We start from the raw sequence: 57,671 nt of genomic DNA, 5'->3' as shown, positions 1-57,671 counted from the left end.
GGTTGGGGTTGAGCAGTCGAGCCCGATCGAGCAAGGCGATGCCACAATCGACATCCCCGGTCAGATGGGCGAGAGCATGACCGCAACGGGTCAGCGCCACGGCGTCATCGCGCCCCAGCTCCACACCCATTCGCGCCAGCCGCGCACCTTCGGCGATTTCCCGAGACCGATCGGTCATCCAGCCGTTGAGCTTGCGCCAAAAGTGGCACCACGCGGCCATGCCGTAGGCCGAGGCAAATTCCGGATCCAGCTCAATCGCCCGGTAGAACAGCGCCAATGACTGCTCGATCGCCGCTCGGGTGCCGATGTGCAGCTTGGCAGTCCCTCGCAGGTAGTAATCGTAGGCATCGAGGCTGTCGGTGGGCTTGCGCTTGGCCCGCTCGATTTCCGCGCGTTCGAGCTGTGGCGCAATGGCGCCCACAACGCTTTCGGCCACTTGATCCTGGAGCTCGAAAATATCGTCGAGCAGACCTTCGAAGCGTTCGGCACACAGGTGCGTTCCGCTGCAGGTGTCAATCAGCTGGCCGGTGATGCGGATCTTGTTGCCGCACTTGCGCACGCTGCCTTCCAGCACATAACGCACACCCAGTTCCTGACCGACGCCTCGTGCATCCACCGCCCTGCCCTTATAGGTGAAGCTGGAGTTGCGAGCGATGACGAACAACCAGCGCAGGCGTGACAACGCGGTGATGATGTCTTCGACGATGCCGTCGGCGAAGTAGTCCTGTTCGGGATCGCCGCTGAGGTTCTGGAATGGAAGGACGGTGATCGAAGGTTTTTCCGGCAGGACAAGTGTCGCGGCCACCTCGGGTTTCGCAGGTGCTTCTGGTGCGTCGACAGGACTGTCGCACGGGATGATTTCACCGACAAAGCGATAGCCCTTGCGCGGCACCGTGCGCACCAGGCGCTGCTGTTCACCACTGTCGCCGATAGCCTTGCGCACGGCGTTGATGTGGCTGGTGATGGTCGATTCGGAAACGATTCGGCCACTCCACACGGCACTCAATAGTTCGTCCTTGCTCACCACCCGCTCGCGGTTGCCGACCAGTACCAGCAACAAGTCGAAGACCTGCGGCCCGACAGTCACTACCTCCCCGCGCCAGGTCAGTTCCCGGCGCTGCTGGTCGAGCACGTAGTCTTCAAACACGAATTGCACGGTGGCTGTTCTCTGGTCTGGGCCCCCGACTCCGTATCCGAGCGGGCGATTGTCGTGCGCTCAATGATACGGCAGACCTTGAACCGCCGCACCGGTGTGCGCATTGGTCTACGCATCTGCCGACGGATTGGCCTGTCTGGACAAAAAACCAAGGCAAATCCAAGGTCACCACAAGGATTTGCCCGGGCGCCACAGGCATGCTCAACGCACATCGACAGCAATGGTTGCCGTCGGCAAGTGGAGAGTTGCCATGAAGATCGTCGTTATCGGAGGCACCGGCCTCATCGGATCGAAACTTGTGAACAATCTGCGCGAACGCGGCCACGATGCCCTCGCCGCCTCCCCCAACACCGGCATCAACAGCATCACCCGCGAAGGCCTGGCCGAAGCGATGGACGGTGCCCAGGTTGTGGTCGATGTGTCCAACGCGCCGTCGTGGGAAGACCAGGCCGTGCTCGATTTCTTCGAAACCTCCACCCGTAATCTGCTCGCTGCCGAAGACGCCGCCGGGGTTCGCCATCACGTGGCGCTGTCGATCGTCGGCAGTGAGCGCCTGCCCGCCAACGGTTACTTCCGCGCCAAGGTCGCGCAGGAGAATCTGATCAAGGCGTCCGGCATTCCGTACAGCCTGTTACGGGCCACGCAGTTCTTCGAATTTGTCGGCGGCATCGCCCAGGCCGCCACCGTCGGCGAGGAAGTGCGCCTGTCGCCGGCGTTGATCCAGCCCATGGCTTCTGACGATGTCGCGGCAGCGCTCACCGACGTGGCACTGGCCGCGCCGATCAACGGCACGCAGGAGATTGCCGGCCCCGAAGCCATGCCGCTCGACGAGTTGGTCCGGCGCTTTTTCCGCGCCACCCTCGACACCCGCAAAGTGATCCCGGACGTTCACGCCCGCTACTTCGGCGATGTGCTCGACGACCAGTCGCTCACCCCCGGCAGCAGCAACCCGCGCCTGGGCCCGACGCGCTTCGAAGACTGGCTGGCGAAATCGACCCAGCGCTGAAACACCCCCATCCGCTTAGAAGGAGTATCGCCATGTTCAGCCGAATCCTGCTGGCCGCCACGTTTGCGGCCGTTTCGATTTCCTCCGCCTCGGCCGCCGAGCCGCAGGCCGGCAAGGTCACCGTGGTGTTCGACCGCACCCTGCCCAACGTTCCGGGCAAATCCATGAGGGGCGTGCTGGTGGAATACGCGCCCGGTGGATCTTCGCCGGCGCACTTTCATCCCAAGTCCGCGTTCATTTACGCCACGGTGCTTGAGGGTGCGGTGCGCAGCAAGGTCGGCGACGGGCCGGAGAAGGTCTACAAGGCCGGGGAAAACTTCGTCGAACAACCGGGTGATTTCCACGCGGTGAGCGCCAATGCCAGCACCACCGAACCGTCCCGTCTGCTGGCGGTGTTCGTGCTCGACAGCAGCGAGACCGACCTGGTCAAACCGGTCAAGCCGTAGCCGATCCATTTGCCGATGCACCTCCGGCAGTCCGGCCGCCGGAGAGTACCGCGACGAGGGGCGTCCAAGGTCGGCGCGGCAAAACATGCCCGATCAAAACATTGATCTTTCCCCCCACACCCAGTAAAAAACCGTCTTCCCTTTTCGCACTTGCAAGGAGCAGCGGATGCTTGAGCTCACCACGCAACGCCTGGACCTGCGCACGATGGTCGAAGCCGACTGGCCGCTGTTCCTCAGGCTGCATTCCGAGCCGCAAACCATGCAGTACGTGTTCGGTGAAATCGCCGAGGACCAGGTTCGCAAAGGCTTCGAGCATCGGCTTCCGGCCTGGGGGCCGCAGTCGGATCACTGGTTGTGTCTGGTGGTGACCGACAGGGCCAGCGGGCAGGAACTGGGCGTGACCGGGTTTCGCATCCTGTCGCCGGGGCGTGCCGAGGTGGGTTGTCTGCTGTTGCCCGAACATCAGGGCAAAGGCTTTGGCACCGAGTCGCGGAAGGCGATCATCGACTACGCCGCCGCCATCGGCCTGGACTCGCTGGAGTCGACCGTGACCGACGGTAATATCGCGTCCTGCAAGGTTTTGGAGAAATGCGGTTTTGTATTCGAGCGCCGCGTGCCGCAGGCCTATCAGATTGGCGATCGCTGGTTTGACGACCTGATCTACCGCTATCAAATCAGCTGACCCCGTTTTATCAGCGACCGCCAAGGAGGCCCTCGTCGTGAATCCTTATCAATGCCTGCCACCCCGCGCGTTCTGGCGCACCGCCGTGGCGGACAAGCCCGCGCTGAACATCGATCAACTGTGGACGCCGCAATTCGAGATCGGCAACAAGGACGCCATCGTCACCGCCGGTTCGTGTTTCGCTCAGCACATCGGCCGGGCGCTGGTGGAACGCGGCATGAACTGGCTGGATGCAGAACCGGCCCCGGCCGGACTGGCCGAAACCGACTGGAAGGCCCACAACTACGGGGTTTTCTCGTTTCGCACCGGCAATCTGTACACCCCGGCGATGCTCTGCCAATGGCTCGAATGGGCGCTGGGCGTGAGCCTGCCGCCCGACGAAACCTGGGCCCATGACGGGCGTTTCTTCGACCCGTTCCGCCCTGCCGTGGAGCCCGACGGTTTTGCCAGCGAGGACGCGCTGTTCGCATCGCGCCAAGCCACCCTCGATGCGATCCGCACAGCCCTGCGCCGGGCCAAAGTGTTCGTGTTTACCCTCGGCCTGACCGAAGCCTGGCAAAACCGTCAGACCGGTCTGGTGTACCCCGTGTGCCCCGGCACCGTGCGGGGGACCTTCGATCCGCAGCTGCACCGCTTCTGCAATTTCGGCTTCATGGACACCTATGGCGAGATGGTCAGGGCACTGGAGTTGATGCGTTCGATCAACCCGCAACTGCGCGTGCTGCTCACCGTGTCACCGGTGCCCCTGACAGCGACCGCCACGGGTGAGCATGTGCTGAGCGCCACCACCTATTCCAAATCGGTCCTGCGCGCTGTCGCCGGGCAGCTATGTGAAGACCTGTGCGACGTCGACTATTTCCCCTCCTACGAAATCATCACCGGCACACCGTTCAACGGCGCGTTCTACCAGCCCAACCAGCGTGAGGTCACACCCGAAGGCGTGGCATTCGTCATGCAGCAGTTTTTCGCCGGACTCGATGCCGTTCAACCGGTGCAGACGCCGGTCATCGTGCCCTCCACCTGCATGCCCAGCGAGGAGCTTGTCTGTGAAGACGCCGTGCTCGATTACTACGCCTAGGTTTCTGCTGCTGGGCGATTCCCATGCCGGGGTCATCGGCAAGGCGGCACAGGCCCGTGAGCTGCCTTTCAGCGGCGGCCCGCTGGGCACCGGCCGGGATTTCGCGGTGGACTTTTTCAGCCTGACCCGCCATGACGTGGTGTTTCGCGAGGCCGAGATGGAGCGCCTGTATCGCCAGGCCCTTGAACCGTTCGAAGTGCCGCAACTGGCGAAGGTCGGGGTGCCGCTGGTCAGCACCATCGGCCTGAGCCTGCACTACCTCGCCACCGCGCCGAACTGGACGTGCTACCAGACGCCGGACTGCGAATTCGATGAAGGTTTTCTCGCCGGGCCGTTGTTCGAATCCATCGTCGACACCCTGTCCCGGCCTGCGCTGGCGTTCTATGAGCAGGCCCGGGCGATGAACCTCAAAGTGTTCGCCGTGCTGCCACCGCAGCGGGTGCCGGAGTTGTCCGACTCGCGGGTGTTCATGGCCGCGCAGGCGCTACTGATCGAGCGTCTGCAAGGGCTCGGCATCGAGCTGATCGACGTGCGCGCCGCAGCGAATGATGAACAGGGTTTTCAGCTTCCGGCGTACTGCGAAGTGGATGACCCGCTGCACGGGAACCTGGCGTTTGGCGAGCTGATCGTCGAGCAACTGCTCAAACGAGGAATTTAGACCCGGACCTGTGGGAGCGAGCTTGCTCGCTCCCACAGGGGGTCATCACGCCTTGGGCTGCGTCCCCAGAATCGTCACCCGCTCGCCATACCGCGAATGCGGGAAATAATCCCAGACCGCATGGTGCTGGGTGCAACGGTTGTCCCAGAACACCAACGTATTCGGCGCCCAGCGCACGCGACAGCTCAGGACCGGCTCCCGCGCCACCAGATCGAAAAGCATGTTCAACAGCATCTGACTTTCGCCGCCGGATAACTGGACGATGTGCGACGTGAACCCGGAATTGACGAACAGCGTTTTGCGCCCGGTTTCCGGGTGGCGAACCACCACCGGGTGTTCGTTTTTCGGCAGGTTGGCCGGCGCTTCATAACCCTTCCACGGAATTGCGCCGTCGTGGATCGCGGTCAATTCGCCGAGAAACTGCTGCATCGTCGGCGACAGCATTTCCAGCGCCAGGTGCATGTTGGCGAACAGCGTATCGCCGCCCGTGCCGATGGCCGGGGTTTCCTTGACGTACAGCATCGAGCCCATGGACGGCGCCAGGTCGGCGGTGCCGTCGGTGTGCCAGGTTTCACCGGCCACGTAGCGCGATTGCGCATTGGCGCGGATCACCACCAGCTCCGGGTCATCGCCGTCGATGTCTTCCACCGGCAGCGCCCGCAGCTCACCAAACAGTCGGCCAAACGCCTTGTGCTCGTCCACCGTCAGGTGCTGGTCGCGGAACACCACCACGTGGTTCTCCAGAAAGGCCCGGCGGATTTCCGCGAGTTGCTCGTTGCTCAGCGGTTGCGAAAGATCGACGCCGCCAATCTCGGCGCCGATGATCGGCGTGATCCGCTCGACCGTGATGTGCCGATAAGGCGCACGCTGTTCTGCGGCGATGCGCTCGATTGCCTTGAGTGCCAACTGATCCATGTTCCCTCACCTTTTTTATTGGAACGACAGCGATGACTGCTCGCGCAGCGAACGCGGGCGCATGTCGATCCAGTGTTCATTGATGTAATCCAGGCAGTCCTGGCGCTCACCGCGCATCCCCGCCTCGCTCCAGCCGCTGGCCATCGGCTTGCCCGCCGGCCACAGGGAATACTGGCCCTGGGCGTTGATCACCACATCGAATTGCAGTTGTGCGTCATTCATGTCGTTTTCCTGTTGAACGGGATTGCAGCGTGGCCAGGCTTCGCTCGAGCCCGGCGGCGAGATGGTTGAGTGCGGCATGCCGCTGTTCGTCGCTCGAAGCACATGCCCCGACGTAGACCCGCACGGTCGACCCACAGACCTGCGCGCAGGTTGCTGCGTCGTCGGCCGCAAAAGCCCGGGCCGAGACCTCGGCGTTGGCGCTGGCATGGGCCTGGGCAAACGCCGTGGCAGCGGCCTCGGTATTCAGTTGCGCGTAGTACTCGGCGAACGCCTCGGCATCGCCGAAGTGCTCGGCAATCATGGCGGTGTTAGCCGGCGCGAGGCCGTAGCTCAGCGCACTGGCGTGGGCCTTGGCGTAAGCCGCGTCGTAGGCATAGGCCTTGCGATACAGCGCCAGCAACACCGGTTTGAGCGTTGCCCGCCATTCGCCCTGACGCCCGATCACGCCGAGCGCCGCTCGCTGGTGCAGGCTTTGCAACGCGAGCAGCGCCTGCTGATGTTCAGGCAAGGCATCGCCGAGCATCGGCATGACGACGTCAGCCTGCCAGAGATGAAACAGCTGAAACGGCACCTGTCCCCGGACTCGGCTCAAGCGCAGACGCAAGGCCTCGTCCGGTTCGACTTCACACAGCACCTTGGTCAGGGCCAGCCACCATTGCGGCATCAAGGTCGGTTCGTTCATGGCGCTGGCTCATCCGTACCGATAACTTCGGCCAACAACCGCGCCCAGCGGCCCGCCACGATGCCGTAGTGATCGGTGTCCAGGGTTTGCCTGCTGCGCAACTGCGGCAGCAAGGCCTGCCAGCTGCGTTGCAGGTCATCCGGATTCCAGGCATTGCCCAGCCCGTAAGGATTGGCGTGCCCGGCGATGAACAGTCGCACTGCTGTTGTTGCCAGCGCCGGCGACTGGAAGTCGATCATGCTGGTCATGTTGTTGCGGCAGCACACCGTCAACCGTTGCAGATACGCCTGACGTTCCTCGGCCAAGCCCTGCCCTTCGACCGCCGGCCAGCGCTGGGCGAACTCGCGCTGGAACACTTGCTCGATGGTCTGTTCGTCGATGCCGGCCAGCTCCGCACCGGCATCCGGTGCGGGCGGGTCGATCAGGTACAACAACGGTTGCCTGAAGCCCTCAGCCTGAGCCTGATGACACAGCGCCTGCGCCACCCATGCACCGAACGACCAGCCGGCCAGACGCCAAGTGCTGCCGTGCGGAAGATGGGCCTTGATCGCCTCCAGATACCAGAGTCCACGTTCCTCCACGCTGATGTTCGGCAACTGCGGCAGGCGCAGCGCCGGGTCGGCGATCACGCACACGCCCAGTTCCGCCGGCAGCGCCGAGACCAGTTCCCGATAAGCCTGAACATCACCACCCACCGGGTGGATCAGGTACAGCCAATCGCGGCCGGCACCGGCATGCCACTGATCGATCCGCACCGCGTCGTGCCAGCCGTGCAGTGTCACGGCGGCCTCTTCAAACGTGGCGGTCGACACCAGCCCCAGCACCTCGTTCAGGCTGACCTTGTGGCTGAATTGCGACAACTGGAACACCTCGCCGGTGGCTGCCTGCAGTTCGTCGATCAGATCGAGCAGCGTCAACGAATCCGCGCCCAGGTCGTACAGCGAATCGTCATCTTCCAGCTCGGCCACGCCGAGCCACTTGCACAGACACTCACGCAAGCGCGCCGACAGATCCACGCCCTTCGGCGCCTCGACCACTGCGGCCACGGCACCATGGCGAACCGGATAAAACCGCCGCGCCGTGTCGATGCCGGTAGTGGAGATCAGCAGTTGCGGCAACTGCGTCGCCATCGCCAGATCGAACACCCGGCAGCCCTCTTGCGCCGAAAGACCGACCGTCAGATGCTCCAGATGCGCGGCGTCTCCGCCGTTGCTGGTGGTGGCCATGCCGATGTCGCGCCAGATGTCCCAGTTGATCCCCAGGCGCAGGCAAGCGTCGGCCGGATTCGGGCGATAGTGGGTGAAGCCGTCGAGCACCCCGCTGGCCGCTGCGTAGTCCAGATGCCCCGCGCCGCCGAACAGTGCCGACATTGACGAACAGTACAGAACAAAACCCGGTTTCAGGTGTTCGATCAAAGCCTCGACCGCCAGCATGCCGCGGGTCTTGGCGGCCATCGCCTCGGCCATTTGCCCGGCATCGCGATGACGGATCAGACTGCCCGCCCCCACACCCGCCGCATGAATCACCCCGCTCAGACGACCGTAACGAACCGCCAGTTGATCGAGGACCTGCGGCCAGTGCGCCAGGTCGGCGATATCCGCTTTGATGCAATCGATCCGCGAGTTGTAAGTCGCCAGTGACTCAGGCAATTGCCCTTGGCGCGAGATCAGCACCACACGGCGCGCGGGTGCCTGGAGCAGGTGTTCACACAAGGTCCGACCGATGCCACCGCTGCCGCCCAGCACAAGGAACGTTCCGTCTTCCGGTAAAAGCGGCGTGGTTGCCGGGCCGGTCAATGGCTGAGGCATCAGGCGTGGCTGCCAGAGGTAACCGTCGCGCACCGCCATTCGCCGAGGCAACGATGAAGGATCGGCCAGCAATGCCGCCAGCACTGCGCCTTGGGTTTCGAGGCGCGACGACGGCCAGTCCAGCCAGTGGCAACGCACCGGGTATTCCTGCGGCACCACTTCGGTGATGCCGGCCAGCGCCGACAGCTCGGGACGCTGAACCACGCCGTCCACCGGGCACGCCTGCCATGACATCAACCACAAGCGCAGACGGGTCGTGCGCGCGGTCTGCCCCCAGGCCTGCATCAGCGCACTGACCGTATCCAGGCAGGCCCACTGCGCCAGATCCAGCGATTGCTCGGTGACCGCGCCCGACACCGCCAGCGGCAAGGCATGCAGCCAGTCGAGTTCGCCGAGATCAGGTTCAGCAACTTCGGCGAGCAACCGGTTCAGGGCATCAGTGTCCAGAGGATCCAACTCGAAACGGTCCGGACTCAAGCGTTTGAAGCCGTTGCCCGCGCGGACCTGAATCACGCGTCGGTACACGGCGCTCAGGCTCGCGAGCAAGGTCGATTCGGGCGCTTCGTGGCTGCACAGGATCAGCACCTCACGGGATCCGGCCGTAGTTATCCCGCTCAGACGCCGGGTGCGCACCCACTGACGTAGGTGGAACCAGTCCGCCAGCGATTGTCGCTCCAGGGCTGGTGCATCAGGTTGAGCAGCTACAGGCGTCTGGAAGCGATACGGCTGAAGATCGAACGACGACGGCGGCAAGTCCCAGGGTGGCGGTGCCGAGCGCTGCGGCCACTGGATATTCGCGCCTTCGTACCAGGCGTCGAGCAGTTCCTGCGGCGCTTGATCACGGGCGATCAACTGCGCGCCGGAAGCGGTGATTTCCTTGATCGAAGTTGGCTGCAACGGAATCTCATCACCTGCCCGGCAGACCATCGCGAAGCGCCAACGCAGTTGCCGACGACCTGACTGCAAGTGCCGCAACAACGCGGTGTGCTGGCCCGGGTTCGTTTGCAGATATTCGCGAATCGCCGCGATATCGCGCAGCAGTTCCGTTCGGCCATGGGCCGATATCATCAGCAGCGGCAGTGTTTCCTCGCCCTCTTCCTGCGCCTTGGGCGCAGCGCCGACGATGACATGCGCATTGGTCCCGCCAATCCCGAAACTGCTGACACCGGCCAGCCGACGCCGCCCTTGCGGCCATGGCCGGGACGTGGTCGGCACATAGAACGGCGAATGCTCCAGATCGATCTGCGGGTTGATCCGGCCAAAACCGAGGTTCGGCGGCAGCACGCCATGGAACACCGACAGACTGGCACGAATCAGCCCGACCACCCCCGCCGCCGCGCCCAGATGACCGATCTGGCTCTTCACCGAGGCCAACGCGCAACTGCCGGCCGGCGCATCGCCGAAAGCCTTGGTCAGCGCCGCGACTTCGATCGGATCTCCCAGCAAGGTGCCGGTGCCGTGGGCTTCGATGTAGCCGATGTCGGCACCGCTCAACCCGGCGCGGTTCAAGGCATCGCGGATAACCGCACTCTGCCCGGCCACCGACGGTGCGGTGTAACTCATCTTGGCCCGGCCATCGTTGTTCAACGCCGAGCCTTCGAGCAGCGCGTAGATCCGGTCGCCATCGGCTCGCGCCCTGGCCAGCGGCTTGAGTACCACCACCCCGTAACCACTGGCGCCAAGGGTGCCGCTGGCGTCGTCGCTGAACGGACGACACAGACCATCGGCGGAAAAGATGTGCTGCGAGCGATGCCGGTAGCCCTCGGTCAGGGTCGGGTCGATCAGCACCCCGGCCGCGAGCATCACGTCACTGTCGCCCTGACGCAACATCGAACTGGCCAGGTGCACGGCAATCAGCGAACTGCCGCAAGCGGCCTGCACGCTCAGGGCCGGGCCGTTGAGGTCCAGGTGATACGCAGCTTTGGTCGCCAGAAAGTCCTTGTCGTGATGCAGCGCCAGCTGAAAACCATCCGGCAGATCGTCTTCGGCGGTTTCGCGCAGCATCTGCTGGAAGTAGGTGGTTTCGCCGCAACTGGCGATCAGGCCGATGCGCGGGCCATCGGCCGACGGGACGATGGCCGCGTGTTGCAGGGCCTGCACGCACGCCATCAGCAGATGCCGCTGTTGCGGGTCCATCAGGCGCGCTTCCTGGCGGCTGATGCCGAAGTACTCGGGATCGAAATCGAGCATGCCGGCCAGCTGACTGCGGGCGCCGATCAAGCCTTCTTCGGCAGCAAAGTGCTCGATGCCCAACTCATTGCCTTGCACCATCGCCCAGAACTCGGACAGGTTCTGCGCCCCGGCCACATTCACCGACATGCCGATGATCGCCATCGGCTGATGGCCTGCATCGGAAAGCCTTACACGCTCCGCCACCTCCACCGGTGCGGTCGACAGATGCGCCGCCAGACGCCGCACCGTGACGTGTTCGAACAGATCGGCCATCGTCACCTTGTGCGGCAGCTCTGCGGCGTAACGCCCATGCAAACGCATCAGACCGAGACTGGTGGCGCCGGCCTCGAAGAAGGTCTGCTCCGGCTCGATGTCACGGCCGATCACAGCCTGGAACAACTCGATCAGTTGTCGTTCCAGCGCGGTCAATTGAACAACCGGTTGTGGCGTGCTGCGCCGCTCCAGCGCCTCGCCAACATTCGCCAAAGCCTTGCGGTCGATCTTGCCGCTGGGGGTGCGTGGCCAGAGGTCGATCCGTCGGTATTCATCGATCCGCACATGGGCCGGCAGCAGACGCACGACCTGACGATCCAGCAATTGTGAGGTTGCAGGTTCGCCATCGAGTTGCAGCCAGGCGATCAGCCTCGGCGGATCGGCCTGCACCGCCACCACCGCGTTGACCACTTCCGGCACCTGCATCAGCGCCGCCTCGATCTGCCCCAGTTCCAGACGATGGCCGCTGAGTTTGATCTGCTGATCGTCACGTCCCAGGTAATGCAGGCAGTCTTGGGCATCGGCCCACGCCAGATCGCCGGTGCGGTAGTACAAACAGCCATCCGCCAGTTCGACAAACCGCGCAGCGTTCAGCGAAGGATCTGCCAGATAGCAGCGGGCAACCATCGGCCCGGCCACCAGCAGATAGCCGCGACTGCCCATCGGGACCGGACGGTCATGCTCATCGACCAGCAACAGCCGCGCATTACCGACGGCATGGCCGATCGGCGCGCGCAACGGCCAGTCCCGCGCTACGGGCGGCAGGCGCCAGGCGCTGACCACGTGGGTTTCGGTCGGACCGTAGTGGTTGAACAGCGAGGCCTGCGGCATGCCGCCAAACCAGTTGCGCAAAGCCTCCGTGCAGAGCAATTGCTCGCCGGCCGTGATCACCTCACGCAACGCCGACGGATAAATGCCACGGGCCACCGCGGTTTGCGCCAGATGCTGCAGGGCCACGTACGGCAGGAACAGACGCTCGATCCGCGCCTCGACCATGTAATCCAGCAACGCCTCGGCATCCTGACGCCAGCGCGGTGTGATCAGGTGATAACAACCGCCACCGCACAGGGTGCTGAAAATCTCCTGAAACGACACATCGAACGACAGCATCGAGAACTGCAGGGTTACCGCTTTCGCCGGCAACTGCCCTTCGCTGCGCTGCCATTGCAGCAGGTTGCACAGAGTGCGCTCCGACACCTGCACACCTTTGGGCGTGCCGGTCGATCCGGAGGTGAACAGCGTGTACAGCGGCCGTTCACCGGCGTGGCGCGGACGCTCGAACGATCCGGCATTGGCGTTCAGATCGACCCGATGCGTGACAAATCGTCCGGCGTTCAGGTCATCCAGCGCGGCCGCCGTCGTGTCGCTGAACAGCACACAATGCGGCTGCGCCTGCTCCAGCACCTGCCGCTGGATCGCCACCGGATAGGCAGGGTCCAGCGGCACGGCGGTCAGGTTGAGTTTGGCCAGCGCCAGCAAGGCGACGATGTGCTCTACCGAGGCATCGAGGAACAGCACGACGTGCAGCGGCGCATTCCCGGTCGGCAATGGATGACGCTCGACCAGCGTTGCTGCCAGAGCATCGGACAGCGTATTCAATTCGCTGTAGCTGAGGTGCTGCGGGCCTTGAACCAGCGCGACCGCCTGCGGCGTGCAATGCACTTGATGCTCGAACCCGTCCGCCAGTGTGTTGAACGGCAGTGCAATCTTCGGACCTTCGCTGGCCGGTGGCAGGCTGCGTCGATACGGACCGAGCAAATCATCGAGCCTGGCCGCCGGGCTTTCCAGCAACAGATCCAGCCCTCGACGGAACAGCGCATTCACCGCCCGCATCTGTTCGGCATCGAAGTAGTTGCACTGATATTCCCACCAGCATTCCAGTTGCGACCCGCTGCCGACCATCAACAAGGTCAGCGGGCACTTGGCGTGCAACTGCTCGTTGAATTCCAGCGTGGCGCGCAGGTTCGAGTCGGCCAACGCGGCGTAATCGGTGTTTTCCAGCACGAACATGAAATCGAACAAAGAAGGGTTCGACGACAGCCGCAGGTCTTCCACCAGATCCGCCAGCGCCACGTCCTGCAACGCCAGCACTTCGCGCACGGTGGCGGTCTGTTGGCGCAACTGCTCGCTCAGCGTGAATCCGTGTTCAACGGTGGTGGGAATCAACACGGTGTTGGCAAACATGCCGACGGTATCTTCGAACTCCACCAACGGTCGGTTGGACACCGGGCTGGCGATCCGTGGCCGCTCGCACCCGGTCAGGGCGTACAGGCTCCAGGCGAAGACACTGAACAGCACTTCGAAACGGGTCAGTCGTTGTTGGGTGCAAAAGCGTTCGAGGGCTGCGCTTCGGATGGCGCCCAAGGGTTCCCGGTGCAAACGGGCGTCCGGGCTGATTTTGCGCATTGGCATCAGGGCCGGCGACGGTTCTTCCTGACGGCGATGCAACTCGGCGAGTGCGCGGCGCTGGTCACGATAATGCGGGTTGACGCTCCACTGGCGTTGCCACTGACCAAACTCCAGCGTCGTCAATCGGGCAACTGGCGTCGGGCTGTCGTGGCCTTGCAGGATATCGGCATAGAGCTGCACCAGGTCGTCGAACAACAGGTTCACCGACCAGCCATCGACGATGATGTGATGCAGGTTCAGCAACAGCCGACAGCTGCCATCGGCGAACGGCAACAACCAGGACTGAAACAGGTTCGGGGTGGTCAGCTCGAATGGCGCGGCGAACACCCATTCAGCGAAGGCCTGCCAGTTATCCTCGGTGAAATGCCCGACCGCGAAGGTGCGACAGGTCGGCCCCTGCTCGGCGATGACCTGATCAAGTCCATCGGCACCGGGCGCAAAAGCCGTGCGCAATCCCGGATGGCGCAGCACCAGACGCCCCACGGCCTCGGCCAGCGCCGCGACATCAACGCCCGCCGCCAGATGCAGAATCAGCGGCACGCTGTAGGCGGTCGAGGTCGGCGAGCGTTGTTGCAACAGCCACAAGCGGCGCTGTTCGGCGGTGGCCGGCAGGCGTTTGGCGCTACTGATCGGAGGCGCCGGCGGGTAGATCGAATCGCAGGTGGTTTGACCGGTCAGTCGTTCGGCCAATGACGAGAAAGGCTCGTTGAGCAACGTGTCGATAGCGATCTCGCGCTGCCAACGAACACGGATTGCCGAACGCAGGCGCATCGCCTTGAGCGAATCGCCGCCGCTGGCCAGCCAGTCGTCCTGCGCACTCAGAGCGGGTTGGCCGAGCAGCGAACGGGCCTGACTCAGTAACCAGTCCAGCGCCGGTGAAGCGCTTTCGTTATCCGTTGCCGTCAAGACTGGATGCCAAGTACTCAACCCTTGGGCCAGCAAGCCGTCGCGGTCGATCTTGCCATTGGCCGTCAGCGGCAGGCGCTCCAGCAGGAACAACTGATGCGGCCGCATATACGGCGCCAGTTGTGCCCGCAGGTGAGTTTCGAACGCGTGATAGTCCAGATCCCCGCGCGGCACGACAAACGCCAGCAGCTGATGATCTTCAGCCGCCAGCCGCCGCGTGCAGACGTACGCCTGCGCCACGCCCGGGTGCTCCAGCATGCGTTGCTCCACCTCCCCCGGCTCGATCCGGAAACCACGAATCTTCACCTGTCGGTCGACCCGCCCCAGGTACTCGATCAAGCCTTCGGCATTGCACCGCACCAGATCGCCGGTGCGGTAATGCACCTGCGCCCCCCCGTCGAGATCGGGCAAACGGACGAACTGGCGAGCCGTTTCTTCGGGCCGGTTGCGATAGCCTCGGGCGACGCCGCTGCCACTCAGATACAGCTCGCCCACCTCTCCCGCCGGCACCGGCCGTTGCTGTTCATCCAGCACCTGCACGCCGGTATCCGGCAGCGCTCGGCCAATGGGCGCCAGGTCACCGGTAAAGTCGCGGCTGATCGGCCAGCACAGCGCAAACGTGGTGCATTCGGTGGGGCCGTAGACGTTATGAATCCGGCACTGGCTCTCTGGATTGGCCCGATACCACGCCCGGACTGCAGCGGCGCTGATCTGCTCGCCACCGATCAACACCTGACGTGCGCTGGCAAAGCACGACGGCCACTCGGCAATCAAGGTATTGAACAGCGACACCGTCATGAACAGGTTGTCGACTTGCGTGCGCTCCAGCACCTCGGCCAGTCGACGCCCGTCCAGCACGTCCTCGTCGGCGATCATCACGCAGCAACCACCGTTGAGCAGCGGCGCCCACAGTTCGAAACTGCACGCATCGAATGCCGGGTTGGACAGGCAGGCAAACCGGTCCGTCGGGTAAATCTCGATATAACCGTCGGTGTGCGCCAGCCGCAGCAGACCGCGCTCGCCCACCTCGACCGCTTTCGGCGTGCCGGTGGTGCCCGAGGTGTAGAACAGGAACACCACCTCGGCAAAGTCTTCGGCCAGTGTTTGCGGCGGAGCGTCAGGTTGATCGAGCAAAGTCTCGATGCCGGTTTGCCACAAAGAAGGCGACCACTGCGGTTCCTCCTCCAAAGTAATCAGGCCGACACACGCCGCATCCGCCAGCATCAACTCCCGACGTTTGCGCGGGCTCGCCCGATCCAGCGGCACCACCACCGCGCCGACTTTCAACGCGCCGAGAATTGCCGCCAGCCACTGCCAGCAGCGCGGCATGCACAACGCCAGCGACTGGCCGGGTTCGACACCCCGTGCCAGCAATCCTCGGGCAATGCGTTCGCTGGCGCTGGCCAGTTCGGCATAGGTCAGCGTGAGCGACTGATCGATCACTGCCGGGGCTTGCGGATTATTTCGCACGTGCTCGGCAAAACGCGCGAGCAACGGCATGTCTTTGGGTGCACTCATCATTTCGCCTCCTGCGCGTCGAAGCGTTGCAGCTCCCGACGGATGATTTGCGAGACCCGGTGGATTTCCGCGCTTTCGAGCATGTCCCAGTGCCCGCCGCTGACCAGCTTCGCCAGATAGCCGCTGCCCGAGCGGCGGCGCCAGAACCCGCGCAGTTCGTGCAACTGATGGCGGCTGAAATCTTCCCGCGCCTGAATCAGCACCACGCGACCGGCGCGCGGCGCGCACTCATAGGCGGCCATGGCCAAGCGGTTGTGGTTGTAGATGTTGAAGTAGCGTTCGACCTGGGCGTCTTCGATGCCGGGGTACATGCCGTTGAAGCGCACCAGTTTGTCGCGGAACTCGGCCATGTCCACGGTGCCGATCTGTTCGCGGAAACCAGGGTCGTCGCTACCCTGGGTGTCGAGCAGCACCACGGTCACCTGCCGATGCCCCGCCGCCGTCAACCGCCGCGCCATTTCATAGGCCACCAGCCCACCGAATGAAAGCCCGGTGAGGATCAGCGGTTGCTGCGTCAGCGGTTCGATCTGGCGCAAGTAGGCCTCGGCCATCGCCTCGACCGTCGGTTCGATACTCTCCCCCGGATTCAGGCCCGGCGATTGCACCCCGTACACGCCGGTTTCATCCGGCAGCACCTTGGCCAGCGACAGATAACAGAACGCCGTACCGCCCGCCGGGTGAATGCACACCACGTTGTGCTGGCCGCTGCCGCGCCGGAATTCGATCAGGTTGCTCTGGGTCAGCGCCGGATTGGCGCCAACCCGCAACCAGCCACCCAGCGCCTCGATGGTCGGGTAGCTGAGCACCACGCGCACCGGCACTTCGACCGCGAACTGCCGGCTGATTTCATGGGCCATTTTGATCGCGGCGATAGAGGTGCCGCCGACATTGAAGAAGTTGTCGCGAATGCCGATCTGCGGCGCCAGCAACAGGCTTTTCCAGATCTGGTACAGCGCCAGCTCGATGTGGTCGCGCGGGCTGCTCAGGTTGACCTGACGGTTGACCATTTCTTCATCCGCCAACGCTGTCAGCGCAGGGCGATCAACCTTGCCGTTGGCGGTCAGCGGTAGCGCGTCCAGCCACAGATAGCTGCCGGGGATCACCGCTCTGGGCAGGGTTGTCGCCAGATGGGCGTGCACCGCCGCTTCGTCAACGGGCTCGGCCACCACGCAACAAGCCACCAGCCGCTGGTCCTGCGCCGCTTCACCGACCATCAACACCACCGCGCTGCGAATGCCGGGAAACGCTTCGAGCCGGGCTTCGATCTCGCCCAGTTCCAGGCGCACGCCGCGCAACTTGACCTGAAAATCGTTGCGACCGAGAAACTCCAGCTGGCCGTCCGGGCGATAACGCGCCAGATCGCCGCTGCGATAGAGCCGATCACCTGACACAAACGGGTTGTCGATAAAGCGCTCGGCACTCAGTTGCGCCAGCCCCAGATAACCCCGGGCCACGCCCACGCCGCCAATATGCAGATGCCCGGTCACGCCCACCGGCACCGGCTCGTCGCGATCATCGAGCACGTAAAAGCGATTGTTGGAAATTGGCCGACCGATCGGCAGTTGCCGGGCCGGCACGTCGGCGCCGGGCTCAAGGGTCCAGATGCTGTTGATCACCGTGGTTTCGGTCGGGCCGTAGACATTGTGCAACCGCGCATGGGGCAGACGCTCCTGGAAGCGCCGGGCCAGAGCCGGCGGCAGTTCACCGCCGCCACTGAACACATCGGTCAGCGACGCACACTGACTGACCTCGTCGACCTCCAGAAACAGTTGCAACATCGCCGGCACGAACACCAGCGCCGTGACCTGCTGCTCGCGCACCTCGCGCGCCAGATACGCCGGCTCGTAATGCCCGCCGGGCCGCGCGATCACCAGCCGTCCGCCAGTTGCCAACGGCCAGAAGGTCTCCCACGCCGAGGCGTCGAAACCGAACGGGATCTTGTGCAGCATCGCCCCCGCTTCGCCGCACACCTGCAAACACCAAAGCAGCAGGTTGCTCAAGCCACGGTGGGCGACCATCGCGCCCTTGGGCAAACCGGTGGTGCCGGAGGTGTAGATCACGTAGGCGAGATGGTCAGGGGTGACGCCGACATTGCGTGGGTCGAGATTGTCCACCGGCAACGACGCCCAGCTCGCGGCATCTTGTTCGAGGTCGAGGATCGGCGCTTCCCAGGTCGAGCCTTGCACGGCCTGACGCAAAATCCCCTGCGCCGAACCGAACGTCAGCAGCACCGCCGGGGTGCTGTCGCCGAGCATATGGCTCAGGCGTCCCAGCGGATAATCCGGATCCAGCGGCACGTAGGCGCCACCGGCCTTGAGCACCGCCAGCAGCGCCACCGGCAATTCAAGCGAACGCTCGATGCACACCGCCACGCGCACATCCGGGCCGACGCCCAACGTGCGCAAATGCCGCGCCAGTCGGTTGGCCCTGGCATTGAGTTCGGCGTAGCTCAGGGCTTCTCCCTCGAATACCACCGCGCAAGCCTGAGGGTTGCTCGCGGCCTGCGCCTCGACCAGTTGATGCACGCAGGGCGCCACTTGCGTCAGTGGCGCGGCGCGGTTGAAGTCGACCAGCACTTGCTGGCGCTCCGCCTCGTTCATCAACGGCAAAGCATTGATCGGTTGCTTGGCGTCGGCGGCGATCTGTTCGAGCAGATGACGGTAGTGCCCGCTCAGGCGCTCGATGGTCGCAACGTCGTAGAGGTCGGTGTTGTATTCCACCAGCAAGTCCAGCCGCCCTGCCCGCTCGACCCATTCGAATGCCAGATCGAACTTGGCCGTGGCGCTAGTGGTGCCGAACGGCGCCAGTTCCAGCTCGGGCATCGACACCGCGTTGCCCGGCGTGTTCTGCAGCACCAGCATCACCTGGAACAACGGTGAATGACCGGGGTCGCGCTGCGGGTTGACCGCTTCGACCACGCGGTCGAACGGCACGTCCTGATGGGCATGGACGTCGAGCATCTGGCCGCGCACTTCGCGCAGCAGTTCGGCGAAGGTCTGCTGCGGATTCAGGCGCTGACGCAGCACCAGCGTGTTGACGAAGTGACCGATCAGCGGCTCGACTTCCGGGCGATTGCGGTTGGCGAACGGCGTGCCGATGCACAGATCCTGCTGACCGCTGTGGCGCCACAACAACACCGCCAAAGCGCCGAGCAGCACGTTGAACAGCGTGCCCTGGGTCTGCCGGGCCAGCGCCGTGAGTTCGCGCAAGGTGCCGCCATCGACCGAGGAGCTGAAAGTGGCGCCGACATAACGCTGCACCAACGGCCGCGGCCGGTCGGCGGGCAAGGTCGACAACAGCGGCGCGTCGTCCAGGTTGCGCCGCCAGTAATCGAGCTGAGCGTCCAGCACCGCACCGCCCACACGTTGTTGCTGCCAGCAGGCATAGTCGGCGTACTGCACCGGCAGCGGCGCAAGTGACGGGGTTTCGCCCCGCACATAATCGCCGTACAACGTGGCCACCTCCTGCAGGATCACGCCCATCGACCAGCCGTCGGCGATGATGTGATGCACGCTGTACAGCCACAGATGCTCGTCGTCTGCCACACGCAGTAGCGACGCCCGCAGCAAGGGTCCGGTGGCCAGATCGAACGGCGCCCGGGCGTCCTGTTCGACGGCGAATCGCACTTGCTGCTCACGCTCTTTGCCAGGCAACTGGCGCAGATCCGTCACCGACAACGACAGCGGCATCGACGGATGCACCACCTGACGCGGTTCACCGTCGAACTTGCAAAACGTCGTGCGCAGGACTTCGTGGCGGGCAACCAGTTCATTCAACGCTCGTTCCAGCCGGGCGACGTCCAACTGCCCTTTGAGCGTCACCGCCGTGGGCACGTTGTAGAACGGGTTGCCAGGTTCCAGTTGATCGAGAAACCACAGTTGCCGCTGCGAAAACGACAGCGGCCAGGACGCGTGTTCGCCAGTGCGACGGGGAATCGCCGCGTCAGCGTGCCCGCCGAGCAAGGCGATCAGTTCCTGTTTGTGGCGCTTGAGCGCCTGGGTCAGCTCTTCGGTGAGAAACCCGCGCGGCGCCTTGCAGCGCAGCCTGTCACCGTCCACTTCGAGCGCCACGCCATGGCGAGCGAACAACGCCAGCAATTGATCGGCATTCATACTTCGAACTCCTCCATGTCTTCGTCGTCCAGGCTGGCGCTCACAGGCTCGATGGCAAACGCCTCGACCGGCGCGCGGTGCTGTTCATCGGCCGTGCGCAGCCCGCCGATCATCGAGTAGATCAATTCATGACTCGGCCCGAGGTCGAACAGCGCCGTCAGTTGCTGCTCCTCGACCGAGCCGATGCCGCACAGACCCAGACCGTGTTCGACGGCGGTCATGCTCAGCAACTGGGCCATGGCGCCGCTTTCGATGTGGCAGAAGTCGCGGCTGCGCTCGCCATACAGCGGCCGGATCGCGGCCATGTCGGCGATGAAGAACAGCGAGAACGCGGCGTTCTCGTACACCGGACGGTTGACGAAATAGTCGTAGGTGTCCGGGTCGAGCAATCCACTCTCGAGCGCCAGCAAACGATGCTGGCGCGGATCGTAGTAATACGCACCACCGGGCACACCGAGCACGCGATCCGCCTTGACGTAGAGGTAGGCCTGAATCGGATACAGGCCGCCCGCCGACGGGAACTGGTATTTCACCTCACCGTCGAGTTGTCCTTGGGCCAGCGCTGCCAGCACGTGCGCGAAGGCCTGGGTGGCGATCGGTTGCCGATCGTATTGACGCACCGAGCGGTAATCGCTCAGACGCCGGGCGAAAGCCGGGTCTTGCGGCAGATCCAGCGCCAGCGCCGGCAGGGTTCGAACAAACTCACGGCGACCGCGCTGCTCAGCCTTGAACTGCGCACGCTGCTGGGGATCTTCGATGATGTCCTGCACGGGCTCCGGCGTCTGCTGCACGTTGCCGAGCAGTTCCTGACGCGCGCGGTTCTGGCGATACATGCCGAGCAAATGCAGCAACGTCGGCTGGGCCAGCAGTTGCGCCACGTGCGGGCGGAACTGCAAGGCACCGGACAAGGCGTTGCTGATCCGGACGATATCGATCGACGTTGCGCCGAGGTTCAGCAGGTTGGCGTTGGCGGCGATGGAATCGCGCTTGAGTACGCCCTGCACGATTTCCACCAGCCGCTGTTCCTGCGGGCCCTCGACTTCCAGCGCCGGCCCCTGCTGCTCGATCTGCTCAGGTTCGGGCAGGCGTTTCTTGTCGACCTTGCCGTTGGACGACAACGGCCAGGCCTCGACGAAGGTGAACGACGCCGGAATCATGTAGGCCGGCAGTTTGTCGCTCAGGTACGTGCTGAAATCGCTGGCCTGCAACGCCGGATCGGCCTTGAGTACATAACCCGCCAGGCGCTTCTCGCCCAGCGTGCTGCCGAGAATCCGCACCACCGCGCTCTGCACGCCGGGATGGCGATTGAGCGCGGCTTCGATCTCGCCCAGTTCGATGCGATAGCCCTGCACCTTGACCTGGTTGTCTTCGCGGCCGAGGAATTCGATGTTGCCGTCCGACAGCAAGCGCCCCAGGTCGCCGGTGCGGTACAGCCGCTCGCCAGTCAGTGGATGGGCGAAGAAACTGCCCGCGCTGAGTTTTTCATCGCGCCAGTAACCTTTCGCCAGACCGATACCACCGATGTACAGCTGCCCGGCGACCCAGGTCGGGCGCACTTGCAGCGCTTCGTCCAGCACATAGAAGCGCTGATGATCGAGGGCCTTGCCGTAGGGGATGCTGCGCCAGGCCGGGTCGACATGCTGCACCGGATAGCAGATCGACCAGATCGATGCTTCGGTGGCGCCGCCCAGGCTGATCAACTGCAAGTCCGGTTGCAAGGCCCAGGCCCGCTCGGGCAGGGTCAATGGAATCCAGTCGCCGGACAGCATCGCCACGCGCAGGCTGACGGGCAACGCACCACCCTCGCCCTCCGCGTACTCGATCAGCATGCCAAGCAACGCCGGCACTGAGTTCCACAGGCTGACTTGATGACGCTTGATCAATTGCAGCCAGTGCGCCGGATCGAGAGTCAGTTGCGGGTCGAGGATGACCACCGCAGCACCCACGGCCAGCGTGCCGAAGAAGTCATAGACCGAAAGATCGAAACTCAGCGACGAGATCGCCAATACGCGGTCGTTCGGGCCGACGGCAAAGCGCCGGTTGATGTCGAGCAGCGTGTTGACCGCACCGCGATGATCGATCACCACACCTTTCGGCTGACCGGTGGAGCCGGAGGTGTAGATCACGTAGGCGAGGTCGCTTTCGCTCACCTGCACCGGTTGCAGCGCCAGCACATCGTTTGAGACTGCATCCGTCACGGCAATGGCCGTGATCTGCGCCGGCCATTCGATTTGGTCGAGCAGCGCCGGTTGGGTCAGGGCCAGACTCGCCTCGGCCCGCTCCAGAATATGCCGCAATCGTTCCGCTGGCTGGGTCGGTTCGATCGGCAGGTAGGCACCGCCGGCATACAGAATCGCCAGGGTCGCAACCACTTGCTCCCAGCCGCGCTCCATCACCACCGCGACCAACCGGTTCGGCACCACGCCCTGCGCTTGCAGTCTTGCGCCGAGTTGCCGGGCCTCGTTGCGCAACTGTGCGTAGGTCAGCTGCCGTGCGCCGATCACCGCCAGTGCATCCGGCGTGGCGAGGGCCTGACGTTCGAACAATTCGTGCATCAGTGGCAGCGTTTGCTGATTGTCGACCGGCGCCGGCAACTGCGCCTGCGGCAACAGTCGAGGCGTGTTTGCGCCCCAGGCTGCCGGCTCGCAAAGGCTGTCGAGCAGCGCGTTATAGGCGACGAACATCTGCTCGATCATGCCTTGCGGGAACAGCTCGTCGATGCTGTCCCAGTTGAACAACAGGCGTCCTTCCAGCTCCAGCAAGGTGTGGTCGAGCCAAACCTGTGGGGTCTGGGTGATGCTGTGCATGTGTTTGGCATTCAACGCGTCAGCCAGGTTGAATTCGGCCAGTTCCGGCGCCGCCTCGGACAGCGTGCTGTTGAACACGATCGGCATCGCCGTCTGCTGCACACCCCGTGCCTGGGACAATTCGCGCAGCACCCGCACGCCGCTGACCACCGAATGGTCGATGTCGCGCCACAGCTGCGCCTGCACGGCGCGGGCCTTGTCGGTGAAACTGAGCGCCCCGTCGATACCGACTTCCAGCAGCACCAGCGAAGTGAAGTCGCCGATGATTTCATCGACATCCGGGTGCAACGGCATGCGGTTGAACAATGGCAGGCTCAGGGTGAAGCGCGGTGTGCGGCTCCACAGCGCCAGCACTTCGCTGAACGCAGTCAGGAGCATCACCGACGGCGTCACCGCAAACTGTTTGGCCACGGCTTTGAGTTGCGCCCACTGCGCCGCCGACATGTCGCGGTCACGGCGGGTAAAGTGCGGGTTGGCGATGCTTTCGGGCTGGCGCACCAGCGGCAGGTCCGGCGCCGGGGCCAGAGTGGTCACCCGTTCACGCCAGTAGCCCAGCGCCTGCTCGTAGCGGCGACCGTTACGCAGCTGTTGTTCGGCCAGCACGTAGTCGCGGAAAGTCAGGCCCGGCTCGGCCAGTTCCAGCACCGGATCGACGTAGAACGCCATCAGTTCGCGGGCGAGAATCTGCGTGCTCGCGGCGTCGACGATCAGCGCGTCGAGGCTGATGTGCAAATGGGTGATGCCGTCATCCAGCAACGACAGGCTGAACTCGAACAGCGGCCAGCAACTGGCATCCAGCACCTGATGGGACTGGCGTTCGCGGGTCGCTTCCAGCGTGCGCTGCGCCACATCGGCGGGTAAACCGCGCAGATCGCTGCGAGGCATGCGATAGGTCGGCACCTGCGCCAGCACTTGTTGCGTACCGTCGCTGAGGAAGATCACGCGCAGCATGTCGTGGCGCTGGATCATGCGGTTCAGCGCCAGCTCGAAACGTTCGGCGTCGAACCCGGGAATGCGCAGCTCTTCGTAGCCGTGAGCGCTGACACCGCCAAGGCTGACCGTGGTCTCGCGACCGAACCAGTACGCTTGCTGGATATCGGTCAGGGGGAACGGTTCATGTCGATTAGCACGATCCGGCCCGATCTGGATGAACGCTGGCTCGATGCTCTGATCATCACGCGAGACCTGCGCCGCCAGATCCATCAATACGGGCGTCTGGAACAGACTGCTCAGGGACAGTTGCGCGCCCATCCGCTGGTTGATCGCGTAGATCATCCGCGTCGCCAGCAGCGAGTGGCCACCGAGGTCGAAGAAGTTGTCGTGGATGCCCACTCGCTCGCACTTGAGCACCTCGGCCCAGATCTCGGCCATCTGCCGTTCAGTGTCGTTACGCGGCGCTTCGTAAGTCGCCCCGGCACTGCGTTCCGGCGCCGGCAGCGCTTGGCGGTCGAGCTTGCCGTTACGGGTCAGCGGCAGTTGCGAGAGCCGCACCCAGGCGCTCGGGATCATGTGTTCGGGCAACTGGCGTTGCAGTTCGCCACGCAAGAATTCACTCGTTGCGGTGCCGACCACGTAGGCCACCAGACGCTTGTCCCCGGCGACGTCTTCACGCAGCAGCACGGCGGCTTCCTGCACGCCGGGCTGCTGGTGCAACAGGCTGTCGATCTCGCCGAGTTCGATGCGAAAGCCGCGCAGTTTCACCTGTTGGTCGATGCGTCCCAGGTACTGCACGTTGCCGTCGGCCAGGAATTTCGCGAGGTCGCCGCTGCGGTACATCCGCGCGCCCGGCTCGGCACTGAACGGATCCGGCAGAAAGCGTTCGGCGGTCAGGTCCGGGCGGTTCAGATAGCCACGGGCCAGACAGGCGCCGGCGATGTGCAACTCGCCCGCGACGCCGACCGGAACCGGATTCAAGTGCTCGTCCAGCACGTACAGCCGCGCGTTGGCGATGGGCCGTCCGATGGGCGGCGCGTCCGGCCAGGAATCGGCCTCGTTGCACTCAAGGCTGAACTGGCTGACCACATGGGTTTCGGTCGGCCCGTACTGGTTGTGCAACTGAGCACCGCCCAGTCCACGAACAAACCCGCGCAGCTCGTCATTGATTTGCAAGGCTTCACCGGCGGTGATGATCTCGCAACCGCCGGCGGGCGTCGGCGCATCGGGCTCTGTCAGACCGGCGAGTTGCTGCAACACGGCGAACGGCAGGAACGCTCGCTGCACGCCTTCGGCCACCAGCGTCGGACGCAGCGCGGCAAGGTCCTTGCGGCTGGCTTCAGTCATCAGCAACAGGCTGCCTCCCTGGCAGAGCGTGCTGCAGATTTCCTGGAACGAGACGTCGAAGTTCAGCGAGGCGAATTGCAGCACACGCTGCGGTGCCGTGGCCTGATCGAGTTGCCAGGCAATCAGGTTGTCCAGCGCGCGACGGCTGTGGGCCACGCCTTTCGGGCGTCCGGTGGAGCCGGAGGTGTAGAGCACGTAGCCGAGGTGTTCCGGGCTTACCGTGACTTGCGGATCATCCGTTGGGAGTTGCGCCCATTGCGAGGCTTCAGTGTCCATACAGCAGATTTTCGCCTCGTTCGCCGGCAGCCCGGCCATCAGGCTTGATTGCGTCAGCAACAGGGTCGGCGCGGCATCGCTGAACATGAACGCCAGACGCTCGCTCGGGTAAGCCGGGTCGAACGGCACGTACGCCGCGCCGGCCTTGAGGATCGCCAACAGGCCGATGACCATGTGCGGCGAGCGCTCCAGACACAAACCGACGCGATGCTCGGGGCCGACGCCTTGTTCGATCAGGTAATGCGCGAGGCGATTGGCCGCGCGATTCAGTTCGCCATAGCTCAGTTGTTCGCGGTCGGCGAGCAGCGCCACGGCGTCGGGCGTTTGCCGGGCCAGGGCTTCAAAGCGCTCAACGCAACCGGGCAACGACGCGGTATTGCGCGCGGTGCGGTTCCAGTCATGAACGATTTGCTGGTGTTGCTCGGCGCTCAGCAGCTTGATCCCCGCCAGCGACTGTTGGCTGTCCTCGACCATTTGCGTCAGCACCCGACGCAGGTACTCGCCGAACTGCTCGACGGTGCGGCGCTCGAACAGGCCCGAGGCATATTCCAGACCACCGACGATCTGCCCGTCGCGCTCACTGAGCGCCAGTTGCAGATCGAACTTGGCCACCTGATGGCTGCTCTCGATCGGTGTAACGTCCAGCCCGCTCAGCAACAGGTCGGAATCCTGATCCTGCTCCCAGGCGAACAGCACCTGAAACAGCGGACTGTGGGCCAGACTGCGCGTCGGGTTGAGCAATTCCACCACTTGCTCGAACGGCAGGTCCTGATGCTCCTGAGCGTCCAGCGCCACTCGCCGCGCCTGTTGCAGCCATTGCGCCACCGACGGCGTACCTGACCGCGTCATGCGCAGCGCGAGGGTGTTGACGAAGAAACCGATCAGCCCTTCCAGCTCCTGCTGCGGACGGTTGGCCGATGGCACGCCGATCACCACATCGTTTTGTCCCGACAGGCGCGACAACAGCAGCGAAAAACCAGCCAGCAAATTCATGAACAGCGTGGTGCCTTGCTGCATGCCCAGGGCTTTCAATCGCACGGTCAACGCTTCGTCGAAGACCAATGGAACGAAGCCGCCGAGATAATCCTGCACGGGCGGACGCTTGTGATCGGTCGGCAGTTCCAGCAGCACCGGCGCGCCGGTGAGGGTTTCGCGCCAGTAACGACTCTGCTGCTCCAGCACCTCGCCGGACAGCCACTGCTTTTGCCACACCGCGTAATCCACGTACTGCACCGGCAATGGCGGCAGCGGATCGTCGCGATCCAGCAGCGCCGCTGCGTACAGTTGCCCAAGCTCTCGGGTGAGCACGCCCATCGACCAGCCATCCGAGATGATGTGATGTTGGGTCAGCAGCAACACATGGTCATCCGCCGCCAATCGCAGCAGGCTGACCCGCATCAACGGGCCATGGCTCAGGTCGAACGGTCGACTGCCCTCCTCGTCGATCAAGCGGGTCAGGCGCTCTTGCGCATCGAGGCCCTGCACGTCAGTCACCGTCAGCCGGATGCTGTGCGCTGGCGGCGACACCCGTTGACGCCCTTCCCCCTCAACGGCGATGAACGTCGTGCGCAGCGCAGCATGGCGCGCCACCAGCTGATTGAAGCTGCGTTCGAGTGCCGCCACGTCCAGCGCACCGCGCAGACGCAGGTTCAGCGGCATGTGATACGCCGCGTTGCCTCCCTCCATTTGTGCCAGAAACCACAGGCGTTGCTGGGCAGACGACAACGTTTGCGCGCCCACGCGTTCAAGGCTTGTGATCGCTGGACGAGCCGCAGCCTGACTGGCTTGCAGCCGTTCGGCGAACTGCGCCAGAACCGGTGCAGCAAACAACGTCGAAGGCGCGACTTCCAGCCCCAGCGAATGACGAACCTGCGCCAGCACGCGCATCACCAGCAGCGAGTGACCGCCGAGGGCGAAGAACTGATCCTGTCGCCCGACCCGCTCGACGCCGAGCACGTCGGCCCAGATCGCGGCGAGCGCAGTTTCCAGCGATCCTTGGGGCGCCTGGTATTCCTGCTGATCAAACGCCTCGACGTCCGGCGCCGGCAGACCGGGCCGATCAACCTTGCCGTTGGCGGTCAGCGGCAGCTTGTCGAGCCGCACGAACGCGGTCGGCACCATGTAGTCCGGCAGGCTTTTGTGCAGCTGTTCACGCAGTGAACGCGGGCTCAGCGCTGTGTCTGGCTTTTCGCAGTAATAGGCAACCAGCCGTGGTTCACCGGGACTGTCCTGGCGCAGCAGCACTACGCTGTCGCGCACGCCCGGAATATCCGCCAGTCGCGTTTCGATTTCCCCCAGCTCCAGACGCAGGCCACGCAACTTGGCCTGGGAATCGTTGCGGCCGAGGAATTCCAGATGCCCGTCGGCCCGATACCGCGCCATATCCCCGGTGCGGTAAAGGCGTTCGCCCGCCACGAATGGACTGTCGATGAAGCGTTCGGCAGTCAGTTGCGGCCGGTTCAGATAACCGCGCGCCACGCCGACGCCGCCGATGTACAGCTCGCCCGCAACGCCCTCGGCAACCGGTGTGCCGTCAGCGTCGAGCAGATAAATCCGGGTGTTGGGCAGTGCCCGGCCGATAGGCAGCACCGCGTCGATCTGGCTGTTTTCGGTGAATTCAAAGCAGGTGCTGTCGATGCTCGCTTCGGTCACGCCATAGGCCTGGACGATCTGCACCCGATCACCGCAAAGCCTGCGCAATTGCCGCGCGCTGTGGGCGGTCCAGATGTCGGAGCCGCAGATCACGGTGCGCAGGAACGACAAGTCATGGCCGGTCTCTTCGACCCACGCCAGCAGCGGATTGAGCAGTGCCGGCACGAAGTCGGCAAAGCCGATCTGCGCCTCGCGCATCAGGCGATACAGGGCCGGAGGATCCATCAGAGTGTCCCGTGGGCAGAGCACCAGCGTGCCGCCAAAACCCAGCGAACGGATCAGGTCCGCGCTGAACACGTCGAAGGAAAAACCGGCCATTTGCAGGTGGTTGATCGGGCCGGCCAAGCCATAGAGCTGCGCCCAATCGGCGCTCACGGCGACCAGCCCGCGATGCTCGACCATCACGCCTTTCGGGGTGCCGGTGGAACCGGAGGTGTAGATCACGTAAGCCAGGTGTCGGGATGTCAGGCCGATAGCGTGAGGATCGAGGTTGTCTGCCGGGAGCGAAGACCAATCGGAGGCGTCGGCCAGATCCAATATCGCGGGGGCAGTCGCCGACTGTTCGAGCGCCGCCCGCAATGCCTCGCGCGCCAAGCCATGGGTCAGCACCACCGGCGGTGCGCTGTCGGCCAGCATGTGCGCCAGCCGCGCCTGCGGATATGCCGGGTCCAGCGGCACATAGGCGCCGCCGGCCTTGAGCACGGCGAGTACGCCGACCAACATCTCCAGCGAACGCTCCAGACACAGCCCGACTCGCACGTCCGGTCCGACCCCAAGGTTGCGCAAGTGATGGGCCAGCCGATTGGCGCGGGTGTTCAGTTCACGGTAACCGAGCGCTTGCTCCTGCCAGCGTGCAGCGATGGCCTCGGGGTTGCGCAGCACCTGCGCCTCAAACAGACCGTGCACGCACAGGTCTGCATCGAACGGTTTCAACGAGGAAAAGTCGGGCTGCGCGGGATTCGTCCCACGCAAGGAAGTGTTGTCGAGCATCGGAGATACCGTCCGTGACTACATTATTTTTGTGATCAGGCAGAGACAGCACGCGCCCTGCCGGTCAGGCCCCGGCATCAGGTGCCGGCACGGTCATTCGAATTCAGGAGGATGGCGCGGCGCGCGCGTGCAGACTCGCGTTGAACGCGGGCACACGCAGAAAATCGGGGGGAGACAGGCTGGAGAAGAACGCCGCCGCGCGGTCGGCGCAGGCAACTGGAAAGTGGGCCGAATCATTGGCGACAGATGTCGCCCCGTTCATTGCATCGACAATTGCAAACCGCGTGACCAATTGAAACCTCGACTTCCATTTGAGGGTCAACGACGAGGAACAACCTGCGCGGGGATGACAGCGCCAGGGTGGTCCCGATCGGCTGCGACTGCCGGGTCTGTAGACACACGGCAATCTTCTGGCGCCGGGTTTATGACCCGAAGCGCCGGCGGATAATAACCACGTTTTTTGCTGGTGAGGCAAACAAAATGTAGGAATTCGACGAAATAAATATCAGCTGTTTCCTACACCCTTGTGACGATGGCAAAGAGACAGGAATGTCAAAAATGCTCGAACACCGCCCCACCGTTTCGCCCATGCAACGGGCCTCGAAACCCGCGCAGAGTCTTGACCGGCCAGTGAAAAAACCACCGCGCGACGTGTTGCAATCACCCAGCGCTAACAAACGCTAACAACGCATAACTGGCAGTCATTCGGCCGTGAAGGCAGGCTTGAATCTCACCGCTGAACGCCAGGCCACCTGCGAACCTTTTCGGTCGCCTCGCTCAGTCGAACGATGGTTTTGCGAGGGATTCGACCATGGCTGAAGGTTATCGCAACAATTGCCTGCGCGAGGCTGACCGGCTCGGCAATGACGAACTGTATGCCTTGGTCGCGGGTGCCGTCAGCCATGGCCGGGGGGAGGCGCAACAACTGTTCGCGACGGTGACGCCGTTACTCATCGCCTTTTACGAGGGACAGGCGCAGGCCGGGCGGATCCGTCGTGAAGACACCGGCAACCTCGTCCAGCAAGCTTTCAGGATGCTCTATCAGGAACAGGCCGCCCATGACCCGAGCTTTCCGTTTCGCGCCTGGCTGATCGAGATCGCGCGCTCGACTCTGCTCAACAATCCGGGCCATCGCGGCACTGACGCCGTGGCCACGGCCGACGCTTTAGCGGGTGCGCCCATACGCGAATGCCATGAAGCCACACGGGCAACGTGAACCGCCCTTCTCGCTGTGCAATGCTCTTCAGGGAATGCCCATGATTGATATCGAAAAAACCCTCTACTCCGCGCATACCCACACCACAGGAGGTCGAGAGGGCACAGGGCGCAGTCAGGATGGCCGACTGGATCTCAAGCTTTCTCCACCGGGCGCACCCGGCAGCGGAACCAACCCCGAGCAATTGTTTGCCGTGTGCTGGTCGGCCTGTTTTCTGGGCTCACTGCGCCATGCCTGCAACGCGCGCAAGATCGGTTTTCCGGCAACGGCCGGAGTCGATGCTCAAATCGATCTGGTCCATGGGGAGCAGGGTTTTTTCCTGCAGGCGAGACTGGCGGTGTCACTGCCGGAGATCGAGCCTGAGGTGGCGCAACAACTGATCGACGCGGCGCACCAGAATTGCCCTTACTCCAAGGCCACGCGCAACAACATCAAGGTCAGCATCACCCTCGCCTGATCCGCCTTTTGCCCACAGCAAAACGCCCAGTCTTCCAACCACACCTTCGTACTATCCGGCGACACCATGGTGCAATAGATCGCGCCCGGGGCTTTTGATGTGATGGCGGGAAACCGACAAAAGCCAGGAGTTGCGCATGAACAAGCTGACGACTGCCGCGGGCGCGCCCGTGGTTGATAACAACAACGTACAGACCGCCGGCCCGAGAGGCCCGATGCTGTTGCAGGACGTTTGGTTGCTGGAAAAACTTGCGCACTTCGATCGCGAAGTCATTCCTGAGCGGCGCATGCACGCCAAGGGTTCGGGTGCGTTTGGCACTTTCACCGTCACCCACGACATCACCCGTTTCACCAAGGCCAAAGTGTTTTCCTGCGTGGGCAAGACCACCGATGTGTTCGTGCGCTTCTCGACCGTGGCCGGCGAACGTGGCGCGGCGGATGCCGAGCGCGACATCCGTGGATTCGCCATCAAGTTCTATACCGAGCAAGGCAACTGGGACCTGGTGGGCAACAACACGCCGGTGTTCTTTCTGCGCGATCCGTTGAAATTCCCCGACCTCAACCATGCGGTCAAACGCGACCCGCGCACCAACCTGCGCAGCGCCCGCAACAACTGGGATTTCTGGACACTGCTGCCCGAGGCGCTGCATCAGGTCACGATCGTCATGAGCGACCGCGGACTGCCGCGCACCTATCGCCATATGCACGGTTTCGGCAGCCATACCTTCAGTTTCATCAGCCCGGCGAACGAGCGTTTCTGGGTGAAATTCACCTGGAAGACCCAGCAAGGCATTGAAAACCTCACCGACCAACAAGCCGCAACCCTGATCGGCGATGACCGCGAAAGCGCCCAGCGCGACCTGTACAACGCGATCGAGGAAGGTCACTTCCCGCAATGGAAGCTCTACGTGCAAGTGATGCCGGAGCTGGATGCCGAGACTTATCCGATCAACCCGTTCGACCTGACCAAAGTCTGGCCCCACGCGGATTACCCGCTGATCGAAGTCGGTGTGCTCGAACTCAACCGCAACCCCGACAACTACTTTGCCGACGTCGAACAGGCAGCCTTCAACCCGGCCAACGTGGTGCCCGGCATCAGCTTCTCGCCGGACAAAATGCTTCAGGCACGACTGTTCTCCTACGGCGATGCACAGCGCTATCGCGTCGGCGTCAATCATCATCAGATCCCGGTGAATGCGCCGCGCTGCCCGGTCAACAGCTATCACCGGGACGGCCAGATGCGCACCGATGCGAACGCGGGCAGCACAATCGGCTACGAGCCCAACAGCTACGGCCAGTGGGCCGAGCAACCGGATTTCAGTGAGCCACCGCTGGCCCTCAAAGGCAGTGCCGGACACTGGAATCATCGCGAGGACGACGATTACTTCTCGCAACCGGGTGCGCTGTTCCGGGCCATGTCGCCCGCCCGGCAACAGGTCTTGTTTGAGAACACGGCGCGCTCGATCCATGGCGCCAGCGCCCAGACCCGACAACGCCACATCGATAACTGCACCCGTGCCGATCCGGCGTACGGTGCAGGTGTTGCGCAGGCCATCGAAGCGCTGGGCTGATCCGCAATGATGCAAGCAGGGCCGGCAGGATTGATCCTGCTGGCCCTGCTGCCGTTGTCAGTCCTCTACGATGCTTTTCGCTTCAAGAAACGCTTCCAGCCCCGACACCCCGACCGGCTCCATGATCACCCCTGCATGCCCCACAGACCGGACCAGCTCGTAGTTCTCCAGCACCTGCGCTGCGTTGGCGAAGGACTGCGACGCGTACTGGCTGACCCATTGCGCACGGGCCAACGGTGCGCCGTATTTCTCGATGGCGGTGTCGCGTATTTCGTCGGTGCTCTCCAGTACCGCCGCCTGAAGGCGCTTGAGCATGTCGATACGCTCGGCTTTGGAGGTACGCCCCATCGTGTTTTGCGCACGCTGGGCGGCGGCGATGGCTTGCCTGGCGTCGTCTCGGTTGGCCAGGGTGACGGTGCCGATGACAGATTCCGTTGCCGGGTTGATGCATTCGATCGTTTCGCGGCCCTGAACGGGCACGAACACGCCATCGATGTAGCTGTGCTTGATAGTCCACATGTCGATATTCCCAAAGGGTTGAAACAGCAACGCCCGGAAAATCCGGGCGCTGGTCAGGGCGACGGCTCAGTCGGGTAATGATTCACGGCTGAAGGCTTGCACCTCCTGCACCAGGCCGCGAGCGGCCATTTCCACCAGTTGCCGGCCCTTTTCCGGCGAAGCCTGCGCCGGGTCCGAGCCCATTCGGCCGTCCGGGTGACGGGCGCGAAAATCCGCCGCCTCACGGATCGGTCCCCAATTGGCGATCTGCGGCGAATAGTCCGCCGACTTGATGGAATCGGGGTATGCCCACTGGGTCACGGCGATTTCCGAAGGCGTGGCATGAATGCCGTGGCCGGTCGGGAACTGCTCACGGGCCAGCTCGTTAACTCCTTCCAGGTCCCACCAGTTGCACAGCTTCAGGGCGAACCCGGCTTTGCGGCGGGCGAAACTCGCTTCAGCGTACAGCTCCGAAAACGCGGCTTCGATTGACGCGATGTTGCCGCCGTGGCCATTGAGGAAAAAGATCTTTTCAAAGCCGTGGGCGGCCAGCGAACGAGTCCAGTCGGCGATAGCAGCGATGAAGGTCGAAGGCCTGAGCGAAATGGTGCCGGGGAAACCGAGGTGATGCTGCGCCATGCCGATGTTGAAAGTCGGGGCGATCAGGAGGTCGGTGTTCTTCTGCGCTTCATGGGCGATGATTTCCGGGCACATCCAGTCGGTGCCCAGCAGGCCGGTCGGCCCGTGCTGTTCGTTGGAACCGATCGGGATGACGATGGTGCGGCTGCGTTCGAGAAATTGCGCTATTTCGGACCAGGTCGATAGGTATAAAAGCATCAGGATTCTCACTCTTCGAAGGTTCCTCGCGGAACGAGGCTGGGTGTTCAATGCACCTGCAACAGCAGCGTCATTGATACCACCCGCCTCCCTTCAACGACAGAATACGAAGGTATCGGAATCGTAAAAACACCCTAATCGCGGACGAGAAATTCGCGGGGCGATTCGCCCATCACCCGTCTGAACATTGCGCTGAATGCACTCTGGCTGGCGTAGCCCAGATCCCGGGCAATCAGCCCGACGGACTGCCCCTTGTCGAGCCGGTCGATGGCGGTCGCCAGCCGCACCTGCTGCAGCCAGTGGCGAAAATTCAGGCCTGTCTCATTGACGAACAAGCGAATCAGCGTGCGCGAACTGGCGCCGACCCGGTCTGCCCAATAGCCGATCGAATGGTCTTGTCCGGGGTCCTGCAGAATCGCCTCGCAGACCGTGACCAGTCGCCGGTCGAGCGGCCACGGCACTTCGATCGGCAACGTCCGCGCCGCCTGCAACTCATTGATTATCAGCGCCACGATGTGCGCGTTGCGCCCCTCCTGCGGATACTCGATCGGCTGCTCGGCCAGGGCCAGAATCAACTCGCGCAGCAGTCCGGGGATCTCCAGCACTTTGCAGTGAGGGCCCAGCCCGGCGCAGACCTGCGGGTCGATGTAGATCGAGCGCATTTTGACGGCGCTCAGCATCAACTGATCGTGGATCATTCCGGGCGGAATCCACAGCGCCCGCTTCGGCGGCAGGATCCACAACCCTCGTTCGGTGGCTACCCGCATCACGCCGTTCGAGGCATACAGCAACTGCCCGTGTCGATGTACATGCGGTTCGTTGTACTCGCCGGTGGCCTGATCGCGCACCAGCACGGTCATTACGCGCGGCACATCCTGATAGTCGGGATAACGTTCGCTGCGCGGCGCGGATTCTCGCTTTGCGACGACCTTGCGCACCTCTTGTTTCATCGAGTGTTTTCTCCTGAAAACAGACGTTGATCGTGGTAAAGCGGCGATTGTCACTTTGGCGACAAATCCTGGCATTTGCCATGGCCGGCCCATTGTTAGCCTTGCGCTCATTGTTCATCAATGAGGCCTTTCCCATGGCAATCACCCGCAATCTCTCCGGCCACCAGCAGAGCGTCACGGCGGTGATCGGCCTGCTGATCCTGTCCATCGCCCTGCGTCCGCCGATCATCTCGGTGGGCCCGATTCTGCTGTTGATCCAGCAGCACTTCCAGTTGAGCTACACCCAGGCCGCGCTGCTGACCTCGATTCCCGACGTGTGCATGGGCGTGTTCGCGTTGCTGGTTCCGAGCCTGGCCCGACGTTTCGGGATTGATCGCAGTGTCGTCGTCGCGCTGGCACTGTTGGGCGCTTCCACCTTGCTGCGGGCGATCTCGCCAAACGCATTGTTCCTGCTCGGCAGTACGTTCTTCGCCAGCATCGGTATTGCCGTCGCCGGCGCAATGACCGGTGCGTGGATCAAGACCCACTTTGCGCAACGGCCGGCGCTGTTCATGGGCATTTATGCCGGCGGCCTGAGTCTGGGCGCGACCCTCGCGGCGGTGCTCAGTGCGCCGATTGCCGAGCTGGCGCAGGACTGGCGGGTCAGCGCCGGAGTCTGGAGCGTGCTGTGCCTCACCGCCATCGTCAGTTGGGTGTGGATGGCACGGCGTTTTGCGACACCGGCGCCAGCGGTGAAATCGCCGTCGAACCCGAGCAAACGCCTGCCATGGGGCAAGCTGCAGGCGTGGCTGATCGCGTTGAACTTCGGTGCCGGTCAATTCGTGGTCTACGCCCTCTTCGCCTGGATGGCGCCTGCCTCGGTGGAAGCGGCCACGTCGAGTATTTCCCCTGGCATCCTGCTGGGCATTTTTACGGCGGTGTTCGCCGTCGCCAGCGTGGGTGCGGGACTGATTCCGGGCAAGGCCCACGACCGGCGCGGTTTGCTCGGGTTGTCGGCGTTGCTGGCCCTGCTCGGGGTGGGCGGCATGGCGTTCCTGCCGGCGTACTGGCCGATGCTGTACGTGGTGCTCGCGGCCATCGGGTTGGGCATGGGTTTCACCGTGGCCATGACCTTGCCGCTGGATCACGCCAGCACCAGCGAACAGGCCGGATTGTGGACGGTGTTCATGTTGTTCATCGGTTACCTGATTGCCGCGCTCGGGCCGCTGTTGTTCGGTGCCCTGCGCGGATACGCCGGGCACTATGGCCCGGCGTACACCTTGCTGTTCGCGGTACTGCTGTTGATGCTCGGCATCACCCCGCTGCTCAGACTGGCACCGGCAAGATCGCCGCAGGTGTCCGCTGCCTGAGCGCGAAGTGACAGACCTGCGACGCGCCTCGGCACGTCGCAGGGTTTCAGTTGGCCGCCGCGGCTTTTTCAATCAATCGGGCCACTGGCGCCGGGTTCGACACCATCACCACGTGAGAGCCGCCCTTCACCACCTCGACCGCCCTGGCATCTGCACGCTTGGCCATGAACGCCATCGCCTGGGGCGGGATGTTCTTGTCCTTGTCGCCGTAGATGTACCACGACGGAATATGCTTCCAGGCCGGCGTTCCGGCCTGTTCGTTCAGCGCCGCTTCGGTCACCGGGCGTTGGGTCGCGGCCATCAGGGCCGCTTGTGCAGCCGGCACGTCGGCGGCGAACTGGTCGTGGAATTTGCTCTGCTGGATGTACAAGTCCTTGCCGCCATCGGCCAGCGCAACGGGTGGCGCCAGCGTTGGCCCGAGGGTGCTGCCGGGAAACTTGCCGGCGAGTCCTGCGACGGTCTCACCCGTTTCGGGGGCGAAGGCGCTGACGTACACCAGTGCTTTGACATTGGCATGATCGTTGGCTGCCTCACTGATGACGTTGCCGCCATAGGAGTGACCAACCAGCACCACCGGCGACTGGATGCTGCTCAGCAATGCCGATACCGCTGCGCCATCGCTCTTGACGCCGCGCAACGGATTGGCGGCGGCGATCACCGTGTAGCCGTCCTTCTCGAGAATTTTCGCCACGCCATTCCAGCTCGACGCGTCGGCAAACGCACCGTGCACCAGCACGACCGTGGGTTTGGCGGTTTGGGCGAAGGCATTGGCGCCCAGGCACAGGCCGGCAGCGATGCTGAGTGCAGTCAGTGTTTTTTTCATGTGGATGTTCCTCGTATGACAGATTCAGGGGGCGTATCGGGTGAAGACAAAATCGTGGTTCTGCACCCGCGCCTGATGGCAGGCAAAGCAGGTCTGGTGCTGGGCTTCATCGGCGGGTTTGCCGTTGATGAACCGGCCGAATCCCCAGCCACCGGTCGAGGCGTATTGGCGCGAGTCCTTGACCATCACCTGAACGGTGGTGGCCGCCCCCGGAATCGAGGCTGGCTCGAATTCCGGCGACTGCACGTGCTTCCATGCCAGCTTCACCAGCACCGTGCCCTCGGGAAACGGCAGCGTCTTGCCCTGGTAAGCCTTGATCGCCCGGTCATTGCCCAGTACCGCGCGCAGTTCATTCAGCGGCGCGGCTTCCTGTGCCGGAGCAATCAGTGCCCACTGGCGGTAGTTTTTCGGCAGCTTCACGCCGTAGATCGGCGACGCTTCGCCGTCATCGGCCTGGCCCAAAGCGACACCGGCAGCCGCCAGTGCCGCGAGCGAAATGGCCGCTGGCAGCGCGGCCCAATGGTTGAGTTTCATCGTCGGATTCCCTTCGGCCAGCGATCAGAGATGATCGGCATCGATCACCGCCTGAGCGAACGCCTGCGGCGCCTCTTGTGGCAGGTTGTGGCCGATGCCGCCGCTGATCAGCCGGTATTCGTACTTGCCGGTGAAGCGTTTGGCGTAGGCCTCGGCCGGTGGGTGCGGCGCGCCATTGGCGTCGCCTTCGAGGGTGATGGTCGGCACGCCGATCGAGGGGAATGCCGCCAGTTTTTTCTCCAGCGGATCGTATTGCGCCTCCCCTTTGATCAGTCCCAGGCGCCAGCGATAGTTGAAGATCGACACGGCGACGTGATCCGGATTCTGCAACGCGGCGGCACTGCGGTCATAGGTGGCGTCGTCGAAGTTCCATTTCGGCGAGGCCAGCTGCCAGATCAGTCTGGCGAAGTCATGGGTGTTTTTTTCGTAGCCCAGGCGGCCGCGCTCGGTCGCAAAGTAGAACTGATACCACCACTGCAACTCCGCCGCCGGCGGCAGCGGCGTCTTGCCGGCGTCCTGGCTGCCGATCAGGTAACCGCTCACCGCCACCAGCGCTTTCACCCGTTCGGGCCAGAGCGCGGCGACGATGTCGGCGGTGCGCGCGCCCCAGTCATAACCGCCGAGCACGGCCTGCTTGATCTTCAGTGCGTCCATGAAGTCGATCAGATCCTTCGCCAGCGCCGCCGGCTGGCCGTTGCGCACGGTTTTGGCAGACAGGAAACGTGTGTCTCCATAGCCGCGCGCGTAAGGAATCAGCACCCGATAACCCTTCTGCGCCAGTGCCGGTGCCACGTCGGTGTAGCTGTGAATATCGTATGGCCAGCCGTGCAGCAGGATGACCACCGGACCGTCGGCGGGCCCGACTTCGGCGTAGGACACGTCCAGCAATCCGGCCTTGACGTGTTTCAGCGCGCCGAAGGATACGTTGGTGCCGGCGGTAATGGCGTCGATCTTGCCGGCGGGCACTTCGGTGGCGCTGGCGTATGCCGAGGCAATGCCCAGCGCAAGCGCCAGCATCGAAACGGTGAGCAAGCGCCGGGATGGGGTTAGAGCATTAGAGTCAGTCATGCCGAGTCTCCCTCGTGAACCGCCGGGCGGCGGTTCCGTTCTTTGGTTTGAAGGGCTTGCGGATTGAAGGGTTAGCGCGCTGCCTGCGCAGCAGTTTTCTGCGCAGCCGCACGCAGTGGCCGGAAGGCTTCGCGCAGTTCTTCGCTGAACAGTTGCGGTTGTTCCCATGCCGCGAAGTGCCCGCCCTTGCTGACTTCGCTGAAGTAGGCCAGCGAGGGATAGGCGCGCTGCGACCAGACTTTCGGCGCACGGTAGATCTCGTGGGGGAATACGGTGATCGCCACCGGCACCTTGATGTCGGCAGTCTTCTGCGCGGCGGCGCTGAAGTTATTGTTGTTGTTCTCCCAGTAGAAACGGGAGGACGACGCCCCGCTGTCGGTCAGCCAGTACAGGCTGATGTCATCGAGCATTTCATCGCGGCTCAGGACCTTCTCGGGCTGACCGTCGCTGTCGGTCCACGCGGCGAATTTTTCATACATCCACGCTGCCGTGCCGGCGGGCGAGTCGGCCAGCAGATAGCCGATGGTCTGCGGCCGGGTCACCATCATTGCGCCGTAAGCGGCGTTGCGGCCGAAGAACTGGCTGAGCGAATTGAAGGCCGTGACCTCCGGTGCGGTCAGTCCCGCTGGAGCCGGATCACCGCTGTTGATCGGTTTGACCAGTTCCGGCGGCACGGTGGCCGGCATGTTCAGGTGGATGCCCAGCAAGCCGGGCGGCGCCAGGCGGCCCAGCGCATCGGAAATCACCGAACCATGATCGCCACCCTGGGACACGTAATGGCTGTAGCCCAGACGTTGCATCAACACATCCCAGGCCTTCGCCACCCGGTCAGGCCCCCAGCCGAGTTCGGTCGGCTTGCCGGAAAAACCATGGCCGGGAATCGACGGGATCACCACATCGAACGAGTCCTCGACCTTGCCACCGTAGGCCACGGGATCGGTCAGCGGACCGATGGTCTTGAGGAACTCGAACTGCGAACCCGGCCAGCCGTGGGTGAGGATCAGCGGCATCGCATTGGGATTGCGCGAGCGCACATGAATGAACTGGATATCGACGCCGTCGATGGTGGTCACGAATTCCGGCAAGGCGTTGAGCTTCGCTTCGGCCTTGCGCCAGTCATAGCCATTGCCCCAGTACTTGACCAGTGCCTGGACCTGCGCCAGTTGCACACCCTGGGACACGTCGTTGACCGTTTCCTTGTCCGGCCAGCGGGTGTCGGCAATGCGTTTGCGCAAGTCGCTCAACTTCGCTTCGTCGACATGCACGGTGTACGGGCGAATGGCTTGCGATGAATCCGCGGCCGGCGTCGTGGCCCAGGCGCCGCTGCTGCCAGCGAGTACGGCAAGGCCGAGCGCGCCGCCCCTGATGGATGACGCCAGGCAATGGCGCCAGGTGAGACCGGACAGAACCGCAACCATGATGGATCTCCTTGTAGTCATTATTCGAAAGGCATCGCCAATCGGATCAGACCACCGCGCTGGCATCGGGACGATTACACGATGGTGTCGGTCGATACCTTGGTATGACGCGCTGGCCTGGCGCGCAAAATCGCGCTCGAATTCAGCAGCGGTTAACGGGCAGAATGCGGCGGGGAAACGGCCCATTTGAATGACAGAGCGGAACAAGGATTGCGGATGCGTGGGGAAACAGCGCTCGAACGCCTGAGCACTACGCCATCGACCACTTCGCAATGGTGGGTGATCGGGCTGTGCATGCTGTTCAACGTGATCGACGGACTCGACGTGATGGCCATGGCCTTCACCGCCAGCCGGGTTGCGGCGGAGTGGGCGTTGAACGGCGCGCAACTGGGCCTGTTGTTGAGCGCAAGCCTGGTCGGGATGGCGCTCGGTTCGTTGCTGGCTGCGCCCAGGGCCGACCGCTTCGGGCGCAGACCTTTATTGCTTGCCGGCCTGCTGCTCAGTGGCCTGGGTATGTTGCTGTCGTTCTGGAGTCCGGATCATCACGTGCTGATGTTCCTGCGTCTGCTGACCGGCATCGGCACTGGGGCGGTGCTGGTCGGCGCGAACGTGCTGACGTTCGAACACGCCAGCCCGCAGCGGCGCAATCTGGCCGTCGCGTTGCAATCTCTCGCCTTCGCCATGGGCGCCAGTCTGGGCGGTGTGCTGGCGCATGGACTGAATGACTTGATGGGCTGGCGGTATGTCTTTCTCGCCGGGGGCTGCATCACGCTGGCGGCGGCGTTGGCCGGTGTCTTTTGGCTGCGAGAGTCGCCGTCATTTCTGGCACTTGAACACCGCGCGCCAATTCCTCCTCTATCGCCTGACGACGTCAGCCAGCCGTTTTCACCCGGTCAGTGGCAACAGACTCTGTCGCTGGCACTGGCACTCTTTCTGTTGATGTTCTGCTTTTACTTCGTGATGAGCTGGACGCCGGCCCTGTTGGTCGACAATGGCTTTACCGACCAGCAAGGCGCCCGGATCGGGATGCTGTTGGCGCTGGGTGGCATGCTCGGCGCCCTGTTTCTGGGTCTGGCAGCCAATCGTTTCGGCTGCCGACGTTTGTTGTCGGGTTTTCTGCTGCTTGACGCAGCACTGCTGCCGCTGATGGTGCCGGCCTCGCACGTCCCCGGTCTGGCGGCACTCGTGGCGGTCACGCTGGGGCTGATGCTCAATGGTGCAGTCGCGGCTCTGTTTGTCCTGGCCCCTCAAGCGTTCTGCACGTCGGTTCGCACGACCGGCGTCGGTGTGGTGCTGGCGATGGGGCGTCTGGGGGCGATCATTTCGCCGGTGGTCGCCGGGTTTCTGCTGGATGCCGGATGGACCGCACAACACCTGTTCATGTTTTTCGCCGCTAGCCAGGTGTTGGCGGTCCTGCTGATCCGGCGTGGCACTAGGGAACGATGATCAACTTGCCCGTCGTGTTGCGCGACTCGATATCGCGATGGGCCTGTTGCGCATCATCCAGTGAATAACGCTTGCCGATCACGGCTTTCAGTTTGCCGGCACTGACCCACGCGAACAGTTGCCGGGATTTTTCCAGCAGCACCTCGCGGTTGCGCACGTAGTGCATGACCGAGGGATACGTCAGCTTGATGCTGCGCGGCATGCTGAAGATATCGATCGGCGGTGTCGGGTTCATGAACGGTCCGTACAAGGCCAGTGTGCCGAAGTAGTCCAACATCTCCAGCGAGTCGGCGAAACCTTCCGCGCCCGTGCCGTCGTACACCACATTCACCCGCTGGCCGTCGGTCAGGCGCAGGACCTGTCCGGCAATGTTTTGCGCCCGCCCGATCACCACATAGTCCGCCCCCGCCGCGAGTACCGCCTCGACCTTGTCGGCATGAGAAACCCGGCCTATGACCTTGCCGCCCAGCAGTTTGATCAGTTGGGTCAGCATCAACCCCACGCCCCCGGCCGCCGCATGCACGAAGGCTACGTCGCCCGGCTGGATCGCATGCACCTTGTCCACCAGATTGCTGGCGGTCAGGCCTTGCATCATCAGGCTGGCGGCGGTGGTGAAGTCGATCTCGTCCGGCAACGGCACCAACTGGCTGACCGGGGCGATCACCTGTTCAGCGTAGCTGCCCGGCACGTAATGCCAGGCCACGCGGTCACCGACACTGAACTCCGTCACCTGCGGGCCGGTGGCCAGAACGATGCCGGCGCCTTCTGCGCCCAGTGTCAGCGGCAGTTCCCAGGCAGCGCCGAGCCCGCGTCGGGCACCGGTGTCCATGAAATTGATACCCGCCGCCATGACCTTGACCAGGACCTGTCCGGGCCCCGGTTCTGCCAGTTGAATGTCTTTCACCATCAAGACTTCAGGCCCGCCGAAGGCCTCGATTACCACTGCTTTCATAATGTTCTGCCCTGTCAAAGGGACGGCCTGTCCTGCTGCCTTTGCGGTGGCAGGAGTGCGGACGTCACATCGTTTTCATTCAATCGTCGGAGGACGTTGAAACCAGGGCCAAGACTGCGCGGCGGATGTATCCTCGCGGTTTCTCGAACAGGCTGATTTGCATGTTTGTATGGCTCGAGGGGCCGTAGATACAGTGGCTTACAAAAGTGCCACTGTGATGTCCGTCGCAGCGTGCGATGGCGGCCGATATTCGCGACGGGCGACACCAAAGTATGATGGGCGCGCGCCATCCGAAGGCGCATCTTTGTTCAACGGTGACTGCACACAACGAGAATCGGTATGACGAACGAGCAGGAGCGCGTCATCGAGGACGCTTCAGGCCGCGCGGATGACGCGGTCATGCCAGCGCCGGGGGTCGAAGCCATCATCGACAGCATCCCGGCCATGGTCGCCTTCATGACGCCTTCCGGTGAGCTGGAACAGGTCAACCGGCAAATCATGGACTACATCGGCGCCCCGCTCCACGAACTGAAAAAATGGCAGACCAGCGAAACCGTGCACCCGGACGACCTGCCCTCGGTCATCGCCGCGTGGATGCATTCAGTCGGCACCGGCACACCCTATGAGAACGAGCATCGCATCCGTCGCGCCGACGGTGTCTATCGCTGGTTCCATGTGCGCGGCCTGCCGATCAGAGACAGCGAAGGTGCCATTACGCGCTGGTGTGTGCTGCAGGTCGATATCGATGAACGCCGGCGGGACAAGATCTTGATCGCCAGTGCCCTCGCCGAAGTCAGCGCTTCGGAAGAACGTCTGCGCGGGATCATCGATGCCGTTCCCGGTTTTGTCTGGAGCGCTTCGCCTGAAGGCAGCGTCGGTTTCGTCAATCAACGCTGGTGCGACTACACCGGCATGTCCCTCGAACAGGCTTGCGGCCATGGCTGGACGGCGTCCATCCACCCGGACGATGCGCCGGGGCTGGCGGTTTACTGGCAAACGATTCTGCAATCGGGCAACGCCGGTGAGTACGAGGCCCGCCTGAAGCGCTTCGACGGGATTTACCGCTGGTTTCTGATCCGCGCCGTGCCACAGCGCGATGACACCGGGCAGGTCGTGCGCTGGTACGGCGAGAACACCGACATCGAAGACCGCAAACGGGCGGAAGTCTTTCTGGCCAAGGCCCAGCGCCTGAGCGCCACCGGTACGTTTTCCTGGCGGGTGAGCACCGACGAGATCACCTGGTCGGACGAGGTCTACCGCATCCTTGAACTGGACCCGGACACCCCGCCCGGCTTCGATGCGATCTATCGCCGCGTGCACCCGGACGACATTTCCAGCCATCGGGAAATGATCAAGCGCCAGCGCCGCAAGGGGCGTGACTTCGAACATGAGCACCGGCTGCTGATGCCCGACGGTACGGTGAAATACGTGCGGCTGGTGGCGCACTCGATCCCCCACGCACCGGACGGTTTCGAATACATCGCCGCGCTGCAGGACATCACCCAGCGCCGGCTTGCCGAAGAGGTCTTGAGCAAGGCGCGCTCGGAACTGACGCACCTGGCCAGAGTCGCCAGCCTCGGCGCGGTGACGGCGTCGATTGCCCACGAGGTCAATCAACCGCTGGCCGGCATCATCACCAACGCCAGCACCTGCCTGCGCATGCTCGGTGCCGACCCGCCGAACGTCGATGGCGCCAGGGAAACCGCGCGCCGCACCATTCGCGATGGCAATCGTGCTGCCGATGTGATCAACCGACTGCGGGCGCTGTTCTCGAAGAAAAGCATCACCATTGAAGACGTCAATCTGAATGACGCGGCACGGGAAGTCATCGCCATGCTGCTGGGCGAACTGCAACGCAATGGTGTGGTGCTGCATCCGGAGTTTGCCGAAGCCCTGCCGCTGGTCAGGGGGGACCGGGTTCAGCTTCAGCAGGTGATCCTCAACCTGATCATGAATGCCGCCGAGGCCATGAGTGCGATCCACGAGCGGGCCCGGCAATTGATCGTCAGCACCGGTCTGGCGCCGGACGAGAGCGTTTACCTGGCGGTGAAGGACAGCGGCAACGGCGTCGATCCGCAGGACATCGAGCGCATCTTCAATGCCTTCTACACCACCAAAAGCTCGGGCATGGGCGTTGGTCTGTCCATCAGTCGCTCCATCATCGAGCGCCACGACGGCAAACTCTGGGCGACCGCCAACGATGGCCCGGGCGCGACGTTTACCTTTGCCATCCCGAATTCGACGGACTTGCCGCAAACCGCTAACCGCGACCTCACCGATCGCACCGTGGAGAATGATTGATGGGTACGCATTTGCTCGTATCGGTGGTCGATGACGACGAATCGGTTCGTGAATCACTGCCTGACCTGATCAAGGAATTCGGCTTTACCGTCCAGGCATTTGCCTCGGCGCAGGCGTTTCTGTCATCGCCCTACCTGGACCTGACGCATTGCCTGATTCTCGACGTGGCCATGCCCGGCATGTCGGGCCCTGATCTGCAACGGGAACTGCTGCGCCGTGACTATCGCATTCCGGTGATTTTCATCACGGCTCACGGCGACACCAGCGAACAGGCAAAGCTGCTGAACAGTGGCGCGGTGGAGTGCCTGTTCAAGCCGTTCAGCGAAGCTCAATTGCTCAAGGCCCTGAGTGCCGCCCTGCCCCTCGACTGAGCGTGCAGCCGAACAGAACAAGGAATCGACATGTTGAACGCGAACAACGCAATGGCCCTTTCTCGTGGAGCAATACCGATGAGTGATGTCACGCCCGTCGTATTCGTTGTCGATGACGACATTTCCGTGCGCGAGTCGCTGGAGCTGATGATCCGTTTCGCCGGATGGCAGCCACGGCTGTTCGAGTCCGCGCAGGAGTTTCTCGACGCGCCTCGGACGCTGGTGCCCAGTTGTCTGGTGCTGGACATCAACCTGCCCGACCTGAGCGGCCTGGACCTGCAGACCGCCCTTGCCGATGAACGTCACAACATGCCGATCATCTTCATCACCGGCTACGGCGATATTCCGCGCACGGTGCGGGCGTTGAAGGCCGGTGCGGTGGAGTTTCTGACCAAACCGTTCAACGACGAGGTGATCCTCACCGCCATGGCCGATGCGCTGCAAAGCAGTCGCGTGGCGCTCGAGGGCGAAAAGAACCTGCGCTCCCTGCTCGAGGCCTACAAGACCCTGACGCCGCGCGAACAGGAGATCATGGCTTCGGTGGTCAGCGGACGGCTGAACAAACTGATCGCCGCCGACCTCAACATCAGCGAAATCACCGTCAAGGCCCATCGCGGCAAGGTGATGCGCAAAATGAAGGCCCGCTCGCTGGCAGACCTGGTGAAAATGGCGGCACTGATTACGCCGGCGTAGCAGGCAGGCTCTGCCAGAAGCGTTCCAGCCGCCGCAGATCGAGGCTGTCAAAGCCTTCCGAAGCCTGCTCGCGGCAGGCGCCGAGCAACTCCCGGGCCTGATCCGGTCGACCCTGCTCAAGCCAGAACCGCGCCAGATCCATCGATGACCGCAACTCCCACGCCCACGCGCCCTGCTCGCGGCTCAGCGCTATGGAGTCCTCAAGAACCGCCAGCATGGCCTGGTCATCATCGACGTGGATGGCCTTGAGAATACCGGCCTTGATTCGCAGCAACTCCGGCAGTGCAAAAGCATCGCCGCTTCGACGGCAGTGATCGATGGTGCCTTCGACCAGCGTCAGGGCCTTTGCGTGTTGCCCCCCCAGAATCAGGCCCTCGGCCAGTGCAATTTCGAATGAAGTGGTAAGCAGTTCGTATCGCATGCCGCGCAACCGCGCCAGACTCTCTTCCAGCATGGCAACTGCCTCCCCCGGCTCTTCGGCGCGGATGGCGATCGCCGCGCGCAACCCGTGGCAGGCGGCAATATAGGGGCCGAGTGCGTTGGTTTCGGCGATGGTACTGAACCGTTCGAGGCTGGCAGTTGCCTTCGCCAGATCACCGGTCCAGATATAGATGCACAGAATCCAGACCATTGCGATGCAGTAAGTGACCGGATGCTGCAGCGCCGACGCTTCGGCCTCGATCTGCTCGGCCCGGCGCCGGGCCTGATCGGGGTAGCCCTGCAGCCAGAGTGAACGCGCCAGCGCCAGCCCCGTGCGATTGCGATGATCGAAGCCGTAGTAAATCGTGTTGCTGGGATGAGACGGCAAGCTGTTGCGCAGCGAGCTTTCCAGCTCCTCACGGGCCAGACGCTGGTTGCCGAGCAGATGATGGGAGATGCCGGTCAGCGATGAGGCAATCGCGATGGCAGCGGGCTCGTTGAGAATGTTGCCGACCACGGCGGCCTGCTCTGCCCACGCCAGCGACGAAGGGAAATCACCGATGCGCTCGTAGAAGATCTGCAAGCGGCCCAGCAGCCGCAATTGTGAGCCGTAGTCATTCAGCGCGACTGCAATGTCTTGGGCGCGAAGCAAGGCTTTTTCGGCGGCTTCACTGTTGCCTCGGGTGAACATCAGCACAAGCCCGAGCGCGGCTTGCAGTTCCATTTCGGTGGGCGTGCCGTAGTATCCCAGCTGCAGCAGCTCCACCGCCCGGGAGCACCAGGTGCGGCACTCGACCAGCAATGAAAAATGCAGGAACAACGGCGCGCTCGCAGCCGCCAGCGGCAACGCCAGCCCTGGATCGCCTTGGGGGCCGAAGCTCCATTCCAGCGCACCGCGAACATTGCCCAACTGGCTGGCCAGGCGCGTCGAATTACGGAAGATCTCGTCGGGGGAAGTCCCCAGATGCCCAAGCAGATCCATGTAAAACGCTGCGTGCCGGAACGCCAGCGCATTGACCTCGGCGTCGCCCCGCGCCGTCAACTTCTCCCGGGCATAGGCGCGCGTCATCTCCAGCAATCGATAAGAATCTGTCGAATCGCTGTGATCGACCGTGACCAGCCCCTTGCACACCAGATCGTCAAGGATCGCGGCCGCCGCAGCGCTCCCATGTTGCGACTCGGCCACCACCTGAGCGGCGGCTTCCTGGGAAAACGGCCCGACAAAGACCGAAAACCGCTCCAGCGCCAAACGCTCTTGCGGCGACAACAAGTCATAACTCCAGTCGAGCATGGCGCGCAGGGTCTGATGGCGCGGCACCGCCGTCCTGCGCCCCGACCAGCCCAGCGAAAAGCGCTCACCGAGCAACGCGTGGGTGGCCTTCAATCCGTGGCTGGCGACCCGCATCGCCGCCAGTTCGATCGGCAATGCCATGCCCTCCAGCCGCTGGCAAATGTCCGCAATCATTTGCCCTCCGCCCGCTTCCAGCAACAGCGCCGCATTGCTCGACGACGCGCGTTCGACAAACAGCTTGATGGCCGGGAATGCCAGCAGTTCCTCAACCGAAAGGTGTTGCGACTCACGGGGAAATTCCAGCGGATTGAGCCAGTGCACGTATTCGCCACGCACCCGCAGCGGTTCGCGGCTGGTGGCCAGAACCCCGACATCCGGCGCGGTATCGCTGATCTGTTCCAGGAGCGTCGACACCGCGTCGATCAGGTGTTCGCAGTTGTCGATCACCAGCATCAACCGCTGCTCACGCAGATGCGCGAGCAGGACGAACATCGGGTCCTCCGCCTGCACCGGAATGTCCAGTGATCGGGCCAGCGCCGACGGCACCAGCGCACAGTCTTCCACCTGCGCCAGATCGACGAAGCAGACGCGCTCGTAGCCTTGGGCGGCAATGCGATGCGCCACTTCGATGGCCAGGCTGGTCTTGCCGACACCACCGGGGCCGACAATGGTAAACAGTCTTGGTTGCTGCATGTGGTCGATGACCAGTTGCAGGTCGGTCTCGCGGCCGATCAGTCTGGCCCGGGGCGGCAAACTGCAGACGCCCTCGGTGGCTCGGGACACGATGGGCGTCGGTTGAACAGCAGTCTGTTTTCTTTCCAGCGGCGCGACGAAGGCATAACCCACACCCACCTGAGTCGCGATGTAGCGCGCCTGCTCCTCGCCATCCCCGAGAATCCGTCGCAAACCGGTCATATGAAAGCGCAGGCTGCCTTCAGCCACCACGCTGTCGGGCCAGACTTTGTCGATCAAATCGTACTTGGACAGCACGCGCCCCGGTTGCTCGAGCAAGGCAATCAGCAGATCCAGAGCACGTCCGCCGATCTCGACCGCCCTCCCGTTGCGGGTCAGCAGCCGTTTGCCTGGTACGACGCAGAACGGACCGAACATGAATTCAGTCGTGAGGGATTCGTGCAATGCGTCCGGAAAAGACTCCACGAGGATCGATCTCTCTAAAAAGCATAGGGGCGGCGCCGGTTACAGGCAGCCAGCGCAGGCCCTTTGCATCATAGGAGTTTTGCTCGACCGTTCAAGCGCGGCACGGGCAGAGTGAGAACCTCACCCCTTTATTTCACCCTTGCGAATGGCAATCTTGATGGCCTGAGCAGTGGTTGCCACCCCCAGACGCCGACGAGCCGAACGCAGGTGATTTTCCACCGTGCGTCCGGAGAGGCCGAGCGTAGCGGCGATGTCCGCCTGCCGGCGACCGGCAGCGACCCACGCCAGCACTTCGCGCTCGCGGGTCGAGAGTTTGCCGGACGTCTCGTCCAGCGGCGCTTCGAGCAAGCGTCGAGCGGAATAAAACGCCACCGAAGCGAGCATGCCCAGCACCAGACGAATCCGCGCAGAAGCATCGATCTGCTCGCCACCCAGACTCATGGCGCCCTCAAGCCCTCGCGGGCCGAAGACCGGAATCTGCAAGCCATGCAGGCCAGGCCCGCTTGGCAAGCGAACCACCCGATAGAGTTCACCGCTCGGCTCCTGCACTTTGCTCCAGAAGAAGGATTCGCGGGTGTCCAGCAGATGGCGAGTCACGGGGCAGCGCTGAACATAGGTCTGGGCGTCGACAGCCATGTCGTCGCCGAACCAGTCGCCCTCCACCCAGTAAATGCGCTCGACCACTTCCTCTGCCGTCGAGGTGGCAGAGAACAGCACGAATCGATCGTAACCATAGGACCCCGCGAAACCGCGGACGGCCTTCTGGATTGCCACCAGCGTGGGCGCCACCTCGATCTCGAGGGCGGCGCGCAAGAGTGCTTCGGCAGGTCCGGGACTCACCCCGACGTGACCTCTTTCAGGAGCGCGGCGGCCGCCAGTTTGCCCAGCGCGTTGCCCGCCAGCGGACTGTCACCGGTCAGCAACTTGCGATCCTGAAGCGTGGCCCCGGAAATGTCCTGGTTAGTGATTTCCACACCGAGCGCCTGCAACTGCTCGCCGAACTTCCAGGTCAGGTGGCCAGGCATGTAACCGATGTCAGGGGTTGTCGCATCCAGAGCATCGGGAAACGCGCAAATCCGGTAACCGTTGAAGATGCACGAGTCTTTTGTTTCACCGAGGCCGGCCGCCAGCAGCGCCGCCGGGCCGTGGCACAGAGTGATGACGAATTTGTCCTTGGCGACGGCCCATTGCAGGGCCTTTTTCACGTCCTCGCTTTCCGGCAGGCCGATCAGCGCACCGTGCCCGCCAGGGATGAACACGCCGATGTAATCCGAGTCCTCGCCCAGCGCGTCTTCGATCACCTGGGACAGTTTGAGCGGACGCTTGAACTGATCGCGATAGTGCTCGTAGAAGCCTTTCACTTCGGCGTCTTCGGAGGGCATGGCCCAGAATTCGAACTTGACCGGATTGCCCGACAGCGTCGCGACGTCAAAGCCAAAACCGGCCTTGTCCAGGTGATACATCGGCAGCAAGGTTTCAACCGGATGATTGCCCGTGGAGAACATGGTGCCGTTGTCGGTCAACAGATAGCGTTCGTCCGCGCCGATCATCAGGATCTTCCAGCGCCCGCCCTTGTAGCGATTAGGGTACTCGGCATCACTGAGATCGGATTTGGGCGAGGTGAACTGGCTGAGGGAATACGGCGAGGGGAAAAAAGCGTTGTCCTCAGCCGGATCGGGGGTTGGGCGCTTGTCGTCAGTCTGCGTGGTAGCCATGGTGCTCTCCATCGAAAGGGTCGATTGCCGAGCCCTCATGCTAGTAACGCGACGGTATTCCGGCAATGAGGGTTTTCCCTCAACGAGGACATGTCCGGGAACCTGCAAACCCTCAAGAGCGTCGTTAGATGGCAGAATCCCCGCAATTGATCGTTTCGGAGACCCACAATGCTTCGCCTGTTTGAACAACGGCTCGACCCCTTCCCGCCCGACGAAGCGCCGCCACCGCCGGTCGGTCTGGCGCGGTTTCTGTGGGCCTGCACCCGCGGTGCTCGTGGTTATATCCTCGCGCTGGCGCTGCTCAGTGCCGGTGTGTCGATCTACGAAGCCTGGTTGTTTTCCTTTCTGGGCCAGGTCGTGGACCTGCTCTCGAGCTGGCAGGCCGGCGGCGATGTGAACGGCCAAGAGAGCCGCGTGCTGTGGGGCATCGGCATCGTGCTGCTGACTAGCGTCGGGCTGGTGGCGTTGCGCACGATGGTTCAGCATCAGGTGTTGGCGATCAATCTGCCGCTGCGCCTGCGCTGGGATTTCCATCGACTGATGTTGCGGCAGAGTCTTTCGTTCTTTTCCGACGAGTTTTCCGGCCGGGTCACGACCAAAGTGATGCAGACCGCACTGGCCGTGCGCGAGGTGTTGTTCACCGTCATCGAAATCGCCCCCGGCATCGGCGTTTACTTCATCGCGATCATCGCCCTGGCCGGCGGTTTCGCCCTGAAACTCATGCTGCCGTTCATTGCCTGGGTCGTGCTGTTCGGGCTGGCGATGCTGTATTTCGTGCCACGCCTGGGCCAGGTTGGACAAGAGCAGGCTCATGCGCGGTCATCGATGACGGGGCGGGTTTCAGATGCCTACACCAACATCACCACGGTGAAACTGTTCTCCCATTCCAAACGTGAGGCGCACTTTGCGCGGGCGGCGATGGAGGACTTCAAACAGACCGGTTTTCGCCAGATGCGTCTGGTCAGCCAGTTCGAGATCGTCAATCAGGCGCTGGTGGTCGGGCTGATCATGGGTGCCGGCGGTTACGCCTTGTGGCTGTGGCATCAGGGCGAAGTCGGTACCGGCGCCGTGGCGGCGATCACGGCCATGGCGTTGCGCATCAATGGCATGTCGCACTGGATCATGTGGCAGATGACGTCGCTGTTCGAAAACATCGGCACCGTGCAGGACGGCATGGGCACCCTGACCCGAGGCCCCAAGGTGCAGGATGCACCGGACGCCGGCGTGCTGGTGCCTTCCGGCGGTGCAGTGACTTTCGACAACGTGAGCTTCAACTACAACGGCGAACGCCAGGTGCTCGACGGCTTGAGCCTGAGCATCCAGCCGGGGGAGAAAATCGGTCTGGTGGGCCGCTCCGGTGCCGGCAAGTCCACGCTGATCAACCTGCTGCTGCGCTTCTATGACGTCGATCGCGGCGAGATTCGCATCGACGGGCAAAACATCGCACAGGTGACGCAGGACAGTCTGCGCAGCGCGATCGGCATGGTCACGCAGGACACGTCCTTGCTGCACCGCTCCATTCGCGACAACATCGCCTACGGCCGGCCGGACGCGACCGACGCGCAAATCCAGCGCGCTGCGGCGAACGCCCAGGCCGACGGTTTCATCAACCAGTTGAGCGACCGTCAGGGCCACACCGGCTACGACACGCTGGTGGGCGAGCGCGGCATCAAGCTTTCCGGTGGCCAGCGCCAACGTATCGCCATTGCACGGGTGATGCTCAAGAACGCGCCAATCCTTCTACTTGACGAGGCCACCAGTGCGCTGGATTCCGAAGTCGAAGTCGCCATTCAGGAAAGTCTCGATGAAATGATGCAAGGCAAGACCGTGATCGCCATCGCCCATCGTCTGTCGACGATTGCGGCGATGGATCGACTGATTGTCATGGATGAAGGGCGCATCATCGAGCAAGGCACTCACACTGAACTGCTGGCTAAAAACGGCACCTATGCGCGGCTGTGGCAGCATCAGAGCGGCGGGTTTCTGGGTGAAGATCAGGGCGTGGCCGAGACGCTGGATCAGGCATAAATCCGGGTCACGTTGATCAGCCCCGCGATGACCACTGTGGGGCTGATCGCCGCTGAGAGGATTAGGCAAGGCTCGAAGACAAACCGGCATAGGTGAACCATTTATCGCTGGCTACCATGACGGCACACCTGATTTGCGGAGAACGTCATGCCTGACACCAAAACCCTCTTCATCACCGGCGTCAGCAGCGGCTTCGGCCAGTCGCTGGCCAAGGAAGCGCTGGCAGCCGGTCACCGCGTCATCGGCACCGTGCGCAACGAAGCCGACCTGCAAGCCTTTCAGGCGCTGTCCATCGATAAGGCATACGGCGTGCTGCTGGATGTCACGGACTTCGACCGGATCGATAGCGTCGTGGCGACCGTCGAAGCGACACACGGCCCGGTCGATGTGCTGGTCAACAACGCCGGCTACGGCCACGAAGGCATTTTCGAAGAATCGCCGCTGGAGGACATGCGCCGCCAGTTCGACGTGAACGTGTTCGGCGCGGTTGCCGTGACCAAGGCGTTTGTGCCGTTCTTTCGCCGGCGGCGGGCGGGCCATATTCTCAATATCACGTCGATGGGCGGCACGATCACCATGCCGGGCATTGCGTACTACTGCGGCAGCAAGTTTGCGCTTGAGGGCATCTCCGATACGCTGAGCAAGGAACTGGCGCCATTCAATATCTTCGTGACCGCCGTCGCGCCGGGTTCATTTCGAACCGACTGGGCCGGTCGTTCGATGCAGCGTACACCCCGCAGCATCGCTGACTATGACGCCAGCTTCGACCCCGTGCGCAAGGCGCGCGAAGACAAAAGCGGCAAGCAGCTCGGGGATCCGCAGAAAGCGGCGCAAGCGATGTTGCAGATCATTGCCAGCCCTGCTCCACCAGCGCATCTGTTGCTGGGCAGCGATGCATTAAGCCTGGTGCGCGACGAGCTGAAACGCGCCGCGAGCGAGATCGATCAATGGGAAACGCTGACGCGCTCCACCGACCATTGAACGGCCCACAGAGAGAACGCAATGAAACAGGCCGACTCAAGTATTTCTCGCATGGTGCAGCTGATGGAAGCGCTCGCACCGGTGGAGGGCTACAACCTCAGTGCACTGGAGGGCGTGCGCTTCCTGCGCTCGAACCGGCCACTGACTCGCACGCCGGTGCTGTACGATCCCGGCATCGTGATTCTCTGTCAGGGGCAGAAGCGCGGGTATCTGGGCAATGACGTCTACGTCTATGACGCTCAGCATTATCTGGTGGTGTCGGTTCCGATCCCCTTCACCATGGAGACCGATGCCTCTGAAGACGAGCCAATGCTCGCGATCTATATGCAACTCGATTTCCAGGTGGCCAGCGAGTTGATGCAGCAAGTGGATGACGTTCACGGTCCGAGCGGCGCGCCACCCAAGGGCATGTTTGCCTCACCGATGGACGACCGCCTGCGCGCTTCGACGCTGCGTTTTCTCCAAGCCATGAGCACTCCGGGTGAGGCGCAGATATTGGGACCGTCGCTGTTGCGCGAGATCTATTACCGCATCCTGACCGGTGAACAAGGCGGTTCGATGCGTGCCGCACTCAATCGACAGGGACACTTCGGCAAGGTGACGCGGGCGATCCGCAAGATCCACAGCAGCTATCAGGAGCGCCTGGACGTCGAGCAACTGGCCCGCGAAGCAAGCATGAGCGTGCCCAGTTTTCACCTGCACTTTCGCAGCGTGACGGATGCCTCGCCCATGCAGTACCTGAAGTCGACGCGCCTGCATCAAGCGCGACTTTTGATGTTGCGCCACGCAATGACGGCATCAGCGGCGGCGTTCAGTGTCGGCTATGAAAGCGCCTCGCAGTTCAGCCGCGAGTTCAAACGTTTTTTCGGGCGAACGCCGCAGGCGGAGATTGAATGGATGAAGGCAACGTATGCGCTGCCTGCACCGACGTCGCCGTCTGTTTATGTGTCTTCGCATTGACGCCGTGCTCGGGCGCGCTTGATTAAACCGTTTCAGCCACCACGATCTGATTACGTCCAAGGGCTTTGGCCCGATACAAGGCTTTGTCGGCGTTGTTCATCAAACTGTGAAGATCCGAGTCTTCGTTCTGCATCGAAGCAACGCCCAGGCTGGCGGTGATGCGATGAACCGGGCCGGTCATGATCCTGGGCATGGTCACAATCAGGTTTTCCAGCAGCTCCAGCGCCTTCTCGATCGAGGTATCCGGAAGCAGGATCGCGAACTCTTCGCCGCCTAATCGACCATGCACATCGGTGTCCCGAAAATATGTACAGATGATGCTCCCCATCTGCTGCAAAACACGATCCCCGACCTGGTGGCCGTAGGTGTCATTGATGTGTTTGAAATGATCCATGTCCAGCATGACGGCACACAGGTTCGACTGGCGTCGCCGGCACTCATCGAACAGTTGCTGTGCCCGCTCGAAAAACGCCCGCCGGTTGTTCAGGCCAGTCAGTTCGTCGGTTCGTGCGGCGAGCCTGGAGATGTTGTGCGCGCGCTCCATTTCCCGGGTCAGGCGAAAGGCCGCCTCCAGCGCTTCAGTCATTTTGCGCGTAGCACGGGCGACGAACGACGCAAAGACAAGGACCGCCAGCGCCATGCCCACTTGAAGCGTGGACGGTTGAAACAGCAGCCAGAACGTACACGGCAGCAGCACCAGAGCCACGGAGACCAGCGTCATGTATCGATAAGCCGAATAACAGGACACCGCGCTGACCGACATCCCGACCGTGAAGAGCATGACCAATGCCTGCGCCAACAGGTCGTCGGCCGGCATGATGATCAACGCACCTGCGCCCCATATGCCGGCGGACAGCACCAGGGTTGCCCAGTATTTGCGCTCCCAGCGCTTGGGTGTTCGCTCGCTCTCATCGCTGCGAAACCAGGCGACGAACATCGATATACGCAACAACGTGGACACCGTCAGCAGGCCGAGCCACACGAAAATACAGGCTTGTTCAAAACGATCCCAACACAGCCCACAGAGCATGAGCGCGGCCAGGTAGCTGCCGATAACGGCTGAAACGGATTGGCGAAACAACTGATGCAATCGATCAGTGTTGACCTGCTCGTCGATCGAAGCACCGTGCTCACGCCGAAGATCTGATAACTCCATTCGATCCACCCACGCCTGACTGCTACATAAAACCGACAGAAGCCCATTTCGGCGCCGCCCGTGACGACGCCTTTGATACAAAGGCGCCAGAATCTCGTTCTGGCGCCTGTCCTCCATCAATTCTCGTGCCTAAACGATGTGCAACGCCTTGAGAATGACCAGCGTACTGTCGGCAAACACTTGGGCCTGCCCGGTCAGCTCGGCAAGATTTTCTTCGGCGGTGGTCAGGGCCCTGCCATCCTTCAGCAGACCTTCGCCCTGGCCGCCAATGATGCCCCATGCCAGTTGCGCCCATTCAGCCGGGTGCTTTTTGCCCTGCTTGATCGATATCAGGAACAACTGCTGGAAGCGACTGACCGTCACACCTCCCCCCGTCACTGGACTCGCCAGAGTCTGAATTTTGTTGCCATACAACGAACGCTTGCACAGCTGCAGATTGAGGGTATTGCAGCGGGCCTGCACCAGTTTTTCGGCTGCCTCGCTCTGACAGGGCGCCACGGCTCCCATGCCGATCAACACGTTGAGCGCCTGCTCCACATCGCCATAGCCCAATGAGGGCACGAGATCCAGCAAATGCCGCAGGGTCTTCGGCACATAAGCGTCATCCGCCAGTGCAGAGAGTACCGGACCATAGATTTCTGCCTGCAAAGTGGCTGCGCCTGCCGGACCGGTGACGTTGACCGGTACACTCTCGGCCACCTGCAACAGGACGAAGCGCGTGCTGAGCATACGCTCGCGGTGCTCGGAGGCGGACAGTCTGTTGGCGCCGCGTACATAAAGGTCCCGCCGGAAACTCTGATTCACAAAGTAGTCACGCGCCTGCTCACGCATGACGGGATGCTCGATACCTTCCAGAAAGTCCATGCCTTCGGCGCTCAGGTTGAGCGGGTCGACGGAGTCCAACGGCACGGCTGTCGTGGCGTAATCGAGCTTGGCGGGCGCCAGGGCATCAACCACGTCGGTGAAATACATGCAGTTCCAGTCGCGATTGAAATACTCATGGGCGACGTACTGGCGATCCTGGCCTTTAATGCTCTGAAGCTTGGCATCCAGCCCAGGCGCCGAGTTGGCATATTTGGGGTTTGCAGCCAGCAGCGCTTCGGAAAACTGCAGCGCAGCGTCGATACGTTGATCAGGACGTACAGAGGCCGGACTGGCGAACCGGTCGTGCAAACTGAACAGTTGGCGCAAGGGTGCCTGAGGCGACCAGCCCGGGAAACAGTTGTAGCTGACGTAGAGCATTCCACCTGGCTTGAGATGACGGCGGACGAACTCCACGATCAGCTTGTGGTTGTCTCGACTGACCCAGGTCCAGATGCCATGCAGGCTGATGCTGTCGAACTGAGGTAAGTCGTGACGGGCCAGCAATTGCTCGAAGCTATCGTCATACAGTCGCGCATCGCTGCCCCAGTCTCTGGCCAGAGCGATGGCATGGGACGCCTGCCCGGGGTGAAAGTCGGTGCCGACATAGGAGCCCGGATTGCCCGCAGCATGGATGTTGATCGAAACGCCCTGACCGAAGCCCAGCTCACAGTGGTAACCGTCCGTGCTTTCCAGCGTGGCGAAACCGCGCAACAGCAGGCAATAACGCTGGAAAACCGGATTGATTTCCCGGCTATACCCGTAGGTGTAGCCTTCGTCCGTGAAATATCCTTCGTTCCAGGCATTGCTCATGCGTGCACCCTTTTCTTATATCGGAAGTGAAAGTCGCTCTTATACGGGGTAGTCGTGGCGTATCACAAGAGGAAAAACGTCAGGCAAACGCGTCCTTGATAAACGCTTCCAACGTCGCCTCCTCCAGAATTTCAATCGAGAAGTGGCCAAAGCGTTTGGGCAGCCAGATGATGCGTGCCCCTGCCGGCGATTGCAGGTGTTCGCGAGCCAGCGGGTTACCGTTTTCATCTTCTGGCTGTACCCCATCGGCGACCAGTTCGTCGTAGGCTTTTTCGATGTCGGGAGTCGAATAGCAGTGGCGGTAGATCATGCCCTCGCCCGCGCTATCCAGGAGCTTTCGCAGATTCCCGGCCAATGGCTGGACCAGCATGAAACGCTCCTGCCCGATCAACGCAATCGCATATCGCACATGCAAGCCGCCCCGCTCCCACAACAGTGTCCTGGAGATTCTCGCCTTCAATATCCGAGCGTAGTACGCACAGGCTTCTTCGAGGTTATTGACGAGTACATCGACGTGACTGAACTGGAGTTGCATTGCCTGCCTCCTGGAAAACGGACGCTCATGGTAACCGTCAACGTGCTCGCTGACGCGAGCAAAAACTTTCCTGCAGGCAAAACAAAACCCCAACTGCTTTCGCAATTGGGGTTTCGGAATTTAATCTTGACGATGACCTACTCTTACATGGGGAAACCCCACACTACCATCGGCGATGCATCGTTTCACTTCTGAGTTCGGGATGGGATCAGGTGGTTCCAA

37 protein-coding genes and 1 rRNA gene (1 of these 38 running past the window's edge) are annotated in these 57,671 nt (G+C 62.8%); 16 read left to right on the top strand and 22 right to left on the bottom strand.

The window, feature by feature from the left end; all coding sequences use genetic code 11:
* Window positions 1–1,156: the 5' portion of a winged helix-turn-helix domain-containing tetratricopeptide repeat protein gene (locus tag MKZ87_RS27640; protein WP_266202179.1), read on the bottom strand. It extends 413 nt beyond the left edge of the window; only the first 1,156 of its 1,569 coding nucleotides appear in the window; the start codon lies at window positions 1,154–1,156; the stop codon falls past the left edge of the window.
* Window positions 1,157–1,406: 250 nt separating this feature from the next.
* Here MKZ87_RS27640 and MKZ87_RS27635 point away from each other — a divergent pair, with 250 nt between their 5' ends.
* From MKZ87_RS27635 to MKZ87_RS27615, 5 genes are all read left to right on the top strand, one after another.
* The gene (locus MKZ87_RS27635; RefSeq protein ID WP_266202178.1) at window positions 1,407–2,162 is read left to right on the top strand and encodes an SDR family oxidoreductase; all 756 of its coding nucleotides are present in this window, start codon (window positions 1,407–1,409) and stop codon (window positions 2,160–2,162) included.
* A 32-nt stretch (window positions 2,163–2,194) separates the two neighbouring features.
* Window positions 2,195–2,608 carry a cupin domain-containing protein gene (locus tag MKZ87_RS27630; protein ID WP_085700379.1) on the top strand — a complete coding sequence of 138 codons (414 nt, stop codon included), beginning with the start codon at window positions 2,195–2,197 and terminating at the stop codon, window positions 2,606–2,608.
* Between the two features lie 166 nt (window positions 2,609–2,774).
* Window positions 2,775–3,290, top strand: coding sequence for a GNAT family N-acetyltransferase (locus MKZ87_RS27625; protein WP_085703692.1), 516 nt, complete (start codon window positions 2,775–2,777; stop codon window positions 3,288–3,290).
* A gap of 37 nt (window positions 3,291–3,327) precedes the next feature.
* On the top strand, window positions 3,328–4,368 hold the full coding sequence (locus MKZ87_RS27620) for a GSCFA domain-containing protein (protein WP_085703691.1): 1,041 nt from the start codon (window positions 3,328–3,330) through the stop codon (window positions 4,366–4,368).
* Window positions 4,337–5,026 (top strand): hypothetical protein, encoded by a 690-nt coding sequence (locus MKZ87_RS27615; RefSeq protein ID WP_176247753.1) that lies wholly within the window; start codon window positions 4,337–4,339, stop codon window positions 5,024–5,026. The genes MKZ87_RS27620 and MKZ87_RS27615 overlap by 32 nt, the downstream gene beginning before the upstream one ends.
* Before the next feature lie 45 nt (window positions 5,027–5,071).
* Here the strand turns inward: MKZ87_RS27615 and MKZ87_RS27610 are convergent, their stop codons facing one another.
* Genes MKZ87_RS27610 through MKZ87_RS27585 form a run of 6 tightly spaced genes read right to left on the bottom strand, consistent with a single transcriptional unit; the run spans window position 5,072 to window position 29,048 of the window.
* Window positions 5,072–5,941 (bottom strand): TauD/TfdA dioxygenase family protein, encoded by an 870-nt coding sequence (locus MKZ87_RS27610; RefSeq protein WP_085703690.1) that lies wholly within the window; start codon window positions 5,939–5,941, stop codon window positions 5,072–5,074.
* Between the two features lie 15 nt (window positions 5,942–5,956).
* Window positions 5,957–6,163 (bottom strand): MbtH family protein, encoded by a 207-nt coding sequence (locus MKZ87_RS27605; RefSeq protein WP_085700385.1) that lies wholly within the window; start codon window positions 6,161–6,163, stop codon window positions 5,957–5,959.
* Entirely contained in the window at window positions 6,156–6,845 is a 690-nt protein-coding gene (locus tag MKZ87_RS27600) for a hypothetical protein (RefSeq protein WP_266202177.1), read from the bottom strand. Before MKZ87_RS27600 ends, MKZ87_RS27605 begins: the two co-directional genes overlap by 8 nt.
* Window positions 6,842–15,931, bottom strand: coding sequence for an amino acid adenylation domain-containing protein (locus MKZ87_RS27595; RefSeq protein WP_371918977.1), 9,090 nt, complete (start codon window positions 15,929–15,931; stop codon window positions 6,842–6,844). The genes MKZ87_RS27600 and MKZ87_RS27595 overlap by 4 nt, the downstream gene beginning before the upstream one ends.
* A complete protein-coding gene (locus tag MKZ87_RS27590) occupies window positions 15,931–20,043 on the bottom strand; it encodes a non-ribosomal peptide synthetase (protein WP_085703687.1) in 4,113 nt (1,370 codons plus the stop codon). The genes MKZ87_RS27595 and MKZ87_RS27590 overlap by 1 nt, the downstream gene beginning before the upstream one ends.
* The gene (locus tag MKZ87_RS27585) at window positions 20,040–29,048 is read right to left on the bottom strand and encodes an amino acid adenylation domain-containing protein (RefSeq protein WP_266202176.1); all 9,009 of its coding nucleotides are present in this window, start codon (window positions 29,046–29,048) and stop codon (window positions 20,040–20,042) included. The genes MKZ87_RS27590 and MKZ87_RS27585 overlap by 4 nt, the downstream gene beginning before the upstream one ends.
* A gap of 811 nt (window positions 29,049–29,859) precedes the next feature.
* Here MKZ87_RS27585 and MKZ87_RS27580 point away from each other — a divergent pair.
* The 3 genes from MKZ87_RS27580 (at window position 29,860) to MKZ87_RS27570 (ending at window position 32,291) form a co-directional block, all read left to right on the top strand.
* Window positions 29,860–30,264, top strand: coding sequence for a hypothetical protein (locus MKZ87_RS27580; RefSeq protein WP_085703685.1), 405 nt, complete (start codon window positions 29,860–29,862; stop codon window positions 30,262–30,264).
* Between the two features lie 40 nt (window positions 30,265–30,304).
* Window positions 30,305–30,721, top strand: coding sequence for an organic hydroperoxide resistance protein (locus MKZ87_RS27575; protein WP_085700391.1), 417 nt, complete (start codon window positions 30,305–30,307; stop codon window positions 30,719–30,721).
* Window positions 30,722–30,857: 136 nt separating this feature from the next.
* The gene (locus MKZ87_RS27570; protein WP_085700392.1) at window positions 30,858–32,291 is read left to right on the top strand and encodes a catalase; all 1,434 of its coding nucleotides are present in this window, start codon (window positions 30,858–30,860) and stop codon (window positions 32,289–32,291) included.
* A gap of 57 nt (window positions 32,292–32,348) precedes the next feature.
* Here MKZ87_RS27570 and MKZ87_RS27565 read toward each other — a convergent pair whose 3' ends face one another.
* The 3 genes from MKZ87_RS27565 to MKZ87_RS27555 form a co-directional block, all read right to left on the bottom strand.
* On the bottom strand, window positions 32,349–32,810 hold the full coding sequence (locus tag MKZ87_RS27565) for an aldehyde dehydrogenase family protein (RefSeq protein ID WP_234204888.1): 462 nt from the start codon (window positions 32,808–32,810) through the stop codon (window positions 32,349–32,351).
* 66 nt (window positions 32,811–32,876) lie between these two features.
* On the bottom strand, window positions 32,877–33,626 hold the full coding sequence (locus MKZ87_RS27560) for a creatininase family protein (RefSeq protein WP_085703684.1): 750 nt from the start codon (window positions 33,624–33,626) through the stop codon (window positions 32,877–32,879).
* Between the two features lie 134 nt (window positions 33,627–33,760).
* Window positions 33,761–34,576 (bottom strand): AraC family transcriptional regulator, encoded by an 816-nt coding sequence (locus tag MKZ87_RS27555; protein WP_085703683.1) that lies wholly within the window; start codon window positions 34,574–34,576, stop codon window positions 33,761–33,763.
* Between the two features lie 134 nt (window positions 34,577–34,710).
* Here MKZ87_RS27555 and MKZ87_RS27550 point away from each other — a divergent pair, with 134 nt between their 5' ends.
* Complete coding sequence (locus MKZ87_RS27550) at window positions 34,711–35,925, top strand: CynX/NimT family MFS transporter (RefSeq protein WP_085703682.1); 1,215 nt, start codon at window positions 34,711–34,713, stop codon at window positions 35,923–35,925.
* A 46-nt stretch (window positions 35,926–35,971) separates the two neighbouring features.
* On the opposite strand, the gene MKZ87_RS27545 is transcribed toward MKZ87_RS27550, so the two are convergent.
* The 4 genes from MKZ87_RS27545 to MKZ87_RS27530 form a co-directional block, all read right to left on the bottom strand.
* Window positions 35,972–36,748: an alpha/beta fold hydrolase gene (locus MKZ87_RS27545; RefSeq protein WP_085703681.1), complete on the bottom strand. Its 777-nt coding sequence runs from the start codon at window positions 36,746–36,748 to the stop codon at window positions 35,972–35,974.
* Window positions 36,749–36,772: 24 nt separating this feature from the next.
* Window positions 36,773–37,282, bottom strand: a complete 510-nt coding sequence (locus MKZ87_RS27540; protein WP_266202175.1) for a cytochrome P460 family protein — start codon at window positions 37,280–37,282, stop codon at window positions 36,773–36,775.
* Between the two features lie 24 nt (window positions 37,283–37,306).
* The gene (locus MKZ87_RS27535) at window positions 37,307–38,350 is read right to left on the bottom strand and encodes an alpha/beta fold hydrolase (protein WP_085703679.1); all 1,044 of its coding nucleotides are present in this window, start codon (window positions 38,348–38,350) and stop codon (window positions 37,307–37,309) included.
* 71 nt (window positions 38,351–38,421) lie between these two features.
* Entirely contained in the window at window positions 38,422–39,768 is a 1,347-nt protein-coding gene (locus tag MKZ87_RS27530; RefSeq protein ID WP_085703678.1) for an epoxide hydrolase family protein, read from the bottom strand.
* Window positions 39,769–39,984: 216 nt separating this feature from the next.
* Between MKZ87_RS27530 and MKZ87_RS27525 the strand changes: the two genes are divergently transcribed.
* A complete protein-coding gene (locus tag MKZ87_RS27525) occupies window positions 39,985–41,214 on the top strand; it encodes an MFS transporter (protein WP_085703677.1) in 1,230 nt (409 codons plus the stop codon).
* On the opposite strand, the gene MKZ87_RS27520 is transcribed toward MKZ87_RS27525, so the two are convergent.
* Window positions 41,201–42,166, bottom strand: a complete 966-nt coding sequence (locus MKZ87_RS27520; protein ID WP_176247752.1) for a quinone oxidoreductase family protein — start codon at window positions 42,164–42,166, stop codon at window positions 41,201–41,203. The genes MKZ87_RS27525 and MKZ87_RS27520 overlap by 14 nt on opposite strands.
* Window positions 42,167–42,505: 339 nt before the next feature.
* On the opposite strand from MKZ87_RS27520, the gene MKZ87_RS27515 reads away from it, so the two are divergent.
* From MKZ87_RS27515 to MKZ87_RS27505, 3 genes are all read left to right on the top strand, one after another.
* Window positions 42,506–44,467 (top strand): PAS domain-containing sensor histidine kinase, encoded by a 1,962-nt coding sequence (locus MKZ87_RS27515; RefSeq protein WP_085703675.1) that lies wholly within the window; start codon window positions 42,506–42,508, stop codon window positions 44,465–44,467.
* Complete coding sequence (locus MKZ87_RS27510) at window positions 44,467–44,838, top strand: response regulator transcription factor (protein ID WP_085700403.1); 372 nt, start codon at window positions 44,467–44,469, stop codon at window positions 44,836–44,838. The genes MKZ87_RS27515 and MKZ87_RS27510 overlap by 1 nt, the downstream gene beginning before the upstream one ends.
* 78 nt (window positions 44,839–44,916) lie before the next feature.
* Complete coding sequence (locus MKZ87_RS27505; RefSeq protein WP_085700404.1) at window positions 44,917–45,531, top strand: response regulator transcription factor; 615 nt, start codon at window positions 44,917–44,919, stop codon at window positions 45,529–45,531.
* Here the strand turns inward: MKZ87_RS27505 and MKZ87_RS27500 are convergent.
* The 3 genes from MKZ87_RS27500 to hchA form a co-directional block, all read right to left on the bottom strand.
* The gene (locus MKZ87_RS27500; protein WP_085703674.1) at window positions 45,518–48,400 is read right to left on the bottom strand and encodes an ATP-binding protein; all 2,883 of its coding nucleotides are present in this window, start codon (window positions 48,398–48,400) and stop codon (window positions 45,518–45,520) included. The two genes, MKZ87_RS27505 and MKZ87_RS27500, sit on opposite strands and share 14 nt — an antisense overlap.
* A gap of 120 nt (window positions 48,401–48,520) precedes the next feature.
* Window positions 48,521–49,240, bottom strand: coding sequence for a PA1136 family autoinducer-binding transcriptional regulator (locus tag MKZ87_RS27495; protein WP_085703673.1), 720 nt, complete (start codon window positions 49,238–49,240; stop codon window positions 48,521–48,523).
* Window positions 49,237–50,115 carry a glyoxalase III HchA gene (hchA, locus tag MKZ87_RS27490; RefSeq protein WP_266202174.1) on the bottom strand — a complete coding sequence of 293 codons (879 nt, stop codon included), beginning with the start codon at window positions 50,113–50,115 and terminating at the stop codon, window positions 49,237–49,239. The genes MKZ87_RS27495 and hchA overlap by 4 nt, the downstream gene beginning before the upstream one ends.
* A 168-nt stretch (window positions 50,116–50,283) precedes the next feature.
* Here hchA and MKZ87_RS27485 point away from each other — a divergent pair, with 168 nt between their 5' ends.
* The 3 genes from MKZ87_RS27485 (at window position 50,284) to MKZ87_RS27475 (ending at window position 54,084) form a co-directional block, all read left to right on the top strand.
* The gene (locus MKZ87_RS27485; RefSeq protein WP_085700408.1) at window positions 50,284–52,143 is read left to right on the top strand and encodes an ABC transporter ATP-binding protein; all 1,860 of its coding nucleotides are present in this window, start codon (window positions 50,284–50,286) and stop codon (window positions 52,141–52,143) included.
* 147 nt (window positions 52,144–52,290) lie between these two features.
* Window positions 52,291–53,124 carry an oxidoreductase gene (locus MKZ87_RS27480; protein ID WP_085703671.1) on the top strand — a complete coding sequence of 278 codons (834 nt, stop codon included), beginning with the start codon at window positions 52,291–52,293 and terminating at the stop codon, window positions 53,122–53,124.
* A 21-nt stretch (window positions 53,125–53,145) separates the two neighbouring features.
* Complete coding sequence (locus MKZ87_RS27475) at window positions 53,146–54,084, top strand: AraC family transcriptional regulator (RefSeq protein ID WP_085703670.1); 939 nt, start codon at window positions 53,146–53,148, stop codon at window positions 54,082–54,084.
* Window positions 54,085–54,106: 22 nt separating this feature from the next.
* On the opposite strand, the gene MKZ87_RS27470 is transcribed toward MKZ87_RS27475, so the two are convergent.
* From MKZ87_RS27470 to rrf, 4 genes are all read right to left on the bottom strand, one after another.
* Window positions 54,107–55,240, bottom strand: a complete 1,134-nt coding sequence (locus tag MKZ87_RS27470) for a sensor domain-containing diguanylate cyclase (RefSeq protein WP_085700411.1) — start codon at window positions 55,238–55,240, stop codon at window positions 54,107–54,109.
* 129 nt (window positions 55,241–55,369) lie between these two features.
* A complete protein-coding gene (locus MKZ87_RS27465; RefSeq protein ID WP_085703669.1) occupies window positions 55,370–56,914 on the bottom strand; it encodes a class I SAM-dependent methyltransferase in 1,545 nt (514 codons plus the stop codon).
* A 79-nt stretch (window positions 56,915–56,993) separates the two neighbouring features.
* Entirely contained in the window at window positions 56,994–57,449 is a 456-nt protein-coding gene (locus MKZ87_RS27460) for a VOC family protein (protein WP_085703668.1), read from the bottom strand.
* A gap of 124 nt (window positions 57,450–57,573) precedes the next feature.
* Window positions 57,574–57,671 (bottom strand): 5S ribosomal RNA (gene rrf, locus MKZ87_RS27455); the annotation flags it as partial.

The organism is Pseudomonas sp. MCal1, from assembly GCF_026341415.1.
Classification (GTDB): Bacteria; Pseudomonadota; Gammaproteobacteria; order Pseudomonadales; family Pseudomonadaceae; genus Aquipseudomonas.
Note: the sequence above shows the minus strand (reverse complement) of the source record. Positions and strands in the feature narration are given on the sequence as shown.

Coding starts and splice junctions, on each gene's coding strand:
- MKZ87_RS27635 (WP_266202178.1), top strand. CDS start 1,407: ATGAAGATCGTCGTTATCGGAGGCACCGGCCTCATCGGATCGAAACTT.
- MKZ87_RS27630 (WP_085700379.1), top strand. CDS start 2,195: ATGTTCAGCCGAATCCTGCTGGCCGCCACGTTTGCGGCCGTTTCGATT.
- MKZ87_RS27625 (WP_085703692.1), top strand. CDS start 2,775: ATGCTTGAGCTCACCACGCAACGCCTGGACCTGCGCACGATGGTCGAA.
- MKZ87_RS27610 (WP_085703690.1), bottom strand. CDS start 5,941: ATGGATCAGTTGGCACTCAAGGCAATCGAGCGCATCGCCGCAGAACAG.
- MKZ87_RS27605 (WP_085700385.1), bottom strand. CDS start 6,163: ATGAATGACGCACAACTGCAATTCGATGTGGTGATCAACGCCCAGGGC.
- MKZ87_RS27600 (WP_266202177.1), bottom strand. CDS start 6,845: ATGAACGAACCGACCTTGATGCCGCAATGGTGGCTGGCCCTGACCAAG.
- MKZ87_RS27595 (WP_371918977.1), bottom strand. CDS start 15,931: ATGAGTGCACCCAAAGACATGCCGTTGCTCGCGCGTTTTGCCGAGCAC.
- MKZ87_RS27590 (WP_085703687.1), bottom strand. CDS start 20,043: ATGAATGCCGATCAATTGCTGGCGTTGTTCGCTCGCCATGGCGTGGCG.
- MKZ87_RS27585 (WP_266202176.1), bottom strand. CDS start 29,048: ATGCTCGACAACACTTCCTTGCGTGGGACGAATCCCGCGCAGCCCGAC.
- MKZ87_RS27580 (WP_085703685.1), top strand. CDS start 29,860: ATGGCTGAAGGTTATCGCAACAATTGCCTGCGCGAGGCTGACCGGCTC.
- MKZ87_RS27575 (WP_085700391.1), top strand. CDS start 30,305: ATGATTGATATCGAAAAAACCCTCTACTCCGCGCATACCCACACCACA.
- MKZ87_RS27570 (WP_085700392.1), top strand. CDS start 30,858: ATGAACAAGCTGACGACTGCCGCGGGCGCGCCCGTGGTTGATAACAAC.
- MKZ87_RS27565 (WP_234204888.1), bottom strand. CDS start 32,810: ATGTGGACTATCAAGCACAGCTACATCGATGGCGTGTTCGTGCCCGTT.
- MKZ87_RS27560 (WP_085703684.1), bottom strand. CDS start 33,626: ATGCTTTTATACCTATCGACCTGGTCCGAAATAGCGCAATTTCTCGAA.
- MKZ87_RS27555 (WP_085703683.1), bottom strand. CDS start 34,576: ATGAAACAAGAGGTGCGCAAGGTCGTCGCAAAGCGAGAATCCGCGCCG.
- MKZ87_RS27550 (WP_085703682.1), top strand. CDS start 34,711: ATGGCAATCACCCGCAATCTCTCCGGCCACCAGCAGAGCGTCACGGCG.
- MKZ87_RS27545 (WP_085703681.1), bottom strand. CDS start 36,748: ATGAAAAAAACACTGACTGCACTCAGCATCGCTGCCGGCCTGTGCCTG.
- MKZ87_RS27540 (WP_266202175.1), bottom strand. CDS start 37,282: ATGAAACTCAACCATTGGGCCGCGCTGCCAGCGGCCATTTCGCTCGCG.
- MKZ87_RS27535 (WP_085703679.1), bottom strand. CDS start 38,350: ATGACTGACTCTAATGCTCTAACCCCATCCCGGCGCTTGCTCACCGTT.
- MKZ87_RS27530 (WP_085703678.1), bottom strand. CDS start 39,768: ATGGTTGCGGTTCTGTCCGGTCTCACCTGGCGCCATTGCCTGGCGTCA.
- MKZ87_RS27525 (WP_085703677.1), top strand. CDS start 39,985: ATGCGTGGGGAAACAGCGCTCGAACGCCTGAGCACTACGCCATCGACC.
- MKZ87_RS27520 (WP_176247752.1), bottom strand. CDS start 42,166: ATGAAAGCAGTGGTAATCGAGGCCTTCGGCGGGCCTGAAGTCTTGATG.
- MKZ87_RS27515 (WP_085703675.1), top strand. CDS start 42,506: ATGACGAACGAGCAGGAGCGCGTCATCGAGGACGCTTCAGGCCGCGCG.
- MKZ87_RS27510 (WP_085700403.1), top strand. CDS start 44,467: ATGGGTACGCATTTGCTCGTATCGGTGGTCGATGACGACGAATCGGTT.
- MKZ87_RS27505 (WP_085700404.1), top strand. CDS start 44,917: ATGAGTGATGTCACGCCCGTCGTATTCGTTGTCGATGACGACATTTCC.
- hchA (WP_266202174.1), bottom strand. CDS start 50,115: ATGGCTACCACGCAGACTGACGACAAGCGCCCAACCCCCGATCCGGCT.
- MKZ87_RS27485 (WP_085700408.1), top strand. CDS start 50,284: ATGCTTCGCCTGTTTGAACAACGGCTCGACCCCTTCCCGCCCGACGAA.
- MKZ87_RS27480 (WP_085703671.1), top strand. CDS start 52,291: ATGCCTGACACCAAAACCCTCTTCATCACCGGCGTCAGCAGCGGCTTC.
- MKZ87_RS27475 (WP_085703670.1), top strand. CDS start 53,146: ATGAAACAGGCCGACTCAAGTATTTCTCGCATGGTGCAGCTGATGGAA.
- MKZ87_RS27470 (WP_085700411.1), bottom strand. CDS start 55,240: ATGGAGTTATCAGATCTTCGGCGTGAGCACGGTGCTTCGATCGACGAG.
- MKZ87_RS27465 (WP_085703669.1), bottom strand. CDS start 56,914: ATGAGCAATGCCTGGAACGAAGGATATTTCACGGACGAAGGCTACACC.
- MKZ87_RS27460 (WP_085703668.1), bottom strand. CDS start 57,449: ATGCAACTCCAGTTCAGTCACGTCGATGTACTCGTCAATAACCTCGAA.